Here is a 57,155-nt window from a genome sequence, read left to right on the forward strand (position 1 = left end):
ACTTCAAGAGCCCCATCGACTACGAACACGACTACTGGGCCAGCTTCACCGAGGAACTGGCTGTATAGGAAGGTCTCCACAGTTCGAGGGGATTGACAGTACGGCTGGAGTCGTCCGTGCGTGGACTGTGCGGGGGTGTGCTCGTGCAACTGCCTCGGTATGCCGGGCAACTCACCTGTCTGGCAAGCGAGTTGATCCTGGCGCAAATCGAACGCGTCGAGTATCCGCTCCAGTGTGGGCAGGCCGCCTTCGGCACGGTGCGGAACGGGTGAGTCGGCGGTGCGGGAGCGGAGCCGGAGCAGGCGGCGCGACATCTCGCCGGAGCCGTCCGCGATGCGGGCGGACAGATCGCCGTTCGTGTCGCCCACGCCCAGCGTGCGGCGGATCCAGCGCCGGTCGTCCAGCGATGTCGCGGCCGCGTAGCCGTACGGCTCGGCGTGCGTGACGGCGTCCTGAAGGCACTCGGCCCACAACGGGCAGGAGGCGCACAGGTCCCGCGCGGTGCGCAGCAGAACGAGGTGCTGGCGGCGCTGCTCGGGTGAGGTGCCCGGGATGTCGGTCGGCGTCTCCAGCAGCGGGTGCTGAAAGACGTCCGGGCGGCGCTGGCAGGGCAGAGCGGCTTCGGGTATGTGTGCCCCCCGTACCGACCCGCGCGCAGGGCGCGCGGGCAGCGCCGTATGGCTGGCCATACGCATGTGTGTCGTCCCCCGTGGTGATCCGTGATCGGTGGGGACTCTAAAACGATCCGTCAACCCCGTGCAACGCATCTGCAAAGCATGTGCCGATCTGGCACAGTGGCGAGACCAAACGTTCACACGGGCCTCAACTGTCCACCGCATCACTTGCCTTGCGCGGACGAAGGCGGCCAAACGCCCGGCGCGTACGGGCTGTCACCACCTTGGCGCTCTTTCCGCGCACTGCCAGCACCCCGATCACACCCACGAATCCGATCGGTACGCCGGCCTCCGGCAGGAACATACCGATGCCGGACGCGATGACGAGGATCACATCCGCGAGGAGCACGGTGACTCCCCGCCGACCCGGGTGCTCCTTCACCATCCAGGCGCCCAGCAGGGCCATACCGGCGAGCGCCCAGTAGCCGAGGGCGGCCTGGCCGGTCATGGCAGCGTTCGTGGTTTCGCTCATCCGGGCCGAGTCGCCGACTGCGGAGAAGTATCCGGTGAAGGCGATGGTGAGGATGCTCAGCCCGATCGCCAGCAGCAGTTGGGTGCGGCGGCGGAGGAGCCAGAGGACGGCGCCGAGGAGCAGCACGGCGCAGACCGCGACGAAGCTGGAGCCGCTCTGGGAAGCGAGGGTGACCACGGTGTAGAGCGCTGCCACGCCGAAGACGATGCGGGGGAGGAGGCGGACGGCCCAGGCGTCGCTCGTGTCCTGGCGGAGGAAGCGGCGGAGGAGGGGGAGTGGCGGGCCGCCGGAGGTGGGTGATTTCGGCCGGCGGGTGGGGCGGGACTGAGGGCGGGGGGTGCGCGCGGTGCGGTTCACGGGCGGGGTCACACTCCCAACCCTGTGTCACGTGACTGCTCGGGGGCCGGAGGGGCCTGCGGGGGAGTCGCCGGGGTGGCGCTCTTGTCCTGGGTGGCGACCGACACCGCCTGCGGGGTGACCCCGGGCAGGAAGTCGTGGGTCGGGGCGACCGCGGCGACGGTCTTCGCCGGGAGCGGCTGGGGCACGACGGGCCCCACCTTGGCGTTCACGGTGACGCCGGGGAGGTATTGGCCATGGGTGCTGACAGCCGGAGCGGGAGTCGGCGTCTGTGCTGCCGGGGACTCCTGTGACCGGCCGCGGAGGGAGGCGGCCCACTGCTGGTCCTCGACGCTGGGCAGCGTCACCTCGTGGTCCGGGCGCAGGGTCTTGATCTCTTCGATGAGACTCTCCGCCTCCGCGGCACGGGCGGGGCCGTCCATGACGGCCACGCGGGCGCAGACCTCCAGGACCGCGGCGCGTTGGGCCTCGGGGGTGGGGAGCGCCTTCAGTTGCTCCAGGTCGAGGTGGCCCGCCTTGGTCAGCGGCGTGTACTTGGTGTCGTTCTCGTCGTACGAGAAGGTGTGGACCTGCGCGCGGACCGCCTGGGAGGCCAGCAACTCCTGTGTCTCCGGGGCGAGATCCGCGTACTTCTGCGCCGGCGCCGGGTACATGAACTGGATGATGTCGAGCTTGCCGTCCTGACGGAGCTGCCGGGACTCCGTCTGGTAGGCGACGGTTCCCGGGTTGAGCTCGGCCATGAAGAAGAGGGCTTCGTTCTCCGTCTTCGCGGCGTACTTCTCGGAGAGGGTGCCCCAGGCTTCGTAGGCGAGGGCCAGACCCGCCTTCTCGTCCAGCTCCAGTGCGTCTTGCAACTCCGTGTCCCAGAGGTGGAGTTCGCCCAACGCCTTTCCACCGGGAGTGCCCTCCAGGTAGCGCAGGGTGTTCGGCGTGATCGAGTTCTGTGCCTCGGTGTACGCAGCCGCCATGTGCATGCTGTACAGCGCTTCTCCGGGCTCCATGTTGATCTGCGGGTGGTCCTCCAATCGGTAGGACCAGAAGGTCGACCTGGTGTCGGGCGTAGGCAGATCCACGTCCTGATCGGCGGCGAACTCCCTGAGACGTTTGTGGAGCTGCTCTCTGTATTCCTTGTCCGGGAGGTGTGCGATGCCCTTACGCAGCCGACTCGCGATCCGCAGGGCTTCGGCCTCGGTCAGTGAGGCCTCACCGACCTGCTGTCGCTCACGGGCGTCGTCGAGGACACGGTCCGGGAGGTGTACCTGGATCACTCGGCCTCCGGCGGATAGCAAGTTACCTTGATCATCGGGCGTCGGAGCTCACCCGGCTCCGGGGCGGGTCCCAGACCGACGGTGAGTACGGTGATGTGTCCCTCAGGGCCGTCCTCGCGCCAGACCGCCATGCGATAGGGGCTCATGTTCTCCAGGCGGAGGTCGCGAGGCATCAGCCAGTGCCGGTCGTGGGGCGGTTCAGGAAAGGCAGGGTCGTCCCAGGCGCCGGCGTAGGCGGGTTCACCGACCACGGCCCGCGCAGCCGCCACATACGCGGCCCATGTCTCAGCCGCCTGCTCGAGGACCTCGTCGTTCTCGTGGGCGTCGTCCGCCGCCATTTGCCAGCTCGTCCAGCTGAGCTGCTTGATCGGGGCCCATCCACCGGAGCGGACAGGGAAGAGCGTGATGCTCTGGCCCGTGACCGTGGACACGGTCAGAACCCGCTCCGCCGAAGTCGGCCTCCAGCCGAACAGCGCGCACCAGTCGTCCAGCGCCTGGCCGGGGTTGGGCGGGCCCGCCCAGACCGCGGGCCAGTCCACGTGCTCGAGTGCCTTGAGCTCCTCGGCCAGCTGCTCGGGGCTGCGCCCGATCCTCAGGGTCGTCATGGCTTGTCACCTTCCTCGCGTTCCGCACGGCTCCGGTTCATCCGTGCCGCGCCTGCCGTCGGGCCTCCGCGTGGGCGGGGTCGTGGCAGGCGAGTTCGATCCTTGCATTGGCCGGCACCGGACCACGTCGTGCCGTCGCGCCCAGCGTCATCCGTAGCTCGAGGACCGGCGCCTGCGGCACCTGGAACCGCCACACCGCGACGCGGTACGGATCCTGGTACGCCTCACGCCATCGGGCGTCCGGCCACGCCCCGAGGCCCGGCAGTTCAGGGAAGCCGGGCGTGTCCCAGGCGCCGTTCCAGCTCGGGGTTCCCAGCAAGCCGCGCAGGGCGGTCAGGCCGGCGGTCCAGCGGGCCTGTGCACGTTCCGTGACGAGGGCGTTCTCGTGCAGGTCCCGGGCCCGGGCCGACCACACCGTGTGGGCGACCCGGGTCACCGGACGGCCGGGGGCCTCCGAGACGAGGTGCAGGCGGCCGCCGACGGCCGTACGGACCCGCAGTCCGCCCTCGAACCACAGCGGCCGCCAGCCGAAGCCCGCGCACCAGTGCGTGCGTTTGCCCGCGTCCTCCGGGACCCCCGCCCACACCGTGGGCCAGTCCACCCCGATGAGCCGCTCCAGTTCCGCGACCAGCTGGTCGGGGGTGCGGTCGGCGGTCACGGCGGGCATGGGAGGGCTCCTCGGGGTTCTCGGGGCGGAAGCGGCTGGGCACGGGCGCTAGACGCGGCCGCTGGGGCCACGGGGGTCGCGTGGTGTCCGGGGCGGGGCCTGGGACGCCGGCGGCTCAGGGGTCCGGGGGCGGGGGGCCTGCGGTTGCGGCGCGGGGGCTGGAACCGGTGCCGGTGCCGGTGCCGGTGCTGGGCGGGGCTCAGCCGTGGGCGTGGGCGTGGTCGTTGGCTGTGGAGCCTGCTTCCCGCTGGAACTGCTGACACGGCGGCCTCGGCTGCGGGGCGGTGCCGGGGTCTCCGCCTCCTTGCCCTCCTGCTCGGGGAACTCCCTTTCGTAGTTCTTCCGGGTCATCTGGGCAGACTGATAGGCCGTTTGTCGCTGCTCGCGCTTGGACTGGCCGATCCAGCCCTTCTCCTGCATCTTGCCTCGGTACTTGCCGTTGAAGATGACCTTGTCCGCCGCCCGGGCGCCGCCGCCCACCACGCGGCCCGCTCCCTTGGCGGTGGTGCCCGCGATGCGGCCGCTGGTGCGAGCGGTGGACGCGGCGAGACCAGGTGCCATGGCGGTGGCCTTGTTGGCCATGTCTCCCACCCCGAGGGCGTCGTCCGCACCAGCGACCTGCGGGCTGAACTTCCCGGACAGCAGGTTCTTCAGCAGCATGATCACGGCGACCGTGACCAGCAGGAGCATCAGCAACTGCATGCCCAAGGGGATCTGCAGGGGCAGGATCAGCTGGTAGAAGAGCAGCAGGATCGTGAGGATCACACCGAATCCGGCGCGCAGGACGAAGCTGTGCACAAAGGTCTGCCACCAGCCCCTGAGCAGTTTCTGCTGGGTCGGGTGGATCGAGATGATCGCCACCAGGGGCAGGAGGATCACCATGATGAGGGTGACCGCGTGCCACAGCAGTGTCAGGGCACTGAGCACGATCACCATCAGGCCGACGATCAGGGACGCGACCAGTGCGTAGACGCCGATGCTGATGCGGTTGGCGGGCTTGTGGCCGGCCCACTGCTCGTAGACGCGGGCGCTCTCGTTCTTGGCGATGTAGTTGCGCAGTTCCCCGTACCGGTTCTCCTTGTACTTGATGACGTTTCTTTCTTCTTCCACTTCCTCCTTCGACCAGTCCTTGTAGTAGTCGAAGTTCGTCACTGACTGGACGACCACCTGCTTGACCCGAAGGTCGGTGCAGCGCTTGCCCGTTCCGAAATCGCAGTCGTCAGTGCCCTTGTACTCCATCCGGTTCTTGCCCGGATCGCCGAACTGGCCAATGGCCCACGGGCGGAACGCAAGGGTGTCGTACATGGCGCAGCTGGATATCCGCATGCCGCGCTGCGGTGCGTTGTCGGGCAGGTCGCAGGGTGGGTTGACCCCGTTCACCGCGCTGTCCAGCACGGCTTCGGTCAGCGCGGCATTCCCCTGGGCGATCCCCGAGTCGGCCGTCTCGACCACCGCCACGTAGTTCCCGTTGACCAGGAACGCCGATACCGCGATCACCACGAAGGCGGCCCAGCCGACACCCGACCAGACCTCGCGCATGTCTCCCTTGCGCCATTTCCCGAACACCCAGAGACCGGTGAGCAGGATCATGGTGGGCACGGCGAGCTTGAAGACACCGTTGTTCAGGCGGTCGACGACGCTGTCGTCACCCGAGACCGTGCCGTCGTAGAGGGCGGCCAGCGGGCTGGGGTTGGAGGAGATCTCCTTGATGCTGATCGCCGCACGGCTCATGATCTTGCTCATGTCGAGGATGGCCTGGGCGATGCTGTTGTAGATCTCGTTCTGGAGGCTGCAGTCGTCGCCGTCGGCTGATTCCCCGCGGTCCCCCTCCTTGGCCTGGTTCTGGCTCTGCTGGGTCGAGGCCCAGTTGAGACCCCGCATGGCGTCAAGTTCGTACAGCGTGTAGCCCGAAGGGGCGCCCGGCATTCTGACAGCACCCGACACGAGTTCGCGTTTGCCGTCCCACTGTTTCACCGCGGGAAAGATGTTCTCCGCGGCGGGGCCCGGCATGTCGGCCATCTGGTTGATGCTGTCGGAGGTCCAGTCACAGGTGTCGAAGAGGGCTTTCGCCGGCTGTGGAGCGGAGAACGACAGCGCGATCACTCCGAGCACCAGGAACAGCATGGCCCGTGCGGCGACACCGGTGCGTATCAGTGTCTCGCGCAGGGAGCGCCTTGTCCGGGGCCGTGCCGGACGGCCGGAGCGCGGCCGGATACGGGTCAGCATGAGAAGCCCTTCGGGACCGGTCAGCGGTTGTAGTAGTCGGTCAGAACGCATCCGTCGACCTGCGCGGGCTCCTGCTTGAAACCGCTGGGGATCGCGTGCTCGGAATCGCAGTACAGGGTCACGAGGCCGGATGCCTTGAGTTCCTGGATGGTCTGGGCGTCGCCCGGATCCACCGCGAAATCCTTGCCGATCAGGATTTGCCTGTAGTTCTTCTCCTTCATGGAGGTCTGGAACTTCTTCATGTCCGACACCACGAGCAGCGTGTTGGTGTCGTGGTACTTGTCCCTGCAGGCGGCCCGTTCCTTGATCCCCCAGCTGGGGTCCTTGGGCATGCTCTCGTCGCCCCAGGCGGGATCCCTGTCCGCCAGGCTGCTGTCGTCGTACTCGGCGCCCGTCGTGAGATCCAGGCAGGACGCGTACTCGTTGAGGAAGTACGCGATGGACGCCATGTCCGAGGCCTCGGGAAGGCCCGGGCTCGCCGCCTGGCTGCTGCCCCCCTTGTCGGTCCCGGTCCCGGTCCTGCCGTCGCCGTCGCTGTTGCCGTCGGCGCTGTCGTCACCGCCGCCGCACGCCGTCATCGACGCCGACATGAGGAGGAGGGCGCCGATGGTGACCGCTCGCCTGATTCGCATGGTTTCTCGCCTTACTCGGGGACGTAGTTGGTCAGTACGCAGCCGTCCGCGAGGCCCGGCTCCTTCTCGTATCCGCTCGGCGCCGAGAAGTCCGCGTCGCAGGTCAAGAACCGCAGACCGGACTGCTGCAGGCTTCGCACCGCTTCGTCGCCGACCGGGACGACCGCGAAGTCCGCGCCGACCAGGAACTCGTCGCCGTTCGTCTTGGCGGCGGTCTGGAACTTCTTCATGTCCGTGACGGTGAGCAGCGCGATCGGGTGGCCGGACCGGTCCGTGCAGACGCCCCGCTCCTTGATGGCCCAGGACGCGTCCGCGGCCTCTTGCGCGCCCCAGGCGCTGTCCTGACCATGGTCGGCGTCGTAGTCGTCGCCCGTCGCGAGGTCCTGGCACGAGGTGTACTCATTCAGGTAGCTCGCGATGGACGCCATGTCCGACGCCTTGGGGAGGCCGCCCACTCCGGCCTGCCCGGTGTCGCCGGCCGAGGCCACGGCACCGCCGGCCCCCGCGTTGCCGTCATCGCTCCCACACGCGCCCACCGCCGACAACGCGACGAGGGCGGCGCCGATCGCGAGCGCTCGTTTGATTCGCATGAAGTCCGTCCTTGTGCTGATGGGGGGTGGCGTCACACGGCCTGGGCCGCGTGGGCGTGTGCCGGCTCCTGCGCGGTCGCCGCGTCCTCCTCCGCCTCCTGCAGGAAGGTCCAGTGCCAGACGTTCAGCGGCGGATTGACCCCCTGTCGCGCGGGGCGGGTCGTGCCGTTGGTGTCCGTGGCGGCGAGGATCTCCTTGAAGACCAGGTCGACGGCGACCGTGCCGACGCGCTTGTCCGCGTCGCGCTGGAGGCAGACACCCGTGCGCAGTTCCTGCAGGGCCGCGATGACCTTCGGGTCGTTCTCCGGGCGGCCCAGCAGGGGGGCCACCAGGGATGCCTCCTGCGCCGACTTCTGCTTGAAGGCGAAGACCGTGTGGATCTGGTTGGCGCCGCCGCTGCGGGCCTCGGAGTCCTCGATCTGGACCAGGTCGATGGCCTGCTGGGTGATCAGGACGGTGACGGCGAGGTAGGAACGGCCCTGCTTCAGTGCGCGGCGCATCAGGTCGCGGCCGGATTCGGTCGCCGTGACGACGTACGCCTCGTCGACGAAGAGTGCCTTCGGGCGAAGACCGATCTCGCCGGTCACCGGGTTCTTCTCGTAACCGACGTCGAGCATCTGGCTGCCCAGCTCCACGACCGCCATCAGGGCCGTCGCCGCGAGGCGTTCCGCCGGGTTCCAGTTGCGCGGGTCGGAGGCCGCCGGGGACTGGAAACCGCGCAGGGTGATGACCGTACGGCGCTTGCGCATGCTGGAGAGGGGCTGCGGGCGTTCGGCGAAGGACAGCCGGGCGTAGGGGAGCGTGCGCAGCTCGGTGAGGAGCATCTGCGCGAGTTTCAGGTCCTTCATCGCCTCACGGTCACCGGTGGCCACCGCGTGGTCGTACGCCGCCACGACCTCGTCCACGACCTGCCACAACGTCGGGCGGGAAACGGTCAGTTCGGCGTCGCGGGCCGACAGGCCCTGCTCGACCGCCTGGCGTATCGCGGAGTTGTAGCGGCCGATGACGGTCGCCATGCCCTCGATGACGGGGAGGCGTACGCGCTGGTAGTCCTCGTCGCCGAGGAAGCCGCGGAGCATCGACTCGGCCAGAAGCCGCCCTGCCGGTACGTCTCGGGCGATGACCCAGGGGTCCAGGACGCCTGCCTGGCCCTTGAGGAGGTCGACGACCTCCGTCTCCGCCCAGAACTCGGGGTTCACCGGCTGGAACCGGCTCTGCGGGGTGCCGAGCAGGCCCGCCTCCGCGTCCGCCGCGAAGGCGGGGTCGTTCACCTGGGCGCCGAAGGCCAGGTAGTAGCACATCTGGGCGAAGTCGGTCTTCGGGTCGATGACCAGGCAGCGAACGCCCGACTCCGACTCCTCGTAGAACTTCTGGAGGGCGAGCGAGGACTTGCCACCGCCGGACGCGCCGACGATGGCCAGGCCACCGCCGTCGTTGCGGGCCGGGCCGACGTGGAGCGAGTAGTGGACCGGCATCTTGCCCGCCCAGCCGACCAGGTTGCCGACCCAGCCGAGGCGCTTGCCGGAACGGTGCTCGGGGTTGTCGCCCAGCTCGGTGCCCGCGGTGGGCAGTCCCGCGCCGAGCTGCTCGACCTCCTGCAACCTCAGGTAGGGCGCGATGGGCAGCTTCGGGGCGTCGCCGGGGAGCTGGGACTGGAGCAGGCGCCACTGCTGACGGGTCGGTCGCAGCAGGGTGACCTTCAAGTCCTGCTTGAACTGCATCTCCAGGACGCGGCGGCGGCGCTCCAGCTCCTTGACGTCCGGCGCGGAGATCGTGAAGCGGATCTGCGCCTCCATGCCCGGCATCTTGTGCTCCTCGATGTCGTCGACGAGCTCCTGGGCGCGGGTGACCTGGCTGGCCAGTTTGGTGTCCGGGCTTCGGCCCGAGTTGGCCATGTCGTTCATCTCGTCGACGAGGTTGCCGCGGATCTTGTCGGCGCGGTCCTTGAACTTCAGGTACGGGATGAGCGTGAACCGCATGTCGATCTCGACCGGGAAGTCCACGTGCTGGGCGGCGTAGCGCGCCCACGCGGTCGACTGGCGGAAGCGGGTCTCGGCGGGCCAGTTGGCGGCGACCAGGGTGGTGGTGTAGCTGGTCTGCTGCTCGCCCGTCACCTCGTCGTACTGGTGCAGCACGATGTGGGTCTTGCGGTTCTCGCCGGAGAAGTCGACGACCAGGTCGAACTGGTTGGGTCCCCAGGCGCGCGAGCCGAGCACCGGCTCGGGCGGGACGGGGAGGTCGCCGTGGAGCGGCTTGCGGATCAGCCAGACCAGCTCCTCGCGGGTGAGCGGCGTGCCCTTGAGGCCCTCCAGGCTCTCGTGGACCTCGACCGCGACCTGCGTCCACTCGGCGAGGACGTGCGGGGAGAGGTACTCGTCGGTGACACCGGTCGCGGTGGCGGCGGCCTGGTCGGCCGCGCCGCGCACGCCCTGGAGGAGTCCGGGCTCGTCATACGGCTCGTCGTCCTGGGACACGACGCCGGTGCCGCCGCTGGTCCGCTTCAGCGAGCCCAGCTTCACCAGCAGGATGTTGCGCTCCCGCTTGGCGCCGATGCGCTCCTGGTACTCGGCCTTGCGCAGGTTGTACGCCTTGTAGTTGTCGGTCGGGTCCCAGGCGACCGCGTTCAGCTCCTCCGCCCAGGTCAGCGCGGTGATCGGCTGGTAGACCTTGCGGTAGTGGCACTCGACGTTGCGGTCACCGCGCGCGAGGTTGAGCAGGCCGCGGGCCGGGCCCTCGGCCATCGCCTGGAGTTCGCCGGCGTTCAGGTACTCGTCGATGGCGTTGGGCAGGACCAGGCCCGTCCAGACCGAGTCACCGTGCACGAAGATCGTGTCGTCGGCGTAACGGTAGGGGAGGCGGAGGTCCTCACGACGGGCGGAGGCGGCCGAGGAGCCGGACGGCTTGGAGCGGGAGGCGGACGAACTCTTGCCGCCGCCCTGGCCGTTCTTCTTGCTCGACGAGGCGGCCATGATCATGGCGACCACGAAGAAGGCGGCCGCCCCGCCCAGAAGGATCATCATGAACATGGGGAGTCATCCTGCGGTAGTTGGCGTGCAGTGGTCAGCGGTAGGCGGAGAAGGCGCTGCCTCGCTCGGCGGCGGCCCGGCGCGCGGCGTCGTAGCGGGCCTGCCAGCGCGGTGAACCGGGGGTGAAGAGGATGACCTGCCAGTGCAGTTCCTCGGGTTCCTGGTCCGCGGAGAGGCCTTGCAGGCGCTTGGGCTGGAACCACCAGTCCGTCCACACGACCAGCTGCTGGCTCAGGGTGAGCGCGGAAGGCAGGGGCCGGCCCCAGACGAAGTAGACGGCGAACGGCGGCCCGAAGTAGAGGACCGACGTCCACATCGACATGCCCAGGAAGGGGAGGAACGCCGACACCGTGAACAGAGTGACGAGCCAGAGCAGCCCGAAGCCGAAGGCGGCACCCAGCGCGGGCAGCAGCAGGCCCGGCAGCGGAATGTTGCCCCAGTTCCAGATCCGCTTGGGGCGGTTGACCAGGTCGGTGTGGTCGTACGCGACCAGCGGCTCAGGTGCCTCCTGGCTCATCTCTGCCAACTCCCCTGTCTCGGACAGCTACTGACAACCGGTCGGGCAGGGCCCGGACGGTCGGTCAGTTGCCGCCGCCGATCTGACTGCCGAGGCCGATCAGCACTCCGGCGAGGCCGCCGGCGCCACCGATGATCAGGGCGGCGAGCGCGATCATGCCGAAGCCCTGGAAGGCCTCGCGCATGCCGTCTCCGCGCTTCATCGACAGGAGCATGCGGATGCCGAGGATGAGCAGGGCGATGACGGCGACCATGGTGCCCGCGTTGCGCAGGATGTCCTCGATCTCGCCGAACATGTCGTTCAGGGTCGTACCGGCGGCCAGGTACATGGTGTTTCCTCTCGGGTGGTGGAGCGGTGGTAGGCGGTGGGGGCCGTGCGCGGCGGTCCGGTCAGGATTTGCCGGGCTGCTTGCCCCTGGACGACTGGGTGGTCGTGGAGGCCGAGGGCGAGGCCGAGGGCGAGGGGGCTCCGGAAGCGGTGGCCGAAGGCGAGGCCGTTCCCGCCGACGGAGCGCTGCCGGTGTCGCTGTCGGCCCGGCCGCCCTCCGCGTCGATCACACCGCCCCGGATGTCCTTGATGAACCAGCCCTGGGCCGTGTTCACCATCGTCATCCGGTACGAGCGGCGCACGGTGACGCCCCTTGTGTCCTTCCAGTCGACGGCCACGCGTACCTGTACGGACTGTTCGGCGCTGTAGGCGTACGGTTTGGTGTCCTGCACGCTTGCCGGGACGAGTGCGACGACAGTACCGACCTGCGGGTTCGTCAGGTGCCCGGCCAGGCCGGTGGTGGCCGTCAGGCTCGCGTCGGATGTGATGAAGCGGGCCATGGCGGTGGTGTCGGAGGCGCCCCAGGCCTCGAAGTAGCCCGGCAGCACCTTCTGCTGGAGCTGCGTGGACAGGGCGTCGTCCACGACCTCGTCGCCCTGGTCGACCTCGGGCACGTCGGCGGAGGCCGGCATCGGCATCTGGCCGACGTCGCCGGCGACGCGCATGCCCTCGCCTGTCTTGAGGTCCTTCACGTACACCGGGACGGTCAGCGTGGTGAGAGTGCCGTCGGCGCTGCGGACCTGGACCCCGATGTAGCGGCCGTGGTCCCCGTACTCCGGAAGCTTCTCGGCGGTGCCGTCCCAGGTGGCGGAGACGGCCCTGCCGACGCCTTCCCCACTCCAGCCGCAGTTGGGGTCGACACCGGCGGAGATGTAGCGGGCGAGGTTCGTCCGACGGGTGGACGAGGTGTTCGGGGAGAACGTCATGCACAGCTGTGCGTACTGCTCCGCGAAGGCGGCCGCCTGCTCGGTCGGGAACTCGGTGAGGCGGTACCTGGCGGCGTCCGCCGTGTCCAGCCCGGCGGTGGTCTTCCCGGACGACTTGCCGACCACCAGCCCCATCACGCCGCACGAGCCCAGGGCGAGCACACAGGTGGTGATCAGGAGCGTGGCGCGGAGCGCTACGTGCGTACGGCGTCCGCCACCGGAGATACGGCCACCGGGCTTGGGTACGTCGAATTCGCGGGCGGGGACGGGCTGGGAGGTGCCGACGGCCGGTGTGGTGGTCCGGGGGGCGGTGGAGTGGGCGGCCGGGGCGGTGGCCGTCGTGGGCCGCGGCGAGCCCGTCGGGGCGTTCGCGGCAGGTGCCTGGGGCGTGGGCCGGGACGTCACGGCGGGCGCGGGCGCGGTACCGGCCGTCGCCGTACCGCCCCTCTTGCGCTGCTGCTTCTCCGCCTTCTTCTGCTCGTATGCCGCCTTGCGCGCCGCCCGCTCCCGCTCGCGCTTCTCCTTCTTCGACTCGTCCTGGGGACGCGTCTCACGCGGTGGCAGCGACGGTACGGCGGCCTGGCCGGCCCGGGGCGTGTTGCGCACCCAGGCGGCGGCGACCTGTGCGCGGGCCGCGTCGGAGGGAAGTTGCTGGGGCAGGGGCTGGGGCTGGGGGTTGGCAGCATGCGGGGCGGGGGCCTGCCGGCCCTGCCCCTGGGCCTGCCACGTCTGCTGCTGTGGCTGCTGGGGAGGACCGAAGGACCCGGGCTGCCCGGAAGGCTGGCCTCCGCCGACCGCGCCAGCAGGGCTGTTGTGGTCTGTCATCGAGTCGGTTACTCCAGCGAGTCGGTTCCCCGTCCGCCTGGGCGGGTCACGACCGCACCGCACGACGGGCCCTGGCCCAGCCAGGTGCGCAGGCAGTGTGACAAAGACCTGTCACCGGACCGGTGCCGCTTTCCTCGCCGGGAGACGCGAAATTCCCCAGGGGGCGCCCTTGGGGAATTGCACCGGGAAAAGTGTCAGGGACGCGCCGGGAAGGTGCCCTGCCCCACTGACCCGCCGTGGGCCCACAATGCGCTGGGCGTGTCTGCCCGACGTGCCCGGTACCGCTACCCGGTGCCCCCCTTGGACCCGGCGAAGGACGAGAGTTGACCGACGACAACGGGCACCCGCAGCAGCCCGACCCGCGTACCTGGGGCATTCCCCAGCAGGCCCCGCCGGTCCAGCAGGCCCCTGTCCCCGCGGCCGTACCGGCCCCCCAGGCGCCGCAAGCTCCCCAGGCCTCGCAAGTGCCGCAGACTCTCCAGGCCTCGCAAGTGCCGCAGACTCTCCAGGCCCCGCAGGTCTTCCAGGCCGACCACGCCTGGATCGACGGGTACGAGCCCGGAAACCCGTGGCAGGCCCGCCTGTGCGTGGAGACGCCGCACGGAACCTTCGCCTATCCCCTCACGCCGAACACGATCCCCGAACTTCTCGAGCAGATGGTCCTGGTCGCTCAGGAGCAGCAGGGTCTTCCGGTCGGTTTCGACGAGGCCACCGAGCCGCTGCCGGCGGACGGCGACGACGAGGAGCAGCAGGGGCCCGCCTCCGGCCTCCACGGCGGCCGTGCCGCACGCATGACCGGCTGGGCCGTCGTCCACGACCTGTGGGAGCGCGAGGACCCGACGGCGCGCATCGTGATGGGCGCGATCGTGGTGGTGTTGCTGCTGCTCGGTATCTTCCTGACCTGATCGCGACCTGATCGCGACCTGATCGTCCGACCGAGAGGGGGCCCATGCCGACGGAGACGACGGGCCGGAAGCCGCAGGACCTCGCCGGCGAGCTGACCGTGCCGCGCGGAGTGCACGGGGCTTCGGCGTGGCCGGGTCCGCCGGTCGTGCGTGGCCCGAGCTGGGGAACGCCGACTATCCACTGGCGGCCCGCCCACCCGGGAGCGGCCGTGGCACTCACGCTGCCGTCCCCGGCCCCCGAGCAGCAGTCCGCAGGAGTGGAACGATGAGCGCTACCACCGAAGCCACCGCCGGGGAGCCGGAGTTCTACTTCGCCGACGTGTACGTCTTCGTCTCCGACTACCTCGCCCAGATGATCCGCCGCCGCATCAACGGCACATCGGCCACCTGGTGCCCCACATGGTGGGAGCACCCCGAGGCCGGCGCCCGCCTGTCCGCGCTGTGGCTGGCCTGGGAGCACCTGCGCCAGGATCCGGCGCTCGGCATGTCGACCTGGTGGCTCCACCACGCCGATCCCCATCTGCGGGTCCTGATGGACGCGGACACGGGTCCCTTCGCGGCATGCTCGCCGCGCGACGGGCACACGGCGTATCCCTTCGACCCTCTGCCGGTGGACGCGCGGCCGGAGTGATCGGCGTGCGGCGTGGGAGAGGATGGTGCGGTGAACCGTCAGCAGAAGAAGGAGCGCCAGGAGCGTCAGGAACGCGTCCAGGCCGCCTACGACGCAAGCGCCGACGTCTACACCGCGACGCTCGACGCGCCGCCCCATCCGCACATCGCTCTCGGCCTGGCCGTCGGGGAGGAGAGGTTGAGTGCCATGGAGGCGGTGGTGAGCATGCAGGCGTACGCGCGGTCGCTCGGAGCCGACGGCGTACTGGGCGTCTCGATCTGCGCGGTTCCCACGCTGCACGTGCATGCTCATGGCCGTTACGTCGCCTACGGCACGGCCGTGAAGTGGGCCGCCGTCGAGGAATGACCTGGGACGCCCTGCGGGGAACCCTTTCCTTCCTCTGATCTCCCGACACCCTCCCGCGCTTTCCTCGACGGGAAATGCCCCGACTCCTCGCCACCCCCTCCCCCTACCGTGTCCCGGTCACCCGCCGTACCGGCTCAGCACAAGGGAGGCGCGGGAACGTGGAACCGTCTGCGGAGAACAAGCGCACAGGCCTGTTGGCCCTGGGCGTGCTCGGTTTTCTCCTGATCGCCGTGCTCACCGTGTTCACCGTCTTCGACACGGACGACGGGGGCGACGGCGACGAGGCCGGCGGCTCCACGGCGCCCACCGCCACCTCGGAGCAGAGCGGTACCGGCTCGGGCGGGCAAGGAGCCTCAGGCGACGGCGACGCGTCGCGGGGCACCGCGGTCGCCCCCATCGTCTCGGTCTCCGAAGCCGCCAAGGCCCATGCCGTGATGGCGCGGTACATGGCCGGACTCACTACGTACGACCACGCGAGCAACGCCGCGAGCTGGAGCGCCCCCCTGCTCCGGCTCACCATGGGCGACGCCCGGATGAAGGCCGCGACATCGCTGCCGACCGGTAAGGAGTGGGCGACCTGCAAGGCCGAGCGGTGCTCCTCCAAGGGGAAAGCCGTCGTGGCGCGCGACGCCGTGGTCTCGGACGACGTGGTGCGTGACAGCGGCCGGTCGATCTCCAGCGTGGTCGAGGTGACGGCCACGCACACCGCGGACGGGCAGACCACCACCGAGTCCAACCAGTGGCTGGTGACGGTCAAGGAGACCAGCGGCGAATGGGTCGTCTCCGGATTCGACGTCTTCGGTCTCGGTGACGTGGGCGCGTCCGACGACTCGGGGGTGTGAGTCGCCATGGTTGCACCGGCGGTACTGGCTGCCGCCAGCAAGGCGGCGAAGGTCGCCAAGGCGGCCAAGGCGGCCAAGGCGGCGGCCCAGGGCGGGAGCGGCCAGGGCGGTGACAAGAACAAGAACAACAAATGGATGTGGATAGCCGGTGGCGTCGGCTGCCTGCCGATCGCCGGGATCGGCACCCTCGTCCTGGTCCTTCTGGGAGGCCTCATCGGGGGCGTGGGCGCCGGCGCCGCCGCGGCTTCCTGCGACGACTACGCCGACAACGCCGACGCCGGCAACACCGGTGACGCGGCGGCCACCAATCCGATCATGCCGGCCGGCAAGATGTACATGCCGAGCGGGACCGCGCGCAACGAGATACCGCCGAAGATGATCCTCGCCGCGATGCGCGCCGCCGCCCGCTACGACGGCCTCGACTGGACGCTCATCGCCGGGCAGATGTACCAGGAGACCAAGTACGGCCAGGACAAGTCGGCCGCGCCCGGAGGCAAGAACTCCCTCGGCTACATGGGCATCCTGCAGTTCGGCAAGCCGGCCTGGACGGACTACGGCGCCGACGGCAACGGCGACGGCGAGAAGGACCTGTACAACATCGACGACGCCGCCTGGGCCGCCGCCAACTTCCTGCACGCCAAGAAGGCCGAGACCGCCCCCTTCAAGGCGCTTCAGACCTATTCCGGCTCCACTGCCTCCAACACGATCTACCCGCGTGTCGTCCTCACCCAGGCCGCCCGCTACCGCGGGACGCTCACCGGGGACCAGGCCCTCGTCAAACGCTGGTACGCCCACCTGAAGGAGACCATCGAGAAGAACCCCGACTTCCCCACCCTCGGGCAGCAGTCGGACATCCCCGAGCCGGTCGGCAACAACGCCCAGCCCGGTTCGGCTCTCAGCATCTCCGCGACCCCGGCCCGTTCCTGGTCGACGCCCCCGCTGGATGCCGGCAACGGTGACGACACCACCACCGCGATGTCCCTGGCCGCGTACAGCGCCGACGCGACGACCGTGTCCTTCCCCCTGGCCAAGAAGCCCACCACCGGCAAGGACTGGCAGTGGCCGATGAAGCAGGGCACCTACACGATCGGCACCCCTTACCACCAGAACGGGCGCATGTGGAGCCTCGGATACCACACCGGCCTCGACCTGGTGGCTTCCAGCGGCACCCCGATCTACGCCCCGGCCGACGGCAAGGTCGTCCACGCGGGCCCCGGTGGCTCGTACGGGAACATGACCAAGATCCAGCACGCGGGCGGTGTCGTCACGCTCTACGCCCACCAGACCTCGATCAAGGTGTCCGTCGGCCAGACGGTCGAGCGCGGTCAGCAGATCGGCACGGTCGGGGCGACCGGCAACGTCACCGGGCCGCACCTGCACTGGGAAGTTCTGGTCCCCGGCGTCGACAACCCGTTCGTGGGCGGCCAGGACCAGGGCCCGGGCATGGTCGACCCGCAGGAGTGGATGAAGGGCAAGGTCACCGCCAACCCCGACTACGGCACCGTGCCGGGATCCGACGAGAGCAGCAGGGACGCGCAGTACGCCGACTGTGCCAAGGACAACGGCGGGGCACCGGTGTCGCCCGACGGCGCAGGAGCCTCCGGCGTCATCCCCGACTCCGACGACCCCATCATCCGCGCCGTCCTCGGCTGGGCCCAGCGCGGCATCGGAGTCCCGTACGTGTTCGGTGCTCCCCGGCTGCAGGGCGAGAACCCGACCAGCTTCGACTGCTCGAGCTTCACGCAGTGGGCGTACTACATGGCCAGCGGCGGGAAGATCGACATTGGCACGACGACCTACACGCAGGAGCCCTACCTCAAGAAGTACGAGGTGTCGCTGTCCGAGGCACAGCCCGGCGACGTCATCTTCTTCCGGCCGGAGGGCAACGGGCACTCGGGTCACGTCGGCCTGGTGTGGGACCCCAAGGGCCACAAGATCATTCACGCCCCGCGCCCGGGCCAGTCGGTCAAGTTCAGTACCTGGGACGTCCAGGACGAGATCACCGGCGTCTACCGCGTCCCGATCCCCAAGGGAACGGACCCGGTCGAGGGCGACGGAACGGACAGCGAAAAGGGAGCATGAACCAACCGATGAAGCGTCATCTTCTCCATGTCACAGGGGCGTTGTTGTCTCTTGGGCTGGTCGCGGGCTGTGGCGGAAGCGATGACGCCGGGAAGGCCGGCCCGACCGGGAGGGCGACGCCCGGGGGGTCACCGTCCGCTGCCGAGCCGAAGGGCCCCGCCTACCGGGGCGCGGCGCTGCCCGGTATGGCTCGTGAACCCGCGTGGAGCCTGAGCGCCGACAACCGCACGGGATGCCCCGGCGATCCCGTCGAGCGGGCCACGAGCAAGGTCATCGGGGACGACTCCCAGACGTGTGTGCTCGGCGACGCCGTCGTCCTCACCGAGGACCTGACGGAGTACCCCGACAACACGGGCGGCACACCGCAGGAGTACCGCTTCCGGGCACGCCTCCTCGACGCGGCCACGGGCGAGGAACGCAAGTCGATCGACGTGAAGATCCCCGCCGAGGGATGGTCGAGCGACCGCGACCTCGTGCCCGCCGAGTTCATCACCGTCGGCCGGTGGAAGGACGGCACGCCGGCCCTTCTGGTCGTCGACGGCGAGGCGATCGCGGCGAGCGGCCTGAAGAAGGAATCGGTCAGGACCACGTACACCATGTACGCCCCCTCCGGCGAGAAGCTGGGCAGCTCGTCCTACGACGGCGAGGACCACACCGATCTCACCGCCGAGGCCGGTCACGTGCTTCTGAAGGAGGGGAGCGATCGCGGTTCCTACGCTCCTCTCGGCGGCGGGGCCACCGTTCAGGTCCTGGACAGGTGGGAGGACCAGGCCCCGATCGGTCCGGGCTTCGGTTATCGCGTGGTGACGTCCTTCGCCGAGTTCGACGTGAGCGGTGAACGGCTCAAGGTCAGTGACCGGCTCACCGGCAAGGAGCTGTGGAGCACCGAGGACATCGCCCTGCCCGCCTCGGTCGCGGCGCAGACGCCGGACGGCGACCGGCCGGCAGCCACCCTCTACCCTCTCGCCGGGGACAAGGGCCTGCTCGCCTGGGGCCTGAAGGACGACACCTACGACGCACTCCTCACGGTGGTCGACCTCAGGACCGGCCGCACTCTCGTGGAAGGCCCCAGGACCGACCTCGACCCCAATGACGCGCACGAGGCGGTCGTCGCCGTGTCCCCGGACGGCAAGGGCGTCGTCACCCAGTTCGGCGGGGGCGCCGTCGCCTGGAACCCCGAGACGGGCGACGAATTGTGGCGGCAGGAGGAGGACGAGCAGGACATCGAGCCGGTGGGTCTGCCGAGCGCCGACGTCCTGTACGCCTCGGTGAGCGGCATGGGGCTCTCAGCGCTCGACATGCGGTCCAAGAAGGTCCTCGCCTCCGGCCTCGACCCCAGCACGCCCTTGAACCAGGACGTCGACGCCCTGCAGTGCACGTCCGATGGCCACAGTGTGCTGGCGACCAGTGAGGGCGTGTTCGTCTTCGCTCCGGAAGAAGCCTGACCGAACCCCCAGTCGGCTCAGAAAGTCCAGAAAGGACGGACCCGCGGGTGACCGCAGAACAGAAGAGGAAGCCCCGCGCCGAGGACGACTGGACGTTCGAGATCGCCATCGTCGTCGCGATCGTCCTGTTGTGCGGGGCCGGTGCCTGGCTGGCCGCCAAGGTGGGGGCCGGCTTCGCGGACGCGCCCGCGCCGCCCTCCGATCCGCTGTCGTTCCTCGTGGCGGTGGTGAAGGGGGACTACAGCTGGCCGGGGTCGGCGGCCAGTGCCGTCGCCGCCGGGGAGGCTCTCGTGCTCGGGATCCTCGGGCTCGCGGTATACCGGGTGCGGCAGCGCCTCCGGAACAAGCCGAAGGTGGACGGGGCCGCGCAGCATCTCGCGAAGGGTGAGGAGCTCGGGAAGCTCACCATGAAGGGTGCGGCGGCCACCGCCGAGCGGCTCGGGGTGCGGGCGTCCACGCCCGGTGTGTTCATCGGGCGGTCCGTCAGGGGCAGGCAGCCGCTGTTCGGGTCGTACGAGGACATGCACGTCGACATCTGGGGGCCGAGGACGGGCAAGACGACCCGGCGGGCGATCCCGGCCATTCTCGACGGGCCCGGGGCCGTCCTGGTCACCTCCAACAAGCGGGACATCGTCGACGCGACGCGCGGGCCGCGGTCCGCGCGCGGCCCGGTGTGGGTGTTCGACCCGCAGCAGGTCGCCGCGGAGGTGCCCAGCTGGTGGTGGAACCCGCTGTCGTACGTCACCGACGTGGCGAAGGCGCGGAAGATGGCCGACCACTTCGCCTCGGGCTCGCGGGACGCGGGCGCCTCGACCGACGCCTTCTTCGACCCGGCCGGACAGGACCTGCTGGCCAATCTGCTGCTCGCCGCGGCCGGCGCCAAGGCGCCGGTCACCCAGATCTACACCTGGCTGTCCAACCCCAAGGACGACACCCCGGAGCGGATCCTGCGCGGCGCCGGGCACACCATGGCCGCCGACGGTCTCGCCGGTGTCATCAACGCGCCGGAGAAGCAGCGCAGCGGTATCTACGGTGTCGCCCAGCAGATGGCGTCCTGCCTGATCAACCCCGAGGTCAACCGCTGGGTGACCCCGCCCGCCGACCCGCACGCCCCCGAGTTCGACCCGCACGCGTTCGTCCGCACCGGCGGCACGCTGTACTCGCTGTCGCGGGAGGGCCGGGACAGCGCCGGTCCGCTGGTCACCGCGCTCACCGTCGCGGTCGTGGAGGCGGCGGAGGAGTACGCCACCACCCAGCGCGGCGGGCGCCTCCCGCTGCCCCTGGTTGGCGTCCTCGACGAGGCCGCCAACGTCTGCCGCTGGCGCTCCCTGCCCGACCTGTACTCCCACTACGGCTCCCGCGGCATCATCCTGATGACGATCCTGCAGTCCTGGGCGCAGGGCATCGAGGTGTGGGGCGAGCGCGGCATGGAGAAGCTGTGGTCGGCCGCGAACGTCCGCGTCTACGGCGGTGGCGTCTCCGACACCCGTTTCCTGGGCGATCTGAGCGAGCTGGCGGGCGAGGTCGAGCTGCGGGAGTTCCAGACGAGCCGGGAGTCGGAGTTCGGCGGCTGGTCCGGCAACCGCACGGTCAGCGAGTCCACCCGGCGCGAGAGGGTGCTCCAGGTGTCGGACCTCGGCGCGATGCCCCCGGGGCGGGCCCTGGTCCTCGCCTCCGGCACCAAGCCGGTGCTGGTCGAGACGATCCCGTGGTGGGAGGGGCCGTACGCCGGTGAGGTGCAGGCGTCGCTGAAGAAGTACGACCCGGGGGCGCGTTGAGGTCCTGGCCGTACCACTTGCCCGTCCTCGTGTGAACCGTCCGGGCGCCGGTCTTCCCTCGCTCTCCCCGGTGTCTCCCCAGGGTCTGCACGCGTCGAGCGGAGTGTGATGTTGCCATCTCGTTAAGTGGTATGGCTTGACGCCGCTGGTCGCCGCCGCGTTGTCTTTTCAGACAACTGGGTCGGAGTCTCGCACCCATGTCCGGAACGTACCTGTGAAGTGAGCCCCCGCATGCGTCGTATCGCCATATCCGTGGCAGCGTCCACGTTGATCCTCTCGCTTGCCGGCTGCGGCATGCTGAACGCGACGGGGGACAGCGCAGACGCCAGCCCGACCAAGGGCAACGACATCACGGTGGGCGTGCTGATGCCGGAGAAGACGAACACGCGGTACGAGGAGTTCGACTACCCCATCATCAAGAGGAAGGTCGCCGCCCTCACCCAGAACCAGGGCAGGACGGTCTACGCGAACGCCGGCTCCAAGGTGCAGACCCAGGTGAGCCAGATGCAGAAGATGATCGACGACAAGGTCGACGTCATCCTGCTCGACGCCGTCGACTCGCACAAGATCGCGGACATGGTGCAGAAGGCCAAGGACGCGGGCATTCCCGTCATCGCCTACGACCGGCTCGCCGAAGGCCCGATCGACGCGTACGTCTCCTTCGACAACGAGCTCGTCGGCGAGGTGCAGGGCCGTTCCCTGCTCGAGGCACTGGGCACCGCCGACGCCTCCGACAAGATCGTCATGGTGAACGGCTCGCCCACCGACCCCAACGCGGGGCAGTTCAAGCAGGGCGCGCTCTCCGAGCTCAACGGCAAGGTGACCATCGCCGAGTCGTTCGACACCGCGGACTGGGACCCGGAACTCGCCGAGTCCAACATGACCAAGGCGATCGACAAGCTCGGCAAGGGCGACATCGCCGCCGTCTACTCCGCCAACGACGCCATGGCCGGCGGCATCATCAAGGCCTTCGAGAAGGCGGGCGTGAGCGAACTGCCCCCGATCACCGGCCAGGACGCGGAGCTGTCGGCGGTGCAGCGGATCGTCAGCGGCGAGCAGTACATGAGCGTCTACAAGCCCTACCCCGGTGAGGCCGAGGCCGCCGCGGAGATGGCCGTCGCCAAGATCCAGGGCAAGGACATCCAGTTCGACGCCCTCACCCGCGACAAGGTCGACAGCCCCACCCAGAAGGACATCCCCGCGCAGCTGGTCTCCGTGGTCGCCCTGACGAAGAGCAACATCAAGACCACCGTGGTCGCGGACGGCATCTACAAGGTGTCCGACATCTGCACGCCGAAGTACAAGGCGGCCTGTGCGTCGATCGGCCTGAAGTAGGCCCCGGGAGCCAGGTACCCCAGCAGGGCGCCAGGGGGCACGCCGGTGTGACACCGGCGTGCCCCCTGTCGTCGTCTCCGCGCCGTCCGCGTTGTCGTCCGAGCGGTGCTCCGGGTTCCGGGTTCCGGGGTGCGGTCCGCGGGTAGCGTCCCTCTCCATCAGCATGGTGGGAGGTGGCGGACGGAGGCCGGGAGGAAGCGGTGGACATCGGGACTTCTCGCCGCTCGTCGCCGGAGGAGCCGTGTTGCGGAGCAGGTCCGTGCCGCGCATAGTTGCGCTGCGGAAGAGGCGGAAACCGGGGGTGGGACGGTCGATGGCCGGGCACGGGACGGAAGGGCATCCCCACGGTGCTGACCGACTGTGCGAGGCCGGGGAGCGGGTGTACTCCCGGGCGGTACGGCGGGGCAGGGTGCCGCGGCACGACGCCGACGCGGTGCCGTGCCTGCTGGAACTCGCCATGCTCCACCCGGACCCCGACGACATGGACTGGCTGGTGCCGACCTCCCCGCAGGAGGTCATGACCCGGCTGCTGCGCGCGGTGCACGACGAGGTCAGCGCCAGCCAGCGGCGGGTGGGTTCGGCGGTGGAGGCCGTGGAGCGCTACTCCGGTCTGGGCGTCCACCCTCCGGCGGCCGGCGCCTGGGAGGGCACCGCGATCCGGGTCCTGGACGGACTGACCCGCATCCAGGCGGCGATGGACGAGGCGACCCAGGCGTGCACCACGGAGGTGCTGACGGTGCAGCCCGGCGGGATCCGCCGCGAGCACGAGCTCTCCGAGGGGCTGCACCGGGCGCTCGCGCTGCGCGGCCGGGGCGTGCGGATGCGCGACCTCTACAACCACGTGGCCCGGCACGGCCAGGGCCTGCTCAACTACCTGGAGCTGATGGGGGACGCGGTGGAGGCCCGTACCCTCGACGAGGTCATCGACCGGCTCATCCTCTTCGACCGCACGGTGGCCTTCATCCCCGCCAACGCCGAGCACACGATGGCGCTGGAGCTGCGCCATCCGGCCCTGATCGCCTATCTGGTGACGGTCTTCGAGCGTCTGTGGCGTCTCGCGGTCCCCTTGACGGCACCCCTTCCGGCCACCGGCATCGAGGGCATCTCCCACCGCGAACAGTCCATCGCCGCCCTGCTCGCGGAGGGGCACCAGGACGCGGTCATCGCCGAGCGCCTCGGCATCAGCGTCCGCACCTGCCGGGCCCACATCGCCCGGCTCTCCGAGACCCTCGGCGCCGCCAGCCGCACCCAGTTGGGCGTGCGCATCGCCCAGGTCGGCCTGGACGGCCCGCACCGGGTGGGCGACCCGGTGCCGGTCAGCCTTCCCGCTCCAGAATCCCCGAGCGGGCGATGAGGAACCCGAGCTGGGCCCGGCTCTCGCTGCCCAGGGTGGCCGCCAGTTTGGCGATGTGGACCCGGGCGGTACGGACGTTCATGCCGAGGCGTTCGGCGATGACGGTGTCCGTGTGGCCCTCGACCAGCAGGGCGGCGATGGCCCGCTGACGGGGTGTGACACCGTCCAGGGTGGGCTGCTGGACGGCCTCCGGGTGCATGGGCGTGGCCAGGCGCCACAGGCGCTCGAAGGTGGTGACGAAGTAGTCGACCAGCGCCGGGTGCCGGACCTCCAGGGCGAGCGTACGGTCCTTGTTCGCCGGGATGAAGGCCACGGTCCGGTCGATGACCAGCAGCCGATCGGTGATCTCGTCGAGGCTGCGCGCCTCCACGTCGCCGCTCAGCCACTCGTAGCGGGCCAGCACGGTGGGGGAGTGGCGCATCGTGTGCTGGTAGAGCGTGCGGATACGGCCGCCGCGGTCGAGGAGGGCCTGGTCGCGGGCCATGGCGTCGGTGAGGATCGCCGCGGGTTTGCCGACGTAGCTGATGTGGGGCTGGATGGCGAGGAGTTCCCGGGAGGCGTCGGCCATCGTCTGCGTGATGGCCAGGTTGATCGGGCCGCGGCCGCTGAGGAGGTTGATCGCGGGCGTGCCCCCGGCCGGGGCGCGGCCGCCGCCGAGCCGCAACAGGGGCTCGAACGCGTCGACGAGCTGTGCCTCACGCCGCCGCTCCCGGGCGATCCGGTCCTCGGAGGTCCGCAGGTGCCGGTGGAGGGCGACGGCGGGCGCGAGGGGCTCCAGCCGGCCCGGGTCGTCCACGGCAGGGTGCAGCAGGCCGAAGGCGAGCAGACAGGGCGCCTCGTGCGCTTCCTCGACGGGGATCCGCCCCTGCCGCAGCGCCCGCTCGTACAACCGGCTCCCGGCACCGCACAACTCCTCCACCCCGTGCGCCACATGCCCGCCACCCGCCTGACTCCCCGGCTCACGCACGCCTGCGGTGCTCTGGTGGGCTGGGGGCTGGTTTCCCGGCTGGTGTGTGGCGGTGGTGCCCTCGTCGGCTGCCGCCCCGCTGGCTGGTTTCCCGGCTGGTGTGTGGCGGTGGTGCCCTCGTCGGCTGCCGCCCCGCTGGGGCGTTGTCGCGCCGCCTGGTTCGTCCTCGGCCCCGCTTCCCGGCTCGGGCACCGCCCCGCTCGCCGGCCCGCCCACGGGCCCCGCGCGGCGCCCCCCGTCGTCCTGGCTGTCCGTCACCTCAGTGGCCCCGGTCCAGCATTCCCGACTGCGCTATGAGGAAGCCGAGTTGGGCCCGGCTGCCGCTGCCCAGGGCCGACGCCAGCTTGGCTATGTGGGCGCGGCAGGTGCGTACGTTCATGCCCAGTCGTCGTGCGATGGCCTCGTCGACATGCCCCTCGATGAGCAGTTTGGCTATCGAGCGCTGCACACCGGTGATGCCCTCGGGGGTGGACTCGTAGGGGACCTCCTCCAGGAGCGGGGTGGCCCGTTGCCAGAGCTGCTCGAAGACCTTGATGAGGTACTGGACGAGTCCGGGGTGCCGCAGCTCCAGTGCCACCTGCCGGTCGTCCTGGGCGGGGATGAAGGCGACCGTGGTGTCGCAGATGATGAGCCGCTCGATCAGCTCCTCCAGCGTCCGTATCTCGACCTTGGCGCCCGCCATGCCGTCCATGTAGGCGAAGGTGCTCTGACTGTGCCGGACGGTGTGCTGGTAGAGGGTGCGCATGGAGATGCCGCGCTCGATGAGGGGTTTGCTGCGCTTCAGTGCCTGGCTGAGGATGTGCTCGGGGCGGCTGCCGCCGGGCTGCACGGTCAGGACCTCGCTGCGGGCCTCGGCGATCGCCCCGTCCAGCGCCGCGTGGATCCGGTCGATACCCTCCAGCACGGTGATCGCGTGCGTGGTGGCCGGTTTCTGGGCGCTGATGGCGAGGAAGGGCTCGAAGGTGTCCGTGAGGTCCACGCTGAGCCGGCGGCGGTCCTGGATCTCCCGTTCCAGGGGCTGCAACTGCTGGGCGAGCGCGATGGACGGTGGAACCGGACGCAGCCAGTTCGCGTCATCCGGGTCCGGGTGGAGCAGTGCGAATTCGAGCAGACAGGGAGCGGGCTCTACCTCGGCGCGGGAGATGCGCCCGGAGCCCAGAGCACTGGCGTAGAGACGCGTTCCTTCGGCACACAACTCGGTGATGCCGTGAGGATGTGTCGTCTTTGTACTCTTCGATGGCAAATCTCCACCCCCCAGGGTCCTGAACGTGCAGGAACATGATGCATCTCTTGTGTGGCATTGACGTGCCTGAATGAGCCATCGTCTTGTTTCGCGGGGGAGAGGAAGCCATCAAGTGAGGACGAAGCCGACCATGAATAAGAGAATGCTTCGCTCGGTGCTTGCCACTGCCGTCGTTGCTCTGGCGCTGGCCTTCGGTGGGGCCGGTTCTCTCGACGTCGGCTGGCTGACCCCTTCCGACGCGGCGAGCACGTCGGCACACACTGACGGCACGCAGGAAGACGTCGGCTGGGTGATCAAGGCTCAGGATGTCGGCTGGGTGGCGCCGGCGGGCAAGAGCGCATGACCACCCCACCCGACGACCGCTCGTTCCGTCGCGAGATGGCGACCGCCTATCGCTCCGGCTGGCACTTCATCGACCTTGTCACCGCCATCCCCCACAGTGGTGACTCGTTGATGGTGACGGTGTTCGGAGAACCGGTGGTCGTCACCCGGGACGAGGACGGTGACCTTCGGGCGTACCGCTGTCTGCGACGGCCTCGGGGGGCGCCGCAGCCCGTCCGGTGCGCCATCCGGTACGGAATGATCTTCGTGAACCTCGACCAGCGCGACCACCAGCTCGTGGAGCCGGCCCCCCAAGCCGCCCCCAGTGCCATCTCAGCCACCCCCCGCAGTGCCTGACGCGATTCCCCCGTCGTAACAGATCGCTCAGGTACTTCCCCCCCGCAGCGGCGTCACCGTGACCTGAACACGGTGACGCCGCTGCAGTTTTCGGGGCATGTCCGGCCATATGTGCGACCGCGGACCCGACTGGCTGAAAATCATCTTGGCTGGACGAGGTCAGCCCCGCCCCATCGCCCGCGTCAACTCGATCTCGATCACGACGCGGGACGGGTTCGGCGCGGGCCGGCGCCCGTAGCGCTCCTCGTAGCGCCGCTCCGCCTCCGTGACCCGGTCCGGCTCGCCGTGGACGAGGGCCCGGCCCTCCAGCGTGGCCCAGCGGCGGCCGTCCACCTGGCACACGGCCACCCTGGCGCCCTCGGCGCCCGCGGCCCGGACGAACCCCGCCTTGGCGCTCGCCTTGTTCGTGATCACCCGGGCCAGCCCGGCCTCGGGGTCGTAGGTCACCCCCACCGGGACGACGTGCGGACTGCCGTCCGGGCGCAGGGTCGTCAGCGTGCACAGGTGGCGTTCGCGCCAGAAGGCGAGATACGGCGCGTCGGGTGCACGGGGGTCCTGGGGGTACTCGGCCATGCCCCGGAACTTAGCCGAAGCCGTAGTCTCCAGGGTCTCCCGGACTCCCGTTCGCTGCCTTGAGTGGAATAGACTCAACTTTGCGTATGCTGATGGAGTCACGGCTGACGCAAGGAGGAGACAGGCAACGTGGACGCCGAGCTGACCAACAGGAGCCGGGACGCGATCAACGCGGCCAGCAACCGCGCCGTGTCCGAGGGACACCCCGACCTCACCCCCGCCCACCTGCTGCTCGCGCTGCTGGAGGGCAAGGACAACGAGAACATCATCGACCTGCTGGTCGCCGTCGACGCGGACCAGGCCTCCGTACGGGCGGGCGCCGACCGCGCGCTCGCCGCGCTGCCCAGCGTGACCGGGTCCACCGTCGCGCCCCCGCAGCCCAACCGCGAGCTGCTCACGGTCATCGCCGACGCCCAGGCCAGGGCGAAGGAGCTCGGGGACGAGTACCTCTCCACCGAGCACCTGCTCATCGGCATCGCCGCCAAGGGTGGCGCCGCCGGTGAGGTGCTCTCCCGGCAGGGCGCCGACGCGAAGAAGCTGCTGGCGGCGTTCCAGAAGTCGCGCGGCGGGCGCCGGGTCACCACCGCGGACCCCGAGGGCCAGTACAAGGCCCTGGAGAAGTTCGGCACCGACTTCACCGCCGCCGCCCGCGACGGCAAGCTCGACCCGGTCATCGGCCGGGACCAGGAGATCCGCCGCGTCGTGCAGGTGCTGTCCCGGCGGACGAAGAACAACCCCGTCCTCATCGGTGAGCCCGGCGTCGGCAAGACCGCCGTCGTCGAGGGGCTCGCCCAGCGGATCATCAAGGGCGACGTGCCCGAGTCCCTGAAGGACAAGCGGCTGGTCGCCCTCGACCTGGGCGCGATGGTCGCCGGGGCGAAGTACCGCGGTGAGTTCGAGGAGCGCCTGAAGACCGTCCTCGCGGAGATCAAGGACTCCGACGGGCAGATCATCACCTTCATCGACGAGCTGCACACGGTCGTCGGCGCGGGCGCCGGCGGCGACTCCGCCATGGACGCGGGCAACATGCTCAAGCCCATGCTGGCCCGCGGTGAGCTGCGCATGGTCGGCGCGACCACCCTGGACGAGTACCGCGAGCGCATCGAGAAGGACCCGGCGCTGGAGCGGCGCTTCCAGCAGGTGCTGGTCTCCGAGCCGAGCGTCGAGGACACCATCGCGATCCTGCGCGGCCTCAAGGGCCGCTACGAGGCCCACCACAAGGTCCAGATCGCCGACGCCGCGCTGGTCGCCGCGTCCACCCTCTCCGACCGGTACATCACCTCCCGCTTCCTGCCCGACAAGGCCATCGACCTCGTCGACGAGGCGGCCTCCCGCCTGCGCATGGAGATCGACTCCTCGCCCGTCGAGATCGACGAACTCCAGCGCGCCGTCGACCGGTTGAAGATGGAGGAGCTCGCCCTCGACAAGGAGACCGACCCGGCCTCCCGCGAGCGCCTGGAGAAGCTGCGCCGCGACCTCGCCGACAAGGAGGAGGAGCTGCGCGGCCTCACCGCCCGCTGGGAGAAGGAGAAGCAGTCCCTCAACCGCGTCGGTGAGCTGAAGGAACGCCTCGACGACCTGCGCGGACAGGCCGAACGCGCCCAGCGCGACGGCGACTTCGACACCGCGTCCAAGCTGCTGTACGGCGAGATCCCAGCCCTGGAGCGCGACCTGGAGGCCGCGTCCGAGGCCGAGGAGGCGTTGACATCTTCCGCCTCCGGCGGGGGCGCCAAGGACACCATGGTCAAGGAGGAGGTCGGCTCCGACGACATCGCCGACGTCGTCGCCTCCTGGACCGGCATCCCCGCAGGCCGCCTCCTGGAGGGCGAGACGCAGAAGCTGCTGCGCATGGAGGACGAGCTCGGCAAGCGGCTCATCGGCCAGACCGAGGCCGTACGGGCCGTGAGCGACGCCGTACGGCGCTCCCGTGCCGGGATCGCCGACCCCGACCGCCCCACCGGCTCGTTCCTCTTCCTCGGCCCGACCGGTGTCGGCAAGACCGAACTCGCCAAGGCTCTCGCCGATTTCCTCTTCGACGACGAGCGGGCCATGGTCCGCATCGACATGTCGGAGTACAGCGAGAAGCACAGCGTGGCCCGCCTGGTCGGCGCGCCTCCCGGCTACGTCGGCTACGAGGAGGGCGGCCAGCTGACGGAGGCGGTGCGCAGGCGGCCGTACAGCGTGGTGCTGCTCGACGAGGTGGAGAAGGCGCACCCCGAGGTGTTCGACATCCTCCTCCAGGTGCTCGACGACGGGCGGCTGACGGACGGTCAGGGCCGCACGGTCGACTTCCGCAACACGATCCTGGTCCTCACCTCCAACCTGGGCAGCCAGTACCTGGTCGACCCGGTGTCGACCGAGGCGGAGAAGAAGGAGCAGGTGCTGGAGGTCGTGCGCGCCTCGTTCAAGCCGGAGTTCCTCAACCGGCTCGACGACCTGGTCGTCTTCTCGGCGCTGAACAAGGACGAGCTCGGCAGGATCGCCCGGCTGCAGATCGACCGGCTGGCCAGGCGCCTCGCCGAGCGCCGCCTCACCCTGGAGATCACCGACGCGGCCCTGGCCTGGCTCGCCGACGAGGGCAACGATCCGGCCTACGGCGCCCGCCCGCTGCGCCGCCTCGTCCAGACCGCCATCGGCGACCGCCTCGCCAAGGAGATCCTTTCCGGCGAGGTCAAGGACGGCGACACGGTCCGTGTCGACGCCTTCGGCGACGGCCTGATCGTCGGCCCGGCGACGGGCAAGACGCTGTGACGCCGATCCGGCCTGCCCCACGGCGTTCTGCCACACGCCGTGCGGCAGGCCGGATCATGTCAGCCCAGGGCTGACACGGTCCCTTCGGGGTTGCCACCCCCCTCCCCGGATGGGGGAGGATGGCAGGATCCGTACGAAGGGAAATTCACGGTGACCATCGACCCGTCCTCGATTCCGAACTTCGGGGGCCAGCCCGAGCCGCAGCCCCAAGGGCCGGCGGGCCCCGTCGTCCCGGATCAGGACCTCGTGAAGCAGCTCCTCGACCAGATGGAGCTGAAGTACGTCGTCGACGAGGAGGGCGACCTCGCGGCGCCCTGGGAACAGTTCCGTACGTACTTCATGTTCCGTGGCGAGGACGACCAGGCGGTCTTCTCGGTTCGTACCTTCTACGACCGCCCCCACAAGATCGACGAGAAGCCCCAGCTGCTGGAGTCGATCGACGACTGGAACCGCCGCACCCTGTGGCCCAAGGTCTACACGCACACCCATGACGACGGCACCGTCCGCCTCATCGGCGAGGCGCAGATGCTGATCGGTGCCGGGGTCAACATCGAGTTCTTCGTCTCCTCGACCGTCAGCTGGGTGCGGGCCGCCATCGAGTTCGACAAGTGGCTCGTCGAGCAGCTCGGCCTCGAGCAGGAGGTCAACGACGCGGAGAAGCCCGAGGACGACGAGGAGTAGACCTCGGGATCCGGACGAACCGGAGCTACAACGGCGTGTCCGCCAGGACGACCAGGTACGCGCCGTAGGCGAACGAGAGCCCGGCCAGGGCCGCGACCACCACGGTCGCGTGCCAGGGCCGGGCTCTGGCCGTCCGCACCAGCGCCCGCGCCAGCGGCAGCAGCAGCGGGAACGCGGGCAGCAGGAAGCGCGGCTTGGACTCGAAGAAGCCGGAGCCGCCGAGCGTGATCAGCAGCAGGACGCCGCTGTAGACGACCAGCGGCAGCGGGGCGCGGTCGGCGAGCAGCAGCGCGTACAGCACGACCGCCGCCGCGACGATCACCATCGTCATCGGAAAGACCAGCCGGTCGGCGTGGAGCAGCAGGTGGCGGACGAAGTGCAGCGAGCCGCGGCCGAGGTCGAAGCGCGAGCCCCACAGCCGCTGCACGTCGAAATAGCCGCCGAGCAGGTCGCCCTTGCGGTGGCCGACCCAGAGCACGTACGCGCTCCAGCCGAGCGGGGCGAGCCCCGCGCCCGTCCACAGCCTGTGGGAAACCCGGCCGCGCTCCCGCCACACCTCCAGCGCCGCCGCCACCAGGACCGCCGCCGTGACCGCGACCCCGTTCGGCCGCGTGAGCCCCGCCAGCGCGGCGAGACCGCCCGCCCACACCCAGTTGCGCTTGAGCACAGCGTGCAGCGACCAGGCGGCGAACGCGGTCAGCACCGGCTCCGTGTACGCCATCGACAGCACCACGGAGTGCGGCAGCAGTGCCCAGAGCAGGACCAGCACGGTCGCGACGGCCCGGCCGTGCAGATGGGCGCCGAGGGCGTGGATCCCGCAGGCGGCCACCGCTGCCGCCGCCCAGGACACCAGCAGGCCCGCGGTGCCGCCGTGCAGCGGGCCCAGCTCGGTCACCGCGCGGACCAGTGCGGGGTAGAGCGGGAAGAAGGCCAGGTCGCTGTGGACGATCTCAGGGCCGAAGGTCAGGGTGTGGCCGTAGCCGTGGGCGGCGATGCCCAGGTACCAGAGGGAGTCCCAGGACCGGCCGAGCAGCGCCAGCGGGTGGTGACCCGTGGCCCAGGCGGTCACCGCGAGGACGGCGGCGCCGGTGAGGCGGGCAGCGGCGAAGAGGCCCAGGGCGGTGGTCGCCGTCGCGACGGGGCGGTGCGAGAGGGCTACGGGTGGACGGGTGGTGAGGGTGCTGGCGTGGCTCACACCTTCGCACCTTGCAGGCGCCTCGCGGCGGGCGCGAGCCGGGAGGTCCGTTTGTGTGGACGCCCCTGGGAGGTGTGCCGCCCCAGGCCCCGGCTGGAATCTCCCCGTGCTTCCTCAGTACCGCGGATGCACCAGCGTCGACGCCCCCAGGCCCGGAGGCCGGGACTCGGTCACCTCTCTCACGTCCCCCGCGAGGGTCGGGCGTGTGTCGGGGGACGCCAGGACGAAGCCCGCGTCGTCGCCCGGGGTGGCGTAGGGGGCGGTGTGCAGGCCCGCCGCGCGCATCGTCTTCTCGACCGTCCAGAAGACGCGGGGGTGGGTGGCGAGGGAGCCGGCGTGGACGGTGAGGCGCCCGTCGGGGGCCAGGGCGCGGCGGGCGAGGCCGTAGAACTCCTGGGAGTAGAGCTTGGTGCCGGCCGTCATGGTGGGGTCGGGCAGGTCGGCGACGACCACGTCGTAGGACGCCGTGGGCACCTCGCGCAGATGGCTGAAGGCGTCCCCGGTGGTGACGTGGACGCGGGGATCGTCGTAGGCGTGGTCGTTGAGGACGGACAGGGCCGGGTCGGTGCGGGCCAGCCGGACCACCGCCGGGTCCAGTTCGACGACGTCGACCCGGCGGACCCCGGGACGGCGCAGGATCTCGCGGACGGCGAGGCCGTCCCCGCCGCCGAGGACGAGGACGTGGGCGTGGGGGCCGTCCATCGTGGGGCGGACGAGTGCCTCGTGGTAGCGGCGCTCGTCCCGGCCGTCGACCCGCAGCCGGCCGTCGAGGTAGAGGTCGAGGGGGCGGCCGTGGGTGCCGCCGGTGACGACGAGTTCCTGGACGTCGCTGTGCACGGCCACGCGCACGTCGTCGCCGTACACCGCGTGCCGGGCGGCCCGCTCGAAGTCGTCGACGAGGACGGCGGCCGTGGCGAGGGCGGCGAGCACGGCGATGTTGGTGATCAGCAGGAGACGGCGGGCGCGGCGGGTCAGGTCGCGGCGGAACAGGACCAGGACGAGGGCGCCGCCCGCGACGACATTGACGGTTCCGGTGAGCAGCGAGCTCGTCAACTGGCCCAGGAAGGGGAGTAGAAGGAAGGGGAAGGCCAGGCCGCCGACCAGCGCGCCGACGTAGTCCGCCGCGAACAGGTCGGCCACCGCGCCGCCCGCGTCCTGGCGGCGGATGCGCTGGATCAGCTCCATCAGCAGCGGCACCTCGGCGCCGATGAGCAGGCCGATGGCGAGGGAGAAGGAGACGAGCAGGCAGCGCGGACCGTCCAGCCACAGGCCGCCCCAGTCGCCCGTCCATGCGAACACCGCGTACAGCGCGGGCCCGCTGGAGCCGCCGACGAGCGCGAGCGTCGCCTCGATCGAGCCGAACGCGGCCGCGGCGAGCCGGCGCAGCCGCTTCGCGGCGAGGGAGCCGATGCCCATCGCGAAGACCATGACGGACAGCACGATGGACGTCTGGGTGACCGAGTCGCCCATCAAGTACGAGGCCAGCGCGACCAGTTCGAGTTCGTACACCAGTCCGCAGGCCGCGCAGACGAACACCCCCGCGAGGACCAGGAACCGTCCGGTGTCGGGCCGGACGGGGAGCCGCGCGGGGCCGCGCCAGGACGACTGGGTACTCGGCGGGGCCGGCGCGTGCGGTTCGATCACGACTGCGACGTTACGTCACGGGTGCGGCACGCTTCGTCACCCACATGAGTGGAACTCGGCGCTGAGGGGGGCACCCTGCGTTTGTGCGGGCGTCTTCGGGGCAGCCGCAGACGCCCGTCGGGGCGCGCCGGACGGGCTCACCCGCGGTGCCGGTGCCCGCATCCCCACCCGTGTCCGGGTCGCCACCAATTGCCCGTCCTGCGGGTAGGCGTGCCAGGTGCGCCAGTGCACATGCCCGTCGTGGCGCTGGGCGAGCAGCGCGGTGAAGGCGTGCGGGCTGCCGGGGAAGACGCCGGCGAGACCGTGCGGATGATCGGCGACCAGGGCCAGCAACTCCTGGGCCCGGCCCGCGAAGGAGCCCGGCGAGAGGACCTCGACGCGCGCCGCGAACTCGTACTCCCAGTCGCCCACCCGCTTGGAGACGCCCAGCGGGAGCGGGGTGCTGCTGCCCGCGATGCACGCCACCGTCTCCGAACAACTGCCCCTCTCCTCCTCGAGGAGCACCTGGTGGGACGCGCCGAGCAGCCTCAACTGAAGCTTGGTGTCGTCCATGTCGAGGTCGAGGGTGGCCAGGGCGGGCAGCGGCTCGCGCCCCAGGGCCCAGGCGAGGTCGGCCGCGCGCGTGTCGGTGTAGGACGTGTTCAGAGTCGTGAGCATGCATCGGCTCCACAAGCGCACAAAGATCAGGATGAGGAGGGGGTGTGGGTCCCGCGCACCCCGGTCGACTCGGGAGATCGGCCCCGCTCAGCCCGGTCGGAAGGGCGTCCCGCTGTCCCGCTGGACGACCGAGGGCTGCGTTGGTGAGGGAGAGCGAATCATGAACGGTGACGCCAATACAGCGCTTTTACCCAACTCAGGGGGGTTTCCACCCCTCAGAGGGCTCCCCAGCTCACCTGTTCAATCAAGGCGTACGCCGGGGCGCACCCGGCGAACGCGAACGCGGGGCCCGTGGTCGTGACGGGCCCCGCGATGCGGATGCGTTTCCCCCTTGCCGGAGCTCGGCTGCCCCGTGTCAGCTGCCTCCGCCGCATCCGCCGCCCCCGCCACCGCACGACGACCCGCCGCCTCCGCAGGAGGAGGAGCCGCCGCCACAGGACGAGGAGCCCCCGCCGCAGGAGTGGTGGCCGCCCGAGGACGAGCCGCACGACGCGGCGACGCCTCCCCCGGCGACCCACCAGCTGCTGCTGCTGTCGCTGCTGCCGCTGGAGCTGCTTCCACGGCTCCCGCTGCTGTAGGACCGCCTGGAGCCGCGGTACCGCGTGGCCTGCCGGCCCCTGCGCACGGTGGCCATCACCACCGCCACGACGAGGAGCATGAACACCGCAAGGATGATGCCGAGAACCATGGCGCCACCCTCCTTCCGTTTCCCCCGAAGCGGCCCCCCGTGGGCGCCTCGCGCGTTGCGTGAACGGGGGATGCCCGGCGCGCATCGCGGCCAAAGCAGAGTTGAGCAAGTTCTGAGGCTCCATCAGCGGTGCACCGAGCCGGACCCGGGCCGACCTTGACCGTCGCCCGTTCAACAACGGGCCGCAGACGTAGCACGGTCCGGCCGGTTCCGGTACCCGCGCCCACCGCCCGGTGCCCGACTTGCGGATCCGCGCGGCCGCGCGAACGCTGGAACGTAGGGAGGGACTTGGGGGTGTGAATGCTCGTCTGAACATGAGAAGGAGACGGAACCATGTCTGTTCGAAGCGTGACGTCGGCACGTCTCACGGACGGCCGTCCGCAGCTGTTCGCCGGAAGCGCCCAGGGGATGTACACCACCTGGAAGGTGACCGAGCACCCGGACGCCGCCTGGACCGGCTGGCAGCAGTTCTACTTCGACCACGGCCGCGCGGTGTCGCTCGCCGCGGCCCCGCTCACGGACGAACGGCCCCAGATCTTCGCCGTGTCCGACGGCGGCGAGCTGTGGTCCACCTGGAAGCTGAACACCGACCCGAGCGCCGCCTGGGCCGACTGGACAAAGTTCAACGGTCTTCCGGGATCGGCCCGCAGCGTGGGTGTGGCAACCCTGACCGACGGCCGCCCGCAGATCGTGGTCGGCACCGACAGCGGTGCGGTGTCCTCGTGGAAGGTGAGCACCGACCCCGACGACGCCTGGTCCGACTGGACCTCCTTCGGCGGTCCGCCCGCCTGATCCGGGGACAGGTGATCGACCGGCTGCGGCCAGGACCGCGGCGAGGCGCTCGGCCGGGGGGTTTCCGGCCGGGCGTTGTCCGTCGGCCGGCGCCGGACACGCCCCCCGGACCGGTTGAGGAACTCCGGGTCTTCGGCGCAGGATGACCGGCATGACCTCCAGCGCACGCCCGATCCTCAATCGCCGGCTCGCCGAGTTCGGGACGACGATCTTCGCCGAGATGTCCGCCCTCGCCGTGTCGACCGGGGCGATCAACCTCGGCCAGGGTTTCCCCGACACCGACGGCCCCGAGGAGATCCGCGAGGCCGCCGTGCGCGCCCTGCGCGACGGCCGGGGCAACCAGTACCCGCCGGGCCCCGGCGTCCCCGAGCTGCGCACCGCGGTCGTCGAGCACCAGCGCCGCCGCTACGACCTGTCCTACGACCCCGACACGGAGGTGCTCGTCACGGCCGGCGCCACGGAGGCCATCGCGGCGTCGCTGCTGGCGCTCCTCGAGCCCGGTGACGAGGTCGTCGCCCTTGAGCCGTACTACGACTCGTACGCGGCCTGCATCGCGATGGCGGGCGGGAAGCGGGTGCCGGTGACGCTGCGGCCGTACGGGAGCAGCTTCCGGCTGGACCTGGACGAGCTGCGCGACGCGGTCACCGACCGCACCCGGTTGTTGCTGATCAACACCCCGCACAATCCGACCGGCACGGTCCTCAGCCGCGAGGAGCTGACGGCGATCGCCGAGCTGGCCGTCGAGCGGGACCTGCTCGTGGTGACCGACGAGGTGTACGAGCACCTGGTGTTCGACGGGGCCGAGCACGTCCCGCTCGCGTCGCTGCCGGGCATGCGCGACCGCACGGTGACCATCGGCTCGGCCGGCAAGACGTTCTCGTACACCGGCTGGAAGGTCGGGTGGGTCACGGCGGCGCCGGAGCTGGTGATGGCGGTGCGGTCGGCGAAGCAGTACCTGACGTACGTGTCCGCGGGGCCGTTCCAGTACGCCGTCGCCGAGGCGCTCGCGCTGCCCGACACCTACTTCTCCGCGTTCCGCGAGGACATGCGGGCGAAGCGGGACCTGCTGGCCGCGGGCCTGGCGGAGGCCGGCTTCGGGGTCTTCCGTCCCGCGGGCACGTACTTCATCACCACCGACATCCGCCCCCTCGGCCACGGCGACGGCTTCGCCTTCTGCCGGGCCCTGCCGGAGCGTGCGGGCGTGGTGGCCATCCCCAACGCGGTCTTCTACGACCACCGGGAGGCGGGCGCGCCCTTCGTCCGCTTCGCCTTCTGTAAACGCACCGAGGTGTTGGCGGACGCGGCGGAACGGCTCCGCAAGGCATTCGCGCACTGACCGCTGTCCTGCGGCGCCTGTCCCGGCCATTCCGGCCCTTGCCGCACCACAGGGAGCCCAATTTCCTGTACGTGAAGGGAGGGTCGACCGTGAAGACCATGACCTATTCCGAGTCCCGCGCGCGGTACGCCGAGGTACTCAACTCCGTCACCGACGACCGCGAAGAGGTCGTCATCACCCGGGCCGGACATGAGCCGGTCGTCATCGTCTCCCTCGAGGACTACGAGTCCCTGAAGGAGACGGCGTACCTGCTGCGCAGTCCGGCCAACGCCCGGCGCCTGCTCGCGTCCATCGACGAGCTGGAAAACGGCGGCGGCACCGTGCGCGAGCTGGCGACCGACGAATAAAGGCCGCGAGTTGAAGATCACCTTCTCTTCCCGTGCCTGGGAGGACTACGTGTGGTGGCAGCTTCAGGACCGGAGGATCCTTAAGCGCACCAACACGCTCATCGCGGACATCACCCGGAACGGCAACGAGGGCATCGGCAAACCGGAACCGCTCAAGCACGGATTCCAGGGCTACTGGTCGCGCCGCATCAGCGACGAGCACCGGCTGATCTACAAGGCCACCGAGGACGGCGTCCTGATCGCACAGTGCCGCTACCACTACGAAAGCCCACAGAACTCGGGCTGCCCAGCGGCCGAATGAGTGCGCGAACAGGGAGTCGGCTGGGTCACGGCGGCGCCGGAACTGGTGACAGCCGTGCGGTCGGCGAAGCAGTACCTGACGTACGTCGCCTCGGCGGGGCTGGCCGCGGCGGGCTTCGCGGTCCACCGCCCGGCGGGCACGTACTTCGTCACCACGGACATCCGCTCCCTGGGCCAGACCGACGGCTTCGCCTTCTGCCGCGCGTTGCCCCAGCGCGCTGGGTGGTGGCCATCCCGAACGCCGTGTTCCACGACCACCGGGACGCGGGTGCTGTGACAAGGGTGTGACTGGTGCCGGTTGTACCCGGTGCGTGCAGTTGTGATGATGGGCTGCATGTCTGGACACGGGGGCGGAGCAGACCAGTCACCGCGCAACGACGTTCCCAGGTCGCGGCTGGCGGACTATGCGGAGATGACGATGCCTTCGCATGAGCAGACGGCGTCTTCGCAATCTTCGCAGGTGCACCCTGCACCGGCCGAGCCGCTCGAGCCGGAACCGGCCTCGTCGGCGTCGTCGTCGGCGTCCGAGGATCCCGGAGTCCGGGCGCGCAGGCGCGAGTTCGCCGCGCTGCTGGGGGAGTTCCGCCGTACCCCGGTGCTGGTGCCGCTGGGCGGCGGTCCCGGTCCGGACGCCGAACGCGGCCTGCTGACTGCGGACTTCAACGGTATCCGCTTCATCCTTGCCTTCTCCGACGAGCAGGCGCTGGCGCGTTACGCCGTGGCATGCGGCGAGGCGGGACGTGAGTGGGCGTACCAGACGATCCTCGGCGCACGCCTGCTGGATGTGGCCGTGCCCGCGGCCGGGGTGCCGTGCGGGGTGGCGCTGGACTGCGCGGACGGGGAGAACGGAATGGTCTTCCCGCCGTTGGGCGGGATCGTGCCGGATGAGGTTGCCGTGGACCGTGAGGAGGGCGTGGCATGACGGACGGGGGCGGCAAGGATCTGCAGGCCGCTGGGCTCGGTCTGATCGCCCAGGGCCTGACCGAGGCACTGGGCGAGCTGAAGGAGCTGGGCATGGTCGGCGAGGCCGGGGCCGGGCGCGGCTTCGGGGACATCGCGCTGTCCGGGCTCGAACTCGGCCACGAGGGGCTGACGGCGGAGTACAAGGGGTTCTGCGAGCGCTGGGAGTGGGGCGTGCGGTCGCTGATCAACGCGGGCAACGCGTTCGCCGTCAAGACCGGCCTGTCGGCGGGCACGTACTACGAGACCGAGCAGTACGTGGAGGGCAGCTTCAAGGTCGTCGCCAACGCGGCCGTCGGCAATCCGTACGCCTCCGAGGAGGACGTCGAGAAGATGGGCTGGGGCGACATCGCCACGTCGGGTGCGTACGGCGGTGTCGACTACAGCAAGGAGTCCTTCGACCAGGCCATGGCCACCAGTGCGCAGGGCTGGAAGGACGCCGGCCGGGACGTGATGACCTCGCACACCGTGGGCCCCGTGGGTCTCAATCCCGAGAACCTGCACAGCGCGTTCGGGGTCTCCGATGCCGAGTACGACAAGATGCTGGATGACACCTTCGGCCCCTCGCCCGAAGAGCGCGCGAAAGCCGCCGAACAGCAGCAGGCCGGTGAGGGCTGATGGGCATCTTCGGCGACATCGGCGACGGCCTCAACAAGGGTCTGAGCTACGGCGAACACCTCATCGACGAGGGCAAGAAGAAGCTCGGTGAGGGCGTCGACTACGCCACGAACAAGGTGGGCGAGGGCCTGGACCACGTCGGTCTGCACGACTGGGCCGACGCTGTGGAGGACTGGGGCGACGAGGCCGCCTCCGACCTGGGCGCCACCCCGGGCGAGCAGCAGCTCGGCCAGACCGAGGAAGCCAACGAACTCATCCACGGCAACCCGGACAAGATCCGCGAGAGCGCCAAGCACCTGAAGGACTTCCACGGCGCTTTCGACAAGGTCGGCCAGGGCATGCGGAAGGTCGGCTCATCCGGCTGGAAGGGCGAGGGCGGCGACGCCTTCCGCGAGAAGTTCGGCGTCCACCCCACCAAGTGGGCGCAGGCCGCCGACGCGTGCGACACGGCGGCCGGCGCCCTGGAGTCGTACGCCGACACCGTCAAGTGGGCCCAGGCCCAGGCCAAGGAGGCCGTCGAGCTCTACAAGAAGGGCCGAGGGGCGTCCCAGGACGCGGTCGAGGCGTACAACAGGAAGGTCGACGCCTACAACGCCAAGATCAAGGCAGGCGAGGACCCGGGGCCCAAGCCGGAGCCGTTCCAGGACCCCGGCAAGGCGGACATCAAGGCCGCCGTCGACAAGCTCACCGAGGCCCGCAAGCAGCGCAACACCGCTGCGTCCGACGCGCAGGCCAAGGTCAGGGCGGCCGTCGCGCACGCCCCCGCCGAACCCCCGCCGCTCGACCGCCTCGGCAACGACCTCGTCGACGGCTACCAGGCCGTCAACACCGAACTCACCCACGTCGTCGGCGGCGCCCTCAAGGGCACCGCGGGCCTGCTCAACTTCGCCCGCGGCCTCAACCCCACCGATCCCTACAACCTCACCCACCCGGCCGCCTACCTGCAGAACGTCAGCATGACGCTCTCCGGCCTGGTCTCCACCGCCTCCCACCCCGAACGCGTCGTCCAGGCCGCCGTCGACGGCTTCAAGAAGGACCCCTCCGAGTTTGTCGGCCGCCTCATCCCCGAGCTGATCGGCACGAAGGGGGCGGGGCTGGCGCGGGGCGGGCTGCGGCTCGCATTGAAGGAGGGCGCGGAGGGAGCGGCGTCGCAAGGGTTGCGGAAGACGGCGCGGAACGCGGTGGAGGAAGGGGCGGACGATGTCGGGCGGCGGCAGGGCGAGAAGGTCTGCGCGAAGGACCCCGTCGACGTCGCGACCGGTCGGATGATTCTGCCGCAGACCGATGTGTCTCTTCCTGCCCGGCTACCGCTGGTCGTCAAGCGCCAGTTCGAGTCGTCCTACCGCCTGGGCGGCTGGTTCGGCCCGACGTGGTCCTCGACGTTCGACGAGCGCCTGGAGATCGACGAGGAGGGCGTCGTCTTCGTCGGCGAGGACGGCCTGACGCTGGCGTATCCGCATCCGGCGCCCGGCGTGCCGACGCTGCCCAGCCACGGCCCACGCTGGTCCCTCGACCGGGTGGACGACGGCTACACGCTCACCGACCCGGAGTCGGGGCGAGTACGACACTTCGCCGAGCGGTCCGCCGACGTGGCGGTGCTGGAGCAGATCGACGACCGCAACGGCGGCTGGATCTGCCTGGAGTACGACCCCGAGGGCGCGCCACGGTCGATCACCCACAGCGGCGGCTACCGTCTGCGCGTCTCGACGGCGGGGGGCCGGATCACCGCCCTGTATCTGGCGGGCGCGGCAGCGGACGGAAGCGACCAGGAACTGCTTCGCTACGGCTATACAGACGGCCACCTCACCGAGGTCACCAACTCCTCCGGCCACCCCACCCGCTTCGGCTACGACGACCTGGGCCGCATCACCTCCTGGACCGACACCAACGAAAGCCACTTCACCTACGCCTACGACGACGAGGACCGCTGCACCCACCAGTCGGGCGCCTCGGGCCATCTGCGCTCGACCTTCGCCTACGGGCCTGTTGACCCGCACACCGGCGAGCACGCGACGACCGTCACGGACTCGCGGGGACACACGACCCACTACCTGATCAACAGCTGCTGCCAGGTGGTCGCCGAAACGGATGCCCTCGGCGCGGTCACCCGCTACCAGCGAGACCGCCGGGGCCGTCTGCTGTCCCAGACGGATCCGATGGGGCATACGACGTCGTTCCGCTACGACGAGGCGGGCAACGTGCTGGCCGTGATCCGCCCGGATGGGCGGGAAACACGCGCGGAATACAACGAGCTCGGGCTGCCGGTGAAGCTGGTCAACGTGGACGGCACGGTCATCCGCCAGAGCTTCGACGACTGCGGCAACCGGACCTCGGTGACGGACCCGGTCGGCCGGACCACCCGCTTCACGTACGACGACGCCGGCCATCCCCTCTCCGTGACCGACCCGCTCGGCCACACCACCACCTTCGTCTGCAACAGGGCCGGGATGCCGCTGGCGGTCACCGACCCGCTCGGCGCGGTGACCCTCTATGAACGCGACGCCTTCGGCCGTCCCGTGGCGATCACAGATCCGACCGGTGCCACGGTTCGCCTGGAGTGGACGGTGGAGGGCCGGCTGTCCCGCCGCACGGCACCGGACGGCGCCCGCGAGTCGTGGACATACGACGGCGAGGGCAACTGCACCAGCCACACCAACCCCATGGGGGCTGTCTCCCGCTTCGAGTACACACACTTCGATCGGCTCGCCGCCCGCACCGGCCCGGACGGAGTGCGCCACGAGTTCACCCACGACACCGAGTTGCGCCTGATCAAGGTCACCAACCCGACGGGTCTCAGCTGGAGTTACGAGTACGACGCGGCTGGGCGGATGGTCGCCGAGACCGACTTCGACGGCCGCACCGTGACCTACGCTCATGACGCGGCTGGGCGACTGGCTTCCCGCACCGACGCTCTGGGCCAGACGGTCACGTTCAAGCGCAACGAGCTGGGCCAGGTGCTCCGCAAGGACGCGGACGGCCGGGTCACCGTCTACGGCTACGACTTCACGGACCAGCTGGCACAGGCGACCGGGCCGGACGGCACCACGCTGACGGTACTGCGGGACCGGTTCGGACGGATGCTGGAGGAGGCGGTCGACGGCCGCCGGACGAGGTACGCGTACGACGAGTACGGGCGTCGTTCGGGCCGCACCACTCCGTCCGGTGCGACGACGACCTGGTCGTACGACACCGTCGGGCGCCGTACCGGCCTGGTCGCCTGCGGCCGGACCGTCGACTTCGCCTACGACGAGCTGGGCAGGGAACTGACCCGCCGGATCGGCGAAACACTCACCCTGGAACACGCGTTCGACACCGGGGGCCGCCTGACCAGCCATGCACTGACCGGCGCGGACGGCAGGACAGTGCAGCAGCGGACGTACTCCTACCGCGCCGACGGACATCTGACCGGCGTCGACGACCAACTGTCCGGCTCCCGCCGCTTCGACCTGGACACGGTGGGTCGGGTGACAGCGGTGCAGGCGGCTGGCTGGAGCGAGACGTACGCCTACGACGAGGCGGGCAACCAGACCCAGGCGGCCTGGCCGGCGAGCCACCCCGGCCAGGAGGCGGTAGGTGCCCGCACCTACACGGGCACCCGCCTGACCAGTGCAGGCCGTGTCCGCTACGAACACGACGCCTTGGGCCGTATCACCCTGCGCCAGAAGACCCGGCTTTCCCGCAAACCAGACACTTGGCGATACGAGTGGGACGCCGAGGACCGCCTCATCCAGGTGACCACGCCGGACGGCACACGCTGGCGCTACACCTACGACCCGCTGGGCCGCCGCGCGGCGAAACTCCGCTTGGCCGAGGACGGTGAATCGATCGTCGAGCGGGTCGACTTCACCTGGGACGGCACGATCCTCTGCGAACAGACCACCATGTCCGCCGCCCTCCCGAATCCGGTCACCCTGACCTGGGACCACCAGGGCATGCATCCGGTCAGCCAGACGGAACGCATCACCGCGGCCGACACGCCCCAAGAGGAGATCGACTCCCGCTTCTTCGCCATCGTCACCGACCTCGTTGGCACGCCCAGTGAACTCGTCGGTGAGGGAGGCGAGATCGCCTGGCGATCCCGCAGCACGCTCTGGGGTGCCACCGCATGGGCGTCGGACAGTTCGACGTACACACCGCTTCGGTTCCCCGGCCAGTACTACGACCCCGAAACCGGCCTTCACTACAACTACTTCCGGCACTACGACCCGGAGACCGCCCGCTATCTCACCTCCGATCCGCTCGGACTGACGCCCGCGCCCAATCCGGGCACGTACGTCCACAACCCGCACACGTGGTCCGACCCGTACGGCCTCACCCCCTGCCCGCAGGGTGAAAAGAGCAATCCCTTCAAGACCCGTGAGGACGCGGAGCGAGCGGCCTTCGATCTCGCTGGTGTCCCCTACGGGGAGACGCCGATCGCCGAATGGGTCGTCACCGGGGAGAAGAACATGAAACACGTGTCCGGTCATGTCTACTCGTCGGATCCCGCACACTGGGGTAATTTCCGGCAGTTCGAGACGGAGAGCGGCTCACGTGTGGTGGTCGAGCACACCCACGACCCGGCGGGACCGCACTTCCACGCCGGCAAGCCGAAGGTCGACGACACCCGGGAACTCGTCAACTTCGGCTGGGACAATGCACGTGTGCAGCGGGGCGACGGCACCTGGGGCTACCCGGAGGACATGGAGAGGTATGCCAAGATCAACAAGCCGGGTGGCGACCATCATCTGTTCTACGACGGCAACTGAGGCGGCGGAGCACAGCCGAGCGGACAAGCGGAGGGTCAGAAGTGACGACGGAGCCGGAGAAGCCTGCATGGCGAGACGCCCTGGAGCGCTGCGGTCTTCAGGTGCTGGAGATGGCGGCTCAGAGCGGTCCGCCCGTGCTGTCCGCCATCCACGCCGTCAGCGGATTCGAGGTCAGGCCCGCCGCCACCGTCCCCATCTCGTCCCCGGATGCCACCGGAGATCTGGACGCGAAGTGGCATCTCCATGCCTCAAGCGTCTCGCTCTACGACGACCACGGCGAGTTCCTCATCCTGCCACCCGTCTCGGGAGGCAGTGAGATCGGCTGGGTGAAGGTCAGAGACACCGTGGGCAGGAACCTGCCCTCACGCATTGCGGAGGTGACGGGTTCCCCCGAGTTCCTCGCAGTCTCGACCGACGGCCGCCACCTGTGCGCCGCCTCGGAGGAGGAAGACGACTACTGGGTGGTACTGCACGAATTCCAATGAGTGCACGAACGAGGGGTCGGGTGGGTCACGGCGGCGCCGGAGCTCGTGACGGCGGTGCGGTCGGCGAAGCAGTACCTGACGTACGTGTCCGCGGGGCCGTTCCAGTACGCCGTCGCCGAGGCGCTCGCGCTGCCCGAGACCTACTTCTCCGCGTTCCGCGAGGACATGCGGGCGAAGCGGGACCTGCTGGCCGCGGGCCTGGCGGAGGCCGGCTTCGGGGTCTTCCGTCCCGCCGGTACGTACTTCATCACCACCGACATCCGCCCCCTCGGCCACGGCGACGGCTTCGCCTTCTGCCGGGCCCTGCCGGAGCGTGCGGGCGTGGTGGCCATCCGGGCGCGCCCTTCGTCCGCTTCGCGTTCTGCAAGCAGACGGGGGTGCCGGAGGAGGCGGTAGGGCGGCTGAAGGCGCTGGCGGGGTGAGCTCGGGGGTGCGGGGCGGACGAGTTGTGGGCGAGGGGAGGGTATTCATGCCGCCCCGTGGGTAGGCTCCGCTGGCATGAAGCATGAGGTGTTCGTTCCGGTTTCGGCCGAGCGGCTGCGGGTGGCGCTCGCCGACCCCGCGCAGGTGGCCCGGGCGGTACCCGGTCTACAGCAGGACGCGGGCAGCGAGCCCGTCGCCGGGCGGCTGAAGCTTCGTGTCGGCGGCCACGCCATCACCTACCGCGGCGCGGTGCGGGTGACCGACCGGGAGGACGGTTCGTACGTCGTCGAGGGCGAGGCGACGGAGGTCCGCGGCCACGGCACGGTGAAGTTCACGCTCACCCTGACCCTGACGGAGACCGACGGCGCCTCCACCCTCACGTTCACGGCCTCCGCCTCCTCGACCGGCCGCATCACGGAACAGCCGCGGGAAGCGGTGACGTCGGCGCTGACCCGCCTCCTGGACCGCTTCGCTGAGAACCTGGGAGCGGCGGAGGCGCAGGCCGGGGAGGGGGAGGACGCGGAAGACGCCGTGCCCGCCGCCGGGGAGCCCGAGGTTGCGCCGGACGCGGACGACACCCCGCTTCGGCAGGACTCCGAGGACTCCGAGGACTCCGAGGACGCCGATGGGCCGCCGGCCGAGGCGGCGCACGCGCGGCGGACGATGATCGGGCGCAGCGCGGAGGAGGTGGACCACGCCCCACCACGCGGCCGGTACGCCCCGGTCCCCGCCCCCCAGACCATCGTCCCCAACCCGGCCCTGCGCTGGGCGGTCCCCGCAGCCGCCCTCGCCGTCGCCTCAGCGATCGCCCTGACCCGGGCCCTACGCAAAAAACGCGGCTGAGCCTCCGGCCGGTTTCGCGCTGAGCCTCCGGCCGGTTTCGCGCTGAGCACCGTCGGGTTCAGGACCGCGCTCACGCGCCCCGCCTGGTTCGTCGGGCACGGCTTCTTCGGTCGCCGCCTGGCAGCCGTGGGAGTCGCCCGGCCCCCGACCACCGCCGGGTTCGGCGGTCGCCGTCCCTCCGACGGCCGTCGGCCCCCCTTCGCGCCGCGGGTCCCGCGCGCCGGCCCCCCGTCGCGCCGCCGGTCCCGCGCGCCGGCCCCCGTCGCGCCGCCGGTCCCGTCCGCCGGTCCCGTCGCGCCGCGGGTCCCGCGCGCCGGTCCCGTCGCGCCGCGGGTCCCGTCCGCCGGTCCCGTCGCGCTGCCGGTCCCGCGCGCCGGCCCCGTCGCGCCGCCGGTCCCGTCCGTCGGCCCCCTCCGGACACCGTCGGCCCCTCGAGGCGTCGCCCGCCCCCGCTGTTGTCGGACCCCCGCCGTCGTGCGGGGACAGTAGGGTCGCTGTCGTGAGTGTTGATGACATTGTGCTGACCGCGGGTGACGCGGAGGTGACCGTGTCGCCGGGGAACGGCGGGCGGGTCGGTGGAGTGCGGGTCGGTGGGGTCGAACTGCTGCGGCAGGGGGAGCGGTTCGGGTGCTTCCCGATGGTTCCGTGGTGCGGGCGGATCAGGGAGGGGCGGTTCCGGGACGGGGCCGCCGTGCACCAGATGCCGCTCAACTCACCCCCACACGCCATCCACGGCACCGTTCGCGACGGCGCGTGGACCGTGGCCCGCGCCACCGCCGACGAGGCGGTCCTCACGTACGACCTGGTCGAGCCCTGGCCCTACCCCGGCCGTGTCACGCAGGTGGTCGCGCTGAGCGGCGACGCGCTGACGCTCACCATGTCCGTGGAGACGTACGACTCCTCCTTCCCGGCGCAGATCGGCTGGCACCCGTGGTTCCGGCGGAATCTGGGTGGGGAGGACGTGCGCGTCGACTTCGGTCCCGCCTGGCAGGAGGAGCGCGGGGACGATCACCTGCCCACCGGGCACCGCGTCGACCCGAAGCCGGGACCGTGGGACGACTGCTTCGGGATGCCCGGCGGCGTCGACGTCACCCTCACCTGGCCGGGGCAGCTGGAGCTGAAGGTGACCAGCCCCGAGGAGTGGGTCGTGGTGTACGACGAGCAGGAGGCCGCGGTGTGCGTGGAACCGCAGACCGGTCCGCCCAACGGGCTGAACACCCTGCCGCGCCTGGTCACCCCGCTGGAGCCGCTGGAGGCCACCACGACCTGGCGGTGGAGCCGCCTCTAAGCTGTTCGGCATGACGGACGCACGGAGCGCGCTGCTTCAGCAGATCAAGGACAAGGCCGTGGTGCACGGCAAGGTGACCCTGTCGTCGGGCCTGGAGGCGGACTACTACGTCGACCTCCGCCGCATCACCCTCGACGGCGAGGCCGCCCCCCTGGTCGGGCAGGTCCTGCTCGACCTGACCGCCGACCTGGACTTCGACGCGGTCGGCGGTCTGACCATGGGCGCCGACCCGGTCGCCGCCGCCATGCTGCACGCGGCCGCCGCGCGCGGGCGCAGGCTCGACGCCTTCGTCGTACGCAAGGCCGCGAAGGCGCACGGGCTGCAGCGGCGGGTCGAGGGGCCGGAGATCGCCGGCCGCCGGGTCCTCGTCGTCGAGGACACCTCCACCACCGGCGGCTCCCCGCTCACCGCCGTCGAGGCCGTGCGCGAGGCCGGCGCCGAGGTCGTCGCCGTCGCGACGATCGTCGACCGGGCGACCGGGGCCGCCGAGAAGATCCAGGCGGGCGCGGGGGTGCCCTACCTGTACGCGTTCGACAAGGACGAGCTGGGACTCGACTGACCACTGGCTGAGCGGAGCATTGAGCATCGCCGCATGTCTGGAAAGATGGGGACGACGATGACGTCGCACCCAAGGTCTAGGTCAGGGCCGTAAACACGCAGTACGCCAACCCGCACACTCAAGGAGCGGACGTATGCCCATCGCAACCCCCGAGGTCTACAACGAGATGCTCGACCGGGCGAAGGCAGGCAAGTTCGCCTACCCGGCCATCAACGTCACCTCGACCCAGACCCTGCACGCGGCGCTGCGCGGTTTCGCGGAGGCGGAGAGCGACGGCATCGTCCAGATCTCGACGGGCGGCGCCGAGTTCCTGGGCGGTCAGTACAGCAAGGACATGGTGACCGGCGCGGTCGCCCTGGCGGAGTTCGCGCACATCGTCGCCGAGAAGTACCCCGTCAACGTCGCCCTCCACACCGACCACTGCCCGAAGGACAAGCTCGACGGGTACGTACGTCCGCTGCTGGCTCTCTCCCAGAAGCGCGTCGAGGCCGGTCTGAACCCGCTGTTCCAGTCGCACATGTGGGACGGCTCCGCCGAGACCCTGGCGGACAACCTCTCCATCGCCCAGGAGCTCCTGGCGACCGCCCGCGCCGCGAAGATCATCCTCGAGGTCGAGATCACCCCGACCGGTGGCGAGGAGGACGGCGTCTCCCACGAGATCAACGACTCCCTGTACACCACGGTCGACGACGTGATCCGTACGGCCGAGGCGCTCGGCCTCGGTGACAAGGGCCGCTTCCTGCTGGCCGCGTCCTTCGGCAACGTGCACGGCGTGTACAAGCCCGGCAACGTCGTGCTCCGCCCCGACCTGCTCAAGGAGCTGAACGACGGCGTCGCCGCCAAGTTCGGTCTGCCGGCCGGCAGCCAGCCCTTCGACTTCGTCTTCCACGGCGGCTCCGGCTCCACGGAGGAGGAGATCCGCACCGCGCTGGAGAACGGCGTCGTGAAGATGAACATCGACACGGACACGCAGTACGCCTTCACGCGTCCCGTCGCCGACCACATGCTCAAGAACTACGACGGTGTCCTGAAGGTCGACGGCGAGGTCGGCTCCAAGAAGACCTACGACCCGCGCACCTGGGGCAAGCTGGCCGAGGGCTCGATGGCCGCCCGGGTCGTCGAGGCGACGCAGAACCTGCGCTCGGCGGGCACGAAGATCAAGTAACACCCCCGAAGGGGGAACCGGTGAGCCCGGCGCCTGCCCAAGGCGCCGGGCTCGCTGTATACCTGGGGGATGCCCGACGTCAGGCTGGCCTCGCCCCAGGGCAAGTGGATCCTGTTCACCACGATCCTCGGCTCCAGCATGGCCCTGCTGGACGCGACCGTCGTCAACGTGGCGCTGCCCAGAATGGGCCGCGACCTCGACGCCGACCTCGCGTCCCTGCAGTGGACCGTCAACGCCTACATGGTCACGCTGGCCGGGCTGATCCTCCTCGGCGGCTCCCTGGGCGACCGGTACGGCCGGCGTCGGGTCTTCGTCATCGGGGTGGTGTGGTTCGCCGCCGCCTCCCTGCTGTGCGGGCTCGCCCCGAACGTCGGTGTGCTGATCGCGGCCCGGGCCCTGCAGGGCGTCGGCGGCGCGCTGCTCACACCCGGCTCCCTCTCCCTCATCCAGGCGACCTTCCACCCCGACGACCGGGGCCGCGCCGTCGGCCTGTGGTCGGGGTTCGGCGGGATCGGGGCGGCCGTCGGGCCGTTCCTGGGCGGCTGGCTGGTGGACGGTCCGGGCTGGCGCTGGGTGTTCCTGATCAACGTGCCGCTGGCCCTCGTGTGCGTGCCGGTGGCCCTCCGCCATGTGCCGGAGTCCAGGGACGGCAGGGCGCACGGCCACTTCGACGTGCTGGGCGCGGCGCTGGGCGCCCTCGCGCTCGCCCTGCTCACGTACGCCCTGATCGAGGCCCGCTCGGGCGGCCTCACCGTCGCCGTCAGCGCCCTCGCGGGGCTGGCCACAGCGGTCGCCTTCGTCGTCGTGGAGCGGCGCGGCGCCGATCCGATGATGCCGCTCGGCATCTTCGCGTCCCGGCAGTTCAGCGCGGTCAACCTGGTCACCCTGTGCGTGTACGCGGCGTTCGGCGGCTTCTTCTTCCTCGCCGCGCTGCAACTCCAGGTGGTGGCCGGTTACTCCGCGCTCGGCGCCGGCACGGCGCTGCTGCCGATCACCGTCCTGATGCTGCTGTTCTCCGCCCGCTCCGGGGAGCTCGGTGAGCGGATCGGGCCGCGGGTGCCGCTCACGGTGGGGCCGCTGGTGGCCGCGGCGGGGATGCTGCTGATGCTGAGAGTGGGGCCCGGTGCGTCGTACGTCGCCGACGTCCTGCCCGCGCTGCTGGTGCTCGGCCTCGGCATGGTCACCCTGGTGGCGCCGCTGACCGCGACCGTGCTGGCCTCCGTGGACACCGCGCGGGCGGGGCTGGCCAGCGGGATCAACAACGCGGCGGCGCGGGCGGCCGGGCTGGTCGCGGTGGCCGCGCTGCCATTGCTGGCCGGGATGGGGGAGGAGGCGTACAGGTCGCCTCCGGCGTTCGACGCGGCCTTCGGGCGGGCGATGCTGTGGTGTGCGGGGGCGCTGGTGGTGGGGGCGGTGGTGGCGTTCACGACGGTGCGGAGGCCTCCGGCGGATTGTCGGCGGCCTGAGTGTCGGAGGTTCGGTTCTGTGACGGCGCCGCCGCTGGAGGGGCGGGGTGGTCGGGGGCGCCTTGAGTGAGGGGCGGTGCGCCTTCTCGGGTGCGTCGTCGATGAGCGGTGGCGGCTGCGGGTGGTCGGGGGCTTGTCGCGCAGTTCCCCGCGCCCCTAAGGAGTCGCCGGCGCGGTTGGCTGCATGGTCGCGCCCGCGCGGCAGAGCCGCATATGACACGGCCCCGCGCCCCTGAAGGGGCGTTGCAGCGGCCGGGGTGGCCCCGGCCGCTGGGACGTGGGTGTTACGGCTTCAGCTCGGCGTACGCCTCCGCGCTGCTGTCCTGGAGGAACTGGCGGCAGCGTTCGGCCTCGGGCTTCTCGTTGATGGTGCCGGCGGCGCGGGCCAGGGCGGCGAGGCAGCGGAGGAAGCCGCGGTTGGCTTGGTGCTCCCAGGGGATCGGGCCGTGGCCCTTCCAGCCGGCGCGGCGCAGCTGGTCGAGGCCGCGGTGGTAGCCGGTGCGGGCGTAGGCGTACGACTCGACCACGCGCCCCGCCTCGAAGGCGTCGTCGGCGAGCATCGCCCAGGCGAGCGAGAACTCGGGGTGGTCCGCCGCGACCTCGGCCGGCGCGCGGGACTCATCGGCCAGCTGCCGGTAGGCCTCCTCGTTCTCCGGCAGGTACGTCGGGTCGGGGCCACCGAGCAGGTTCTTGTGCGTCGTCATGAGTGCAGTCTGCCACCAGCGCTCAGTAGTAGTGCCGCATGATCTCCGTGGCCCAGTCGGGCTGGGTGGTGGTGCCCTGCGGGCCGAACTCGCTCATGTAGGGCTTGATGTCGAGGACGGGGGTGCCGTCGACGGCGTCGAGGCCCTGGACGTGCAGGTCGAGCCCGTCGGTGCGCAGCAGACGGCAGCGGGAGACGCCGATGCGGTTGGGGCGGTTCTTGCCGCGCTGGGCGAAGATGCCGACCAGCGGCCAGTCGGTGTTGCCGCGCGGATGACGGGCACCGGTCTCGATCTTCGCCACGGGGACGCGGTCGAAGTGGTAGACGATCTCCAGGTGGGAGAAGGCGTCCAGGCCGGCCAGCGCGTCCGCGTCGAACTGGTCGGCGTCCAGGCGGATCACGGCGTCGACCTTGCCCCAGTCGTCGTCCTCGACCTCCCCGCGGCCGCCGACCACCCGGCCCACCGGTATCGAGACGACCCCGGCCTGGGCGCTGTTCTCAGACATCTGCCGTGCCTTTCGTCAGAAGATCATTTCTCAGGCGGCGCCCGAGCGTACTGCGAGGGACGGGGGCCCGTCTGTCGATCGGAGCAGACGGGGCTTGCGCCGACGGGGTCCGATGCGGAGGATGCGAGTGGGGACCGGGGCCCCCGTGTCGGTAACGGCAGGGGCGGACCGCTACCCGGAGTACACAACAGGAGACAGCGATGTCCCATGAGGCTCATGAGGCTCACGAGCCCGAGACCCCGCATCTCGACTTCCAGGGCACGACGCCGTACGAGGACTACGTCAAGGCGGACGTGCTCACCCACCTCCAGCACACCCTCTCCGACGATCCCGGAGAGATGGTCTTCCTGGTCACGACCCAGGTGATGGAGCTGTGGTTCACGGTCATCGTCCACGAGTGGGAGACCGCTGCACACGCCCTGCGCTCCGACGACGTACCCGTCGCGATCGACGCGCTGAAGCGTTCCGTACGGGAACTGGAGGCGCTGAACGCCTCCTGGAAGCCGCTCGGCCAGCTCACCCCCGCGCAGTTCAACTCGTACCGCAGCGCCCTGGGCGAGGGCTCCGGCTTCCAGTCGGCGATGTACCGCCGCATGGAGTTCCTGCTCGGCGAGAAGTCCGCGTCCATGCTCGTCCCGCACCGCGGCGCCCCCCGCGTCCACGCGGAACTGGAGAAGGCGCTGCACGAGCCCAGCCTGTACGACGAGGTCCTGCGCCTCCTCGCCCGTCGCGGGCACCCCGTCCCCGCCCCCGTCCTGGACCGTGACGTCTCCAAGCGCTACGAGCCCTCGGCCGAGGTCGAGGCCGTGTGGACGGAGGTGTACGCGGGGGACCCCGGCGACCAGGTCGCCCGGCTCGGCGAGGCGCTGACCGACGTCGCCGAACTCGTGTGGCGCTGGCGCAACGACCACCTCGTCGCCACCCGTCGCGCGATGGGCGCGAAGGCGGGCACGGGCGGTTCCGCCGGGGTGGCCTGGCTGGAGCGGCGCGCCCAGAAGAACGTGTTCCCCGAGCTGTGGACGGCGCGGTCCCATGTCTGAACTCGCGCTGCTGGCAGAGAAGTTGGATGCTGCGGACGAGCTCGCCGACAAGCGTGCGGACTTCGTCCTGGACGAGGTCGTCTACCTCGACGGCAACTCGCTGGGCGCCCTGCCCGCGAACGTCCCCGGGCGGGTCGCGGACGTCGTCCACCGCCAGTGGGGGGAGCTGCGCATCCGCTCCTGGGACGAGAGCGGCTGGTGGACCGCCCCGGAGCGGATCGGTGACCGCATCGCCCCGCTGGTCGGCGCGGCGGTCGGCCAGATCGTGGTGGGCGACTCGACAAGTGTCAACGTGTTCAAGGCACTCGTGGCTGCCGTACGGCTGGCCGGGGACGGCCGCGACGAGATCCTCGTCGACGCGACGACCTTCCCCACGGACGGCTACATAGCCGAGTCGGCCGCCCGTATGACGGGCCGCACACTGAGGCCGGTGAGGCCGGAGGAGGTACCGGGCGCGCTGTCCGAGCGCACCGCGGCGGTACTCCTCAACCACGTCGACTACCGCACCGGCCGCCTGCACGACCTGCCGTCCCTCACGGCGGCGGTGCACGAGGCGGGCGCCGTCGCGGTCTGGGACCTGTGCCACAGCGCCGGAGCGCTGCCGGTCGGGCTGGACGAGCACGGGGTGGACCTCGCGGTCGGCTGCACCTACAAGTACCTCAACGGCGGCCCCGGTTCACCGGCGTACCTCTACGTCCGCCAGGGCCTCCAGGACCGCTTCGACTCCCCCCTGCCGGGCTGGACCTCCCACGCCGAGCCCTTCGGCATGCACACCACCTACACACCGGCCTCCGGCGCCCCGCGCGGCCGCGTCGGCACCCCGGACATCCTCTCCATGCTCGCCCTGGAGGCGGCCCTGGAGGTCTGGGACGACGTCACCGTCGATGCGGTCCGCACCAAGTCCCTCGCCCTGACGGACTTCTTCCTGCGCGCCGTCTCGGAGTACACCCCGGCCGGCCGCGTGGAGTCCCTCACCCCCACCCGTCACGAGCACCGCGGCAGCCAGGTGGCCCTGCGCTGCGACGACGCCGGTGAGGTGATGAAGCGCCTCATCGAGCGGGGCGTGGTCGGCGACTTCCGCCACCCCGACGTCCTGCGCTTCGGTTTCACACCGCTGTACGTGGGCTTCGGGGATGTGGAGAGGGCGGCGAGGGTGCTGGGGGAGGAACTGGCGGCCACCTGACCGCGGCCGGTCGTGCCGCTGGGGTGCTGCCTGTGTACTACGCAGCCTGCGGGCATGCGGACCCACCCGGCAGCCACCCCGGCGGACGGTCACCCCGAACGGTCACCGCCCCCCCCGGGACCCACCCCGGCGGACGGTCACCGCCCCCCCGCCTCACCCTCCGTCACATCCCCGTGTCCGCGCACGTCACCCGCCTGGTACCGTCCCCGCCAACGGCCGAGGTTCGCTTCCTGGTCCGCCACCCCTTTCCGTCAAAACCGTTTCGTCGCTGAGAGGTTGGAGCATGCCGGACGACGTCGCAGCCGCCCGGGCCGCTGCCGAAGAGGAGTCGGCCTTCTCGCACCCCGCGGTCGACCCCGACACCACAGCCGCCTACGGCGACCACCCCGACCAGGTGATCGACTTCTACGCCCCGCGCACCGAGGCCGGCCCGGGCGGTCCCGCCCCCCTGGTCGTCGTCCTGCACGGCGGCGCCTGGCGCGCCCCGTACGACCGCCGCCACATCACCCCCTTCGCCTCCTTCCTGGCCCACCACGGCTTCGCGGTGGCCAACGTGGAGTACCGCAGGGGAAGCGAGAACGCGGATACGCCGGGACAGACCACGGTGGCCGGCCGCTGGCCCGACACCTTCGACGACGTCGCCGCCGCCCTGGACGCCCTGCCCGCCCTCGTCCGCGAGGCCCTCCCCCAGGCCGACCCGCGCCGCACCGTCCTCACCGGCCACTCGGCCGGCGGCCACCTCGCCCTGTGGGCGGCTGCCCGCCACGTACTGCCCGCCGACGCCCCCTGGCGTACCGGCGGCCCGGCACACCTGCGGGGCGTGGTCGCGCTGGCCCCGATCGCCGACTTCGCGGTCGCCGACAAGCTGGACGTCTGCGCGGGCGCGACCCGCCAACTGCTGGGCGCCGGGGAGACCGACTTCACCGACCGCCGCCCGTACGCCGACCCGTCGCTGCTGCTGCCGACCGGCATCGCGACGACCCTGGTCCAGGGCCGGGCGGACCTGGACGTGCCCTTGGCGGTCGCCGAGTCCTACGCGGAGGCCGCGGCGAAGGCGGGAGAGGTGGTCGGTCTGACGATGCTGGAGGGGGTGGGCCACTTCCCCCTGATCGACCCGGCGGCGGACGCGTGCGCGGTGGTGGTGGAGGAGATCGCCCAGCTGGCCTGGTGATCCAGCCGGCCTGGTGATCCAGCCGGCCCGGTGATCGAGCCCCGACCGTACCCGTAATACCTGAGAGCTACCCCGCACCTGAGCTCCCAGGCGTGACGCCAACCATGCCCCCACCTCCGTAACTTCCCGTTCTGAGAAGCCCAACACATGGGCACGGAAGGGGAGGACGGGGCAGTGGGGGACGAGACGAGGGTGTGCGACGAATCTACTGAGGCAACCCCGCCAGGCAAAGGCACACCCTCACGCCGCAAGCCCCTCCGCGCGGTCCTCACCGCCCTCCTCACCGCCGCCCTGGTCCTCCCCCTCTCGGCCGCCGCCCACCCCGAAATCCCCGCCCCACCCCCCGCCGCCCTCCCCCCACTGACCACGACCACGCTGGGCGAGACGTACGCGGCCAACCAGGCCAACGCCGCTCAGGCGTCCCGTATGGCCGCCGCCCACGGCGACCACGAACGAGCCGCGGCGGACCGCGCCATGGCTGCCCCGTCCCGCCATCTCCTCGGCTTCGACGGCCGAGGCCCCGGCCGAGCCACGGAGGTCCTGGGCGATCTCGCCCACGCCGACCGCATCGCCGTCCTCGTCCCCGGCTCCGACACCTCGCTCGACACCTACGCCCGCTTCCGCGCCACCGCGAAGGCGTTGTACGCCCGGCTGACCCACGAGGCCGCCGGCCCCGCCGGCGCCCGCACCGCGGTCATCGCCTGGCTCGGCTACGAAACCCCCGGCACGATCAGCGCGACGGTCACGACCACCACCCGCGCCGAACAAGCCGCCCCGCGGCTCCGGCAGTTCATCCACACCCTGCGCTCCATGACCGGCCCTCGCGCGAACATCGCCCTCCTCTGCCACTCCTACGGCTCGGTCGTCTGCGGCGCGGCCGCCTCCCGCCTGCCCGTGGACGACATCGCCCTCCTCGGCAGCCCCGGCACCGGCGCCGACTCCGCCGCGGCCCTGCGCACCCGCGCCCACGTCTGGGCGGCCCGCGGCACCGACGACTGGGTGGGAGAGGTCCCGCATGTGAAGGCCGACCTGTTCGGCACCACCGTCGGCTTCGGCACCGACCCGGTCTCCCCGGAGTTCGGCGCCCGCGTCTTCGCCGCCGGCGACGGCGGCCACAGCGACTACTTCACCCCGGGCTCGGTCTCCCTGACCAACCTCGCCCGGATCGTCCTCGGCGACACCTCGGAGGTGACCCGTGCGTGAGACCCCGCCCGGCCTGCACCACGCCCTACGACAGCGCGCCGACCGGATCGAGGCCGGCACCCCCGCCGAACGGGACCGCGCGGTGGACGCCCTGCGTGCCTTCGCGATCCTCGGTGTCGTCCTGGGCCACTGGCTGGTGACCGCCCTCGTCGAGGACGGCGGCACGCTGCACACCGCGAGTCCGCTGCGGCACATGCCCTGGCTGGCGCCGATCTCCTGGGCCTTCCAGACGCTCGCCGTGTTCTTCCTGGTGGGCGGCCATGTGGCCACCCGTGGCTACGCCGCGGCACGCGCCCGCGGCACGACGTACGGACAGTGGCTGGCCGCCCGCCTGTCCCGGCTGCTCAGACCGGTCGCGGCCGTCCTCACCCTGTGGACGGTGACCGCGCTCGCCCTCCTCCTCACCGGCGCCCAGTACGCGACCGTGCACACCCTGGTCAAGCTGGCCCTGTCCCCCCTGTGGTTCCTGCTGGTCTTCACCGTCCTGACGGCCGCGACCCCGCTGCTGACCCGGCTCAACCCCCTCTGGCCGCTGGCCGTCGTCCTCCATGTCGACCTGCTCCGCTTCGGCCTCGGCGGCCCGTCCTGGCTGGGCTGGGTGAATTTGGCGGCGGGCTGGCTCGTGCCGTACACCCTGGGCGCCGCCTGGACCCGCGGCGACCTGAACGGCCGCCGCGCCGGCCTGCTGCTCCTCACGGGCGGTACGGCGGCGACGGCGGCCCTCGTCGCCTGGGCGGGCTACCCCGCGTCGATGGTCGGGGTCCCGGGCGCCGGGGTCTCGAACCTGAACCCGCCGACGCTGGCCGCCGTCACCTTCGGCCTGGCCCAGTGCGGCCTCGCGCTGCTGCTGCGCGACCGCCTGCGCCGCGCCCTGCGCAGACCGACGGCCTGGGCGGCGGTGGCACTCGTCAACCTCTCCGCGATGACCGTCTTCCTCTGGCACCAGACCGCCCTGATGGCCACCACGGCCACCGGACTGCTCGTCGGCCGCCTCCCCGGCCTGCACACCCGCCCCGACACGCTGAACTGGGTCTGGGCCCGCCTGGCCTGGCTCCCGGTCTTCGCCCTGGCCCTCGCGGTGTGCTGGACGGCGTTCCGCCATCACGAGCAGGG

General features: G+C 70.7%; 53 protein-coding genes and 2 pseudogenes (1 of these 55 running past the window's edge). 34 read left to right on the plus strand and 21 right to left on the minus strand.

What is annotated here, in order from left to right:
- From IG99_RS23155 to IG99_RS48830, 12 genes are all read right to left on the minus strand, one after another.
- Positions 1 to 689, minus strand: a 689-nt coding sequence (locus tag IG99_RS23155; protein ID WP_199815582.1) for a WhiB family transcriptional regulator, incomplete at its 3' end; no start/stop codon positions are given.
- A gap of 133 nt (positions 690 to 822) precedes the next feature.
- Positions 823 to 1,515 (minus strand): hypothetical protein, encoded by a 693-nt coding sequence (locus tag IG99_RS23160; protein WP_234311928.1) that lies wholly within the window; start codon positions 1,513 to 1,515, stop codon positions 823 to 825.
- Positions 1,512 to 2,771 (minus strand): hypothetical protein, encoded by a 1,260-nt coding sequence (locus IG99_RS23165; protein WP_051865802.1) that lies wholly within the window; start codon positions 2,769 to 2,771, stop codon positions 1,512 to 1,514. The genes IG99_RS23160 and IG99_RS23165 overlap by 4 nt, the downstream gene beginning before the upstream one ends.
- Positions 2,768 to 3,376: a hypothetical protein gene (locus IG99_RS23170; RefSeq protein WP_037676809.1), complete on the minus strand. Its 609-nt coding sequence runs from the start codon at positions 3,374 to 3,376 to the stop codon at positions 2,768 to 2,770. Before IG99_RS23170 ends, IG99_RS23165 begins: the two co-directional genes overlap by 4 nt.
- 37 nt (positions 3,377 to 3,413) lie before the next feature.
- Positions 3,414 to 4,043: a hypothetical protein gene (locus IG99_RS23175; RefSeq protein ID WP_037676810.1), complete on the minus strand. Its 630-nt coding sequence runs from the start codon at positions 4,041 to 4,043 to the stop codon at positions 3,414 to 3,416.
- Positions 4,044 to 4,091: 48 nt separating this feature from the next.
- On the minus strand, positions 4,092 to 6,269 hold the full coding sequence (locus tag IG99_RS23180; RefSeq protein ID WP_051865804.1) for a hypothetical protein: 2,178 nt from the start codon (positions 6,267 to 6,269) through the stop codon (positions 4,092 to 4,094).
- 20 nt (positions 6,270 to 6,289) lie between these two features.
- Complete coding sequence (locus tag IG99_RS23185; RefSeq protein WP_037676811.1) at positions 6,290 to 6,901, minus strand: hypothetical protein; 612 nt, start codon at positions 6,899 to 6,901, stop codon at positions 6,290 to 6,292.
- An 11-nt stretch (positions 6,902 to 6,912) separates the two neighbouring features.
- Complete coding sequence (locus IG99_RS23190) at positions 6,913 to 7,491, minus strand: hypothetical protein (RefSeq protein WP_037676812.1); 579 nt, start codon at positions 7,489 to 7,491, stop codon at positions 6,913 to 6,915.
- Between the two features lie 32 nt (positions 7,492 to 7,523).
- Positions 7,524 to 10,517 carry an ATP-binding protein gene (locus IG99_RS23195; RefSeq protein ID WP_037676813.1) on the minus strand — a complete coding sequence of 998 codons (2,994 nt, stop codon included), beginning with the start codon at positions 10,515 to 10,517 and terminating at the stop codon, positions 7,524 to 7,526.
- 34 nt (positions 10,518 to 10,551) lie between these two features.
- On the minus strand, positions 10,552 to 11,034 hold the full coding sequence (locus IG99_RS23200; protein WP_037676814.1) for a hypothetical protein: 483 nt from the start codon (positions 11,032 to 11,034) through the stop codon (positions 10,552 to 10,554).
- A gap of 64 nt (positions 11,035 to 11,098) precedes the next feature.
- Positions 11,099 to 11,362 carry a hypothetical protein gene (locus tag IG99_RS23205; RefSeq protein ID WP_037676815.1) on the minus strand — a complete coding sequence of 88 codons (264 nt, stop codon included), beginning with the start codon at positions 11,360 to 11,362 and terminating at the stop codon, positions 11,099 to 11,101.
- Between the two features lie 61 nt (positions 11,363 to 11,423).
- Positions 11,424 to 13,112, minus strand: coding sequence for a conjugal transfer protein (locus tag IG99_RS48830; RefSeq protein ID WP_078947845.1), 1,689 nt, complete (start codon positions 13,110 to 13,112; stop codon positions 11,424 to 11,426).
- Positions 13,113 to 13,435: 323 nt separating this feature from the next.
- Here IG99_RS48830 and IG99_RS23220 point away from each other — a divergent pair, with 323 nt between their 5' ends.
- The 10 genes from IG99_RS23220 (at position 13,436) to IG99_RS23260 (ending at position 23,829) form a co-directional block, all read left to right on the plus strand.
- Entirely contained in the window at positions 13,436 to 14,017 is a 582-nt protein-coding gene (locus tag IG99_RS23220; RefSeq protein WP_037676816.1) for a hypothetical protein, read from the plus strand.
- Positions 14,018 to 14,061: 44 nt separating this feature from the next.
- A complete protein-coding gene (locus IG99_RS48835) occupies positions 14,062 to 14,286 on the plus strand; it encodes a hypothetical protein (protein ID WP_158973227.1) in 225 nt (74 codons plus the stop codon).
- Positions 14,283 to 14,648 (plus strand): DUF4913 domain-containing protein, encoded by a 366-nt coding sequence (locus tag IG99_RS23225; protein WP_037676817.1) that lies wholly within the window; start codon positions 14,283 to 14,285, stop codon positions 14,646 to 14,648. The genes IG99_RS48835 and IG99_RS23225 overlap by 4 nt, the downstream gene beginning before the upstream one ends.
- A 30-nt stretch (positions 14,649 to 14,678) precedes the next feature.
- Positions 14,679 to 14,993, plus strand: coding sequence for a YbjQ family protein (locus IG99_RS23230; protein WP_037676818.1), 315 nt, complete (start codon positions 14,679 to 14,681; stop codon positions 14,991 to 14,993).
- A 158-nt stretch (positions 14,994 to 15,151) separates the two neighbouring features.
- Positions 15,152 to 15,835: a hypothetical protein gene (locus IG99_RS23235; RefSeq protein ID WP_037676819.1), complete on the plus strand. Its 684-nt coding sequence runs from the start codon at positions 15,152 to 15,154 to the stop codon at positions 15,833 to 15,835.
- 6 nt (positions 15,836 to 15,841) lie between these two features.
- Positions 15,842 to 17,917 (plus strand): peptidoglycan DD-metalloendopeptidase family protein, encoded by a 2,076-nt coding sequence (locus IG99_RS23240; RefSeq protein WP_037676820.1) that lies wholly within the window; start codon positions 15,842 to 15,844, stop codon positions 17,915 to 17,917.
- 185 nt (positions 17,918 to 18,102) lie between these two features.
- Complete coding sequence (locus tag IG99_RS23245) at positions 18,103 to 19,362, plus strand: PQQ-binding-like beta-propeller repeat protein (RefSeq protein ID WP_234311929.1); 1,260 nt, start codon at positions 18,103 to 18,105, stop codon at positions 19,360 to 19,362.
- 47 nt (positions 19,363 to 19,409) lie between these two features.
- Complete coding sequence (locus tag IG99_RS23250) at positions 19,410 to 21,140, plus strand: type IV secretory system conjugative DNA transfer family protein (RefSeq protein WP_037676822.1); 1,731 nt, start codon at positions 19,410 to 19,412, stop codon at positions 21,138 to 21,140.
- Positions 21,141 to 21,371: 231 nt separating this feature from the next.
- On the plus strand, positions 21,372 to 22,475 hold the full coding sequence (locus tag IG99_RS23255; protein WP_063768327.1) for a sugar ABC transporter substrate-binding protein: 1,104 nt from the start codon (positions 21,372 to 21,374) through the stop codon (positions 22,473 to 22,475).
- Between the two features lie 313 nt (positions 22,476 to 22,788).
- The gene (locus tag IG99_RS23260; protein WP_037676947.1) at positions 22,789 to 23,829 is read left to right on the plus strand and encodes a helix-turn-helix transcriptional regulator; all 1,041 of its coding nucleotides are present in this window, start codon (positions 22,789 to 22,791) and stop codon (positions 23,827 to 23,829) included.
- On the opposite strand, the gene IG99_RS23265 is transcribed toward IG99_RS23260, so the two are convergent.
- A complete protein-coding gene (locus IG99_RS23265) occupies positions 23,792 to 24,796 on the minus strand; it encodes a helix-turn-helix transcriptional regulator (protein WP_234311930.1) in 1,005 nt (334 codons plus the stop codon). The two genes, IG99_RS23260 and IG99_RS23265, sit on opposite strands and share 38 nt — an antisense overlap.
- 259 nt (positions 24,797 to 25,055) lie before the next feature.
- Entirely contained in the window at positions 25,056 to 26,039 is a 984-nt protein-coding gene (locus tag IG99_RS23270) for a hypothetical protein (protein WP_037676824.1), read from the minus strand.
- A 130-nt stretch (positions 26,040 to 26,169) separates the two neighbouring features.
- On the opposite strand from IG99_RS23270, the gene IG99_RS23275 reads away from it, so the two are divergent.
- Entirely contained in the window at positions 26,170 to 26,382 is a 213-nt protein-coding gene (locus IG99_RS23275; protein WP_158973228.1) for a hypothetical protein, read from the plus strand.
- Positions 26,379 to 26,717, plus strand: coding sequence for a Rieske (2Fe-2S) protein (locus IG99_RS23280; RefSeq protein WP_037676826.1), 339 nt, complete (start codon positions 26,379 to 26,381; stop codon positions 26,715 to 26,717). The genes IG99_RS23275 and IG99_RS23280 overlap by 4 nt, the downstream gene beginning before the upstream one ends.
- Positions 26,718 to 26,876: 159 nt before the next feature.
- Here IG99_RS23280 and IG99_RS23285 read toward each other — a convergent pair whose 3' ends face one another.
- Positions 26,877 to 27,290, minus strand: a complete 414-nt coding sequence (locus IG99_RS23285) for a pyridoxamine 5'-phosphate oxidase family protein (protein WP_037676827.1) — start codon at positions 27,288 to 27,290, stop codon at positions 26,877 to 26,879.
- Between the two features lie 129 nt (positions 27,291 to 27,419).
- Between IG99_RS23285 and clpB the strand changes: the two genes are divergently transcribed.
- Positions 27,420 to 30,041: an ATP-dependent chaperone ClpB gene (gene clpB, locus IG99_RS23290; protein ID WP_037676828.1), complete on the plus strand. Its 2,622-nt coding sequence runs from the start codon at positions 27,420 to 27,422 to the stop codon at positions 30,039 to 30,041.
- Between the two features lie 150 nt (positions 30,042 to 30,191).
- Positions 30,192 to 30,722: a type III secretion system chaperone family protein gene (locus IG99_RS23295; RefSeq protein ID WP_037676829.1), complete on the plus strand. Its 531-nt coding sequence runs from the start codon at positions 30,192 to 30,194 to the stop codon at positions 30,720 to 30,722.
- Between the two features lie 25 nt (positions 30,723 to 30,747).
- Here the strand turns inward: IG99_RS23295 and IG99_RS23300 are convergent, their stop codons facing one another.
- The 4 genes from IG99_RS23300 to IG99_RS23315 all read right to left on the minus strand — a co-directional run bounded on the left by IG99_RS23300 (position 30,748) and on the right by IG99_RS23315 (position 34,906).
- Positions 30,748 to 31,917: a membrane protein gene (locus IG99_RS23300; RefSeq protein ID WP_037676830.1), complete on the minus strand. Its 1,170-nt coding sequence runs from the start codon at positions 31,915 to 31,917 to the stop codon at positions 30,748 to 30,750.
- Positions 31,918 to 32,031: 114 nt separating this feature from the next.
- Positions 32,032 to 33,561 carry a polyamine aminopropyltransferase gene (locus IG99_RS23305; protein ID WP_037676831.1) on the minus strand — a complete coding sequence of 510 codons (1,530 nt, stop codon included), beginning with the start codon at positions 33,559 to 33,561 and terminating at the stop codon, positions 32,032 to 32,034.
- A 36-nt stretch (positions 33,562 to 33,597) separates the two neighbouring features.
- Entirely contained in the window at positions 33,598 to 34,218 is a 621-nt protein-coding gene (locus tag IG99_RS23310; protein ID WP_037676832.1) for a DUF2617 family protein, read from the minus strand.
- Between the two features lie 355 nt (positions 34,219 to 34,573).
- The gene (locus IG99_RS23315; RefSeq protein WP_037676833.1) at positions 34,574 to 34,906 is read right to left on the minus strand and encodes a hypothetical protein; all 333 of its coding nucleotides are present in this window, start codon (positions 34,904 to 34,906) and stop codon (positions 34,574 to 34,576) included.
- Positions 34,907 to 35,239: 333 nt separating this feature from the next.
- Here IG99_RS23315 and IG99_RS23320 point away from each other — a divergent pair, with 333 nt between their 5' ends.
- The 15 genes and pseudogenes from IG99_RS23320 to IG99_RS23390 all read left to right on the plus strand — a co-directional run bounded on the left by IG99_RS23320 (position 35,240) and on the right by IG99_RS23390 (position 50,306).
- The gene (locus IG99_RS23320; protein ID WP_158973229.1) at positions 35,240 to 35,698 is read left to right on the plus strand and encodes a PLL family lectin; all 459 of its coding nucleotides are present in this window, start codon (positions 35,240 to 35,242) and stop codon (positions 35,696 to 35,698) included.
- Positions 35,699 to 35,840: 142 nt separating this feature from the next.
- On the plus strand, positions 35,841 to 37,034 hold the full coding sequence (locus IG99_RS23325; protein WP_037676835.1) for a pyridoxal phosphate-dependent aminotransferase: 1,194 nt from the start codon (positions 35,841 to 35,843) through the stop codon (positions 37,032 to 37,034).
- Positions 37,035 to 37,123: 89 nt separating this feature from the next.
- Complete coding sequence (locus IG99_RS23330) at positions 37,124 to 37,381, plus strand: type II toxin-antitoxin system Phd/YefM family antitoxin (protein ID WP_037676836.1); 258 nt, start codon at positions 37,124 to 37,126, stop codon at positions 37,379 to 37,381.
- A gap of 10 nt (positions 37,382 to 37,391) precedes the next feature.
- On the plus strand, positions 37,392 to 37,682 hold the full coding sequence (locus tag IG99_RS23335) for a Txe/YoeB family addiction module toxin (RefSeq protein ID WP_037676837.1): 291 nt from the start codon (positions 37,392 to 37,394) through the stop codon (positions 37,680 to 37,682).
- Positions 37,683 to 37,697: 15 nt separating this feature from the next.
- Positions 37,698 to 37,954, plus strand: a pseudogene (locus IG99_RS23340) (aminotransferase); the annotation flags it as partial.
- Between the two features lie 139 nt (positions 37,955 to 38,093).
- Positions 38,094 to 38,603: a hypothetical protein gene (locus IG99_RS23345; protein ID WP_394298043.1), complete on the plus strand. Its 510-nt coding sequence runs from the start codon at positions 38,094 to 38,096 to the stop codon at positions 38,601 to 38,603.
- A complete protein-coding gene (locus tag IG99_RS23350) occupies positions 38,600 to 39,259 on the plus strand; it encodes a hypothetical protein (RefSeq protein WP_037676839.1) in 660 nt (219 codons plus the stop codon). The genes IG99_RS23345 and IG99_RS23350 overlap by 4 nt, the downstream gene beginning before the upstream one ends.
- On the plus strand, positions 39,259 to 44,007 hold the full coding sequence (locus tag IG99_RS23355) for a putative T7SS-secreted protein (RefSeq protein WP_037676840.1): 4,749 nt from the start codon (positions 39,259 to 39,261) through the stop codon (positions 44,005 to 44,007). Before IG99_RS23350 ends, IG99_RS23355 begins: the two co-directional genes overlap by 1 nt.
- A gap of 41 nt (positions 44,008 to 44,048) precedes the next feature.
- Entirely contained in the window at positions 44,049 to 44,492 is a 444-nt protein-coding gene (locus IG99_RS23360) for a PH domain-containing protein (RefSeq protein ID WP_037676842.1), read from the plus strand.
- A gap of 15 nt (positions 44,493 to 44,507) precedes the next feature.
- Positions 44,508 to 44,914, plus strand: a pseudogene (locus tag IG99_RS23365) (aminotransferase class I/II-fold pyridoxal phosphate-dependent enzyme); the annotation flags it as partial.
- 76 nt (positions 44,915 to 44,990) lie between these two features.
- Positions 44,991 to 45,758, plus strand: a complete 768-nt coding sequence (locus IG99_RS23370; protein WP_037676844.1) for an SRPBCC family protein — start codon at positions 44,991 to 44,993, stop codon at positions 45,756 to 45,758.
- A 499-nt stretch (positions 45,759 to 46,257) separates the two neighbouring features.
- Complete coding sequence (locus IG99_RS23375) at positions 46,258 to 47,046, plus strand: aldose epimerase family protein (RefSeq protein WP_037676845.1); 789 nt, start codon at positions 46,258 to 46,260, stop codon at positions 47,044 to 47,046.
- A gap of 10 nt (positions 47,047 to 47,056) precedes the next feature.
- Positions 47,057 to 47,605 (plus strand): orotate phosphoribosyltransferase, encoded by a 549-nt coding sequence (gene pyrE, locus IG99_RS23380; RefSeq protein WP_037676846.1) that lies wholly within the window; start codon positions 47,057 to 47,059, stop codon positions 47,603 to 47,605.
- 133 nt (positions 47,606 to 47,738) lie between these two features.
- Entirely contained in the window at positions 47,739 to 48,770 is a 1,032-nt protein-coding gene (gene fbaA, locus IG99_RS23385; RefSeq protein WP_037676847.1) for a class II fructose-bisphosphate aldolase, read from the plus strand.
- A 69-nt stretch (positions 48,771 to 48,839) separates the two neighbouring features.
- Entirely contained in the window at positions 48,840 to 50,306 is a 1,467-nt protein-coding gene (locus tag IG99_RS23390; RefSeq protein WP_037676848.1) for an MFS transporter, read from the plus strand.
- A 214-nt stretch (positions 50,307 to 50,520) separates the two neighbouring features.
- On the opposite strand, the gene IG99_RS23395 is transcribed toward IG99_RS23390, so the two are convergent.
- Positions 50,521 to 50,940, minus strand: coding sequence for a DUF3151 domain-containing protein (locus tag IG99_RS23395; RefSeq protein ID WP_037676849.1), 420 nt, complete (start codon positions 50,938 to 50,940; stop codon positions 50,521 to 50,523).
- Between the two features lie 22 nt (positions 50,941 to 50,962).
- Positions 50,963 to 51,445, minus strand: a complete 483-nt coding sequence (locus IG99_RS23400) for an SAM-dependent methyltransferase (protein ID WP_037676850.1) — start codon at positions 51,443 to 51,445, stop codon at positions 50,963 to 50,965.
- Positions 51,446 to 51,645: 200 nt separating this feature from the next.
- Between IG99_RS23400 and IG99_RS23405 the strand changes: the two genes are divergently transcribed.
- From IG99_RS23405 to IG99_RS23425, 5 genes are all read left to right on the plus strand, one after another.
- A complete protein-coding gene (locus tag IG99_RS23405; RefSeq protein ID WP_037676851.1) occupies positions 51,646 to 52,485 on the plus strand; it encodes a tryptophan 2,3-dioxygenase family protein in 840 nt (279 codons plus the stop codon).
- Positions 52,478 to 53,668, plus strand: a complete 1,191-nt coding sequence (gene kynU / locus IG99_RS23410) for a kynureninase (RefSeq protein ID WP_037676852.1) — start codon at positions 52,478 to 52,480, stop codon at positions 53,666 to 53,668. Before IG99_RS23405 ends, kynU begins: the two co-directional genes overlap by 8 nt.
- 283 nt (positions 53,669 to 53,951) lie before the next feature.
- Complete coding sequence (locus IG99_RS23415) at positions 53,952 to 54,839, plus strand: alpha/beta hydrolase (protein ID WP_037676853.1); 888 nt, start codon at positions 53,952 to 53,954, stop codon at positions 54,837 to 54,839.
- 147 nt (positions 54,840 to 54,986) lie between these two features.
- The gene (locus IG99_RS23420) at positions 54,987 to 56,042 is read left to right on the plus strand and encodes an alpha/beta hydrolase (protein WP_078947847.1); all 1,056 of its coding nucleotides are present in this window, start codon (positions 54,987 to 54,989) and stop codon (positions 56,040 to 56,042) included.
- Positions 56,035 to 57,155: the 5' portion of an acyltransferase family protein gene (locus tag IG99_RS23425; RefSeq protein WP_037676854.1), read on the plus strand. 88 nt of this gene lie beyond the right edge of the window; only the first 1,121 of its 1,209 coding nucleotides appear in the window; its start codon is at positions 56,035 to 56,037; the stop codon falls past the right edge of the window. Before IG99_RS23420 ends, IG99_RS23425 begins: the two co-directional genes overlap by 8 nt.

It is taken from the genome of Streptomyces griseus subsp. griseus, assembly GCF_000720255.1.
GTDB classification, from domain to species: Bacteria; Actinomycetota; Actinomycetes; order Streptomycetales; family Streptomycetaceae; genus Streptomyces; species Streptomyces griseus_I.

Bases quoted from the DNA above. Each gene is read 5' to 3' on its own strand.
- IG99_RS23415 (WP_037676853.1), top strand. From the start codon at position 53,952: ATGCCGGACGACGTCGCAGCCGCCCGGGCCGCTGCCGAAGAGGAGTCG.
- IG99_RS23200 (WP_037676814.1), bottom strand. From the start codon at position 11,034: ATGAGCCAGGAGGCACCTGAGCCGCTGGTCGCGTACGACCACACCGAC.
- IG99_RS23390 (WP_037676848.1), top strand. From the start codon at position 48,840: ATGCCCGACGTCAGGCTGGCCTCGCCCCAGGGCAAGTGGATCCTGTTC.
- IG99_RS23370 (WP_037676844.1), top strand. From the start codon at position 44,991: ATGAAGCATGAGGTGTTCGTTCCGGTTTCGGCCGAGCGGCTGCGGGTG.
- IG99_RS23245 (WP_234311929.1), top strand. From the start codon at position 18,103: ATGGCTCGTGAACCCGCGTGGAGCCTGAGCGCCGACAACCGCACGGGA.
- IG99_RS23355 (WP_037676840.1), top strand. From the start codon at position 39,259: ATGGGCATCTTCGGCGACATCGGCGACGGCCTCAACAAGGGTCTGAGC.
- IG99_RS23195 (WP_037676813.1), bottom strand. From the start codon at position 10,517: ATGTTCATGATGATCCTTCTGGGCGGGGCGGCCGCCTTCTTCGTGGTC.
- IG99_RS23320 (WP_158973229.1), top strand. From the start codon at position 35,240: ATGTCTGTTCGAAGCGTGACGTCGGCACGTCTCACGGACGGCCGTCCG.
- pyrE (WP_037676846.1), top strand. From the start codon at position 47,057: ATGACGGACGCACGGAGCGCGCTGCTTCAGCAGATCAAGGACAAGGCC.
- IG99_RS23260 (WP_037676947.1), top strand. From the start codon at position 22,789: ATGGCCGGGCACGGGACGGAAGGGCATCCCCACGGTGCTGACCGACTG.
- IG99_RS23285 (WP_037676827.1), bottom strand. From the start codon at position 27,290: ATGGCCGAGTACCCCCAGGACCCCCGTGCACCCGACGCGCCGTATCTC.
- IG99_RS23180 (WP_051865804.1), bottom strand. From the start codon at position 6,269: ATGCTGACCCGTATCCGGCCGCGCTCCGGCCGTCCGGCACGGCCCCGG.
- IG99_RS48835 (WP_158973227.1), top strand. From the start codon at position 14,062: ATGCCGACGGAGACGACGGGCCGGAAGCCGCAGGACCTCGCCGGCGAG.
- IG99_RS23190 (WP_037676812.1), bottom strand. From the start codon at position 7,491: ATGCGAATCAAACGAGCGCTCGCGATCGGCGCCGCCCTCGTCGCGTTG.
- kynU (WP_037676852.1), top strand. From the start codon at position 52,478: ATGTCTGAACTCGCGCTGCTGGCAGAGAAGTTGGATGCTGCGGACGAG.
- fbaA (WP_037676847.1), top strand. From the start codon at position 47,739: ATGCCCATCGCAACCCCCGAGGTCTACAACGAGATGCTCGACCGGGCG.
- IG99_RS23280 (WP_037676826.1), top strand. From the start codon at position 26,379: ATGACCACCCCACCCGACGACCGCTCGTTCCGTCGCGAGATGGCGACC.
- IG99_RS23325 (WP_037676835.1), top strand. From the start codon at position 35,841: ATGACCGGCATGACCTCCAGCGCACGCCCGATCCTCAATCGCCGGCTC.
- IG99_RS23225 (WP_037676817.1), top strand. From the start codon at position 14,283: ATGAGCGCTACCACCGAAGCCACCGCCGGGGAGCCGGAGTTCTACTTC.
- IG99_RS23420 (WP_078947847.1), top strand. From the start codon at position 54,987: ATGGGCACGGAAGGGGAGGACGGGGCAGTGGGGGACGAGACGAGGGTG.
- IG99_RS23350 (WP_037676839.1), top strand. From the start codon at position 38,600: ATGACGGACGGGGGCGGCAAGGATCTGCAGGCCGCTGGGCTCGGTCTG.
- IG99_RS23310 (WP_037676832.1), bottom strand. From the start codon at position 34,218: ATGCTCACGACTCTGAACACGTCCTACACCGACACGCGCGCGGCCGAC.
- IG99_RS23275 (WP_158973228.1), top strand. From the start codon at position 26,170: ATGAATAAGAGAATGCTTCGCTCGGTGCTTGCCACTGCCGTCGTTGCT.
- IG99_RS23175 (WP_037676810.1), bottom strand. From the start codon at position 4,043: ATGCCCGCCGTGACCGCCGACCGCACCCCCGACCAGCTGGTCGCGGAA.
- IG99_RS23240 (WP_037676820.1), top strand. From the start codon at position 15,842: ATGGTTGCACCGGCGGTACTGGCTGCCGCCAGCAAGGCGGCGAAGGTC.
- IG99_RS23395 (WP_037676849.1), bottom strand. From the start codon at position 50,940: ATGACGACGCACAAGAACCTGCTCGGTGGCCCCGACCCGACGTACCTG.
- IG99_RS23405 (WP_037676851.1), top strand. From the start codon at position 51,646: ATGTCCCATGAGGCTCATGAGGCTCACGAGCCCGAGACCCCGCATCTC.
- IG99_RS23255 (WP_063768327.1), top strand. From the start codon at position 21,372: ATGCGTCGTATCGCCATATCCGTGGCAGCGTCCACGTTGATCCTCTCG.
- IG99_RS48830 (WP_078947845.1), bottom strand. From the start codon at position 13,112: ATGACAGACCACAACAGCCCTGCTGGCGCGGTCGGCGGAGGCCAGCCT.
- IG99_RS23345 (WP_394298043.1), top strand. From the start codon at position 38,094: ATGACGATGCCTTCGCATGAGCAGACGGCGTCTTCGCAATCTTCGCAG.
- IG99_RS23185 (WP_037676811.1), bottom strand. From the start codon at position 6,901: ATGCGAATCAGGCGAGCGGTCACCATCGGCGCCCTCCTCCTCATGTCG.
- IG99_RS23315 (WP_037676833.1), bottom strand. From the start codon at position 34,906: ATGGTTCTCGGCATCATCCTTGCGGTGTTCATGCTCCTCGTCGTGGCG.
- IG99_RS23205 (WP_037676815.1), bottom strand. From the start codon at position 11,362: ATGTACCTGGCCGCCGGTACGACCCTGAACGACATGTTCGGCGAGATC.
- IG99_RS23170 (WP_037676809.1), bottom strand. From the start codon at position 3,376: ATGACGACCCTGAGGATCGGGCGCAGCCCCGAGCAGCTGGCCGAGGAG.
- IG99_RS23400 (WP_037676850.1), bottom strand. From the start codon at position 51,445: ATGTCTGAGAACAGCGCCCAGGCCGGGGTCGTCTCGATACCGGTGGGC.